At 41.9% G+C, this 57671-nt stretch carries 57 protein-coding genes (2 of these 57 cut by a window edge); 39 read left to right on the top strand and 18 right to left on the bottom strand.

Annotated features, from left to right (window positions below; all coding sequences use genetic code 11):
- The 3 genes from NR125_RS13270 to NR125_RS13260 all read left to right on the top strand — a co-directional run.
- Nucleotides 1-183 carry the end of an ABC transporter permease gene (locus NR125_RS13270; RefSeq protein WP_019381426.1) on the top strand. 1038 nt of this gene lie to the left of the window's left edge, so 183 of the gene's 1221 nt are visible here — the last part of the coding sequence; its start codon lies beyond the left edge, outside the window; the stop codon is at nucleotides 181-183.
- 63 nt (nucleotides 184-246) lie between these two features.
- Nucleotides 247-972, top strand: coding sequence for an EcsC family protein (locus NR125_RS13265; protein ID WP_009331422.1), 726 nt, complete (start codon nucleotides 247-249; stop codon nucleotides 970-972).
- A 37-nt stretch (nucleotides 973-1009) separates the two neighbouring features.
- Nucleotides 1010-1288 (top strand): hypothetical protein, encoded by a 279-nt coding sequence (locus NR125_RS13260; RefSeq protein WP_256815469.1) that lies wholly within the window; start codon nucleotides 1010-1012, stop codon nucleotides 1286-1288.
- A 90-nt stretch (nucleotides 1289-1378) separates the two neighbouring features.
- On the opposite strand, the gene NR125_RS13255 is transcribed toward NR125_RS13260, so the two are convergent.
- Nucleotides 1379-2587 (bottom strand): M20 family metallopeptidase, encoded by a 1209-nt coding sequence (locus NR125_RS13255; protein ID WP_256815468.1) that lies wholly within the window; start codon nucleotides 2585-2587, stop codon nucleotides 1379-1381.
- A 149-nt stretch (nucleotides 2588-2736) separates the two neighbouring features.
- On the opposite strand from NR125_RS13255, the gene NR125_RS13250 reads away from it, so the two are divergent.
- On the top strand, nucleotides 2737-3399 hold the full coding sequence (locus tag NR125_RS13250; protein WP_009331420.1) for a phosphatase PAP2 family protein: 663 nt from the start codon (nucleotides 2737-2739) through the stop codon (nucleotides 3397-3399).
- Between the two features lie 38 nt (nucleotides 3400-3437).
- Here NR125_RS13250 and NR125_RS13245 read toward each other — a convergent pair whose 3' ends face one another.
- Complete coding sequence (locus NR125_RS13245) at nucleotides 3438-4844, bottom strand: hypothetical protein (RefSeq protein ID WP_256815467.1); 1407 nt, start codon at nucleotides 4842-4844, stop codon at nucleotides 3438-3440.
- A gap of 249 nt (nucleotides 4845-5093) precedes the next feature.
- Between NR125_RS13245 and liaF the strand changes: the two genes are divergently transcribed.
- From liaF to NR125_RS13230, 3 genes are read left to right on the top strand one after another with little or no spacing between them, the layout of a single operon-like run.
- Nucleotides 5094-5918, top strand: a complete 825-nt coding sequence (gene liaF / locus NR125_RS13240; RefSeq protein ID WP_256815466.1) for a cell wall-active antibiotics response protein LiaF — start codon at nucleotides 5094-5096, stop codon at nucleotides 5916-5918.
- A 6-nt stretch (nucleotides 5919-5924) separates the two neighbouring features.
- A complete protein-coding gene (locus tag NR125_RS13235) occupies nucleotides 5925-6971 on the top strand; it encodes a sensor histidine kinase (RefSeq protein WP_009331416.1) in 1047 nt (348 codons plus the stop codon).
- Nucleotides 6968-7606: a response regulator gene (locus NR125_RS13230; RefSeq protein ID WP_009331415.1), complete on the top strand. Its 639-nt coding sequence runs from the start codon at nucleotides 6968-6970 to the stop codon at nucleotides 7604-7606. Before NR125_RS13235 ends, NR125_RS13230 begins: the two co-directional genes overlap by 4 nt.
- Nucleotides 7607-7798: 192 nt before the next feature.
- Here the strand turns inward: NR125_RS13230 and NR125_RS13225 are convergent, their stop codons facing one another.
- Nucleotides 7799-8311, bottom strand: coding sequence for an antibiotic biosynthesis monooxygenase family protein (locus tag NR125_RS13225; protein ID WP_256815465.1), 513 nt, complete (start codon nucleotides 8309-8311; stop codon nucleotides 7799-7801).
- Between the two features lie 304 nt (nucleotides 8312-8615).
- Between NR125_RS13225 and hemE the strand changes: the two genes are divergently transcribed.
- The 5 genes from hemE (at nucleotide 8616) to NR125_RS13200 (ending at nucleotide 15119) form a co-directional block, all read left to right on the top strand.
- Entirely contained in the window at nucleotides 8616-9662 is a 1047-nt protein-coding gene (gene hemE / locus NR125_RS13220; protein ID WP_256815464.1) for a uroporphyrinogen decarboxylase, read from the top strand.
- Nucleotides 9663-9788: 126 nt separating this feature from the next.
- Entirely contained in the window at nucleotides 9789-10721 is a 933-nt protein-coding gene (gene hemH, locus NR125_RS13215) for a ferrochelatase (protein ID WP_009331409.1), read from the top strand.
- A 30-nt stretch (nucleotides 10722-10751) separates the two neighbouring features.
- On the top strand, nucleotides 10752-12191 hold the full coding sequence (gene hemY / locus NR125_RS13210) for a protoporphyrinogen oxidase (RefSeq protein ID WP_256815463.1): 1440 nt from the start codon (nucleotides 10752-10754) through the stop codon (nucleotides 12189-12191).
- Between the two features lie 113 nt (nucleotides 12192-12304).
- Nucleotides 12305-12877, top strand: a complete 573-nt coding sequence (locus tag NR125_RS13205) for a TetR/AcrR family transcriptional regulator (protein ID WP_009331405.1) — start codon at nucleotides 12305-12307, stop codon at nucleotides 12875-12877.
- Between the two features lie 73 nt (nucleotides 12878-12950).
- Nucleotides 12951-15119 carry a YhgE/Pip family protein gene (locus tag NR125_RS13200; protein WP_256815462.1) on the top strand — a complete coding sequence of 723 codons (2169 nt, stop codon included), beginning with the start codon at nucleotides 12951-12953 and terminating at the stop codon, nucleotides 15117-15119.
- Between the two features lie 52 nt (nucleotides 15120-15171).
- On the opposite strand, the gene yhfH is transcribed toward NR125_RS13200, so the two are convergent.
- Entirely contained in the window at nucleotides 15172-15306 is a 135-nt protein-coding gene (yhfH, locus tag NR125_RS13195; protein WP_251174426.1) for a protein YhfH, read from the bottom strand.
- 237 nt (nucleotides 15307-15543) lie between these two features.
- Between yhfH and NR125_RS13190 the strand changes: the two genes are divergently transcribed.
- The 7 genes from NR125_RS13190 (at nucleotide 15544) to NR125_RS13160 (ending at nucleotide 22993) form a co-directional block, all read left to right on the top strand.
- The gene (locus tag NR125_RS13190) at nucleotides 15544-16278 is read left to right on the top strand and encodes an MBL fold metallo-hydrolase (protein WP_256815461.1); all 735 of its coding nucleotides are present in this window, start codon (nucleotides 15544-15546) and stop codon (nucleotides 16276-16278) included.
- 12 nt (nucleotides 16279-16290) lie between these two features.
- Nucleotides 16291-17280, top strand: coding sequence for a lipoate--protein ligase (lplA, locus tag NR125_RS13185; protein ID WP_009331397.1), 990 nt, complete (start codon nucleotides 16291-16293; stop codon nucleotides 17278-17280).
- A 204-nt stretch (nucleotides 17281-17484) separates the two neighbouring features.
- On the top strand, nucleotides 17485-19041 hold the full coding sequence (locus NR125_RS13180) for a fatty acid--CoA ligase family protein (RefSeq protein ID WP_251174424.1): 1557 nt from the start codon (nucleotides 17485-17487) through the stop codon (nucleotides 19039-19041).
- A 126-nt stretch (nucleotides 19042-19167) separates the two neighbouring features.
- Nucleotides 19168-19944 carry an enoyl-CoA hydratase-related protein gene (locus NR125_RS13175; RefSeq protein WP_009331393.1) on the top strand — a complete coding sequence of 259 codons (777 nt, stop codon included), beginning with the start codon at nucleotides 19168-19170 and terminating at the stop codon, nucleotides 19942-19944.
- A 191-nt stretch (nucleotides 19945-20135) separates the two neighbouring features.
- Entirely contained in the window at nucleotides 20136-21146 is a 1011-nt protein-coding gene (locus NR125_RS13170) for an ABC transporter substrate-binding protein (RefSeq protein WP_192908333.1), read from the top strand.
- 55 nt (nucleotides 21147-21201) lie between these two features.
- A complete protein-coding gene (locus tag NR125_RS13165; RefSeq protein ID WP_009331388.1) occupies nucleotides 21202-22224 on the top strand; it encodes an ABC transporter permease in 1023 nt (340 codons plus the stop codon).
- Nucleotides 22199-22993, top strand: a complete 795-nt coding sequence (locus tag NR125_RS13160) for an ABC transporter ATP-binding protein (RefSeq protein WP_019381441.1) — start codon at nucleotides 22199-22201, stop codon at nucleotides 22991-22993. The genes NR125_RS13165 and NR125_RS13160 overlap by 26 nt, the downstream gene beginning before the upstream one ends.
- A 99-nt stretch (nucleotides 22994-23092) precedes the next feature.
- Here NR125_RS13160 and NR125_RS13155 read toward each other — a convergent pair whose 3' ends face one another.
- Entirely contained in the window at nucleotides 23093-23644 is a 552-nt protein-coding gene (locus tag NR125_RS13155) for a helix-turn-helix domain-containing protein (protein ID WP_009331386.1), read from the bottom strand.
- 135 nt (nucleotides 23645-23779) lie between these two features.
- On the opposite strand from NR125_RS13155, the gene NR125_RS13150 reads away from it, so the two are divergent.
- From NR125_RS13150 to NR125_RS13140, 3 genes are all read left to right on the top strand, one after another.
- On the top strand, nucleotides 23780-24508 hold the full coding sequence (locus NR125_RS13150; protein WP_217026618.1) for an AzlC family ABC transporter permease: 729 nt from the start codon (nucleotides 23780-23782) through the stop codon (nucleotides 24506-24508).
- Nucleotides 24501-24806, top strand: a complete 306-nt coding sequence (locus NR125_RS13145) for an AzlD domain-containing protein (protein ID WP_009331384.1) — start codon at nucleotides 24501-24503, stop codon at nucleotides 24804-24806. The genes NR125_RS13150 and NR125_RS13145 overlap by 8 nt, the downstream gene beginning before the upstream one ends.
- 166 nt (nucleotides 24807-24972) lie before the next feature.
- Nucleotides 24973-26265 carry a M48 family metallopeptidase gene (locus tag NR125_RS13140; RefSeq protein ID WP_009331383.1) on the top strand — a complete coding sequence of 431 codons (1293 nt, stop codon included), beginning with the start codon at nucleotides 24973-24975 and terminating at the stop codon, nucleotides 26263-26265.
- Between the two features lie 45 nt (nucleotides 26266-26310).
- Here NR125_RS13140 and NR125_RS13135 read toward each other — a convergent pair whose 3' ends face one another.
- Both NR125_RS13135 and NR125_RS13130 read right to left on the bottom strand, forming a co-directional pair.
- Nucleotides 26311-26955 (bottom strand): Type 1 glutamine amidotransferase-like domain-containing protein, encoded by a 645-nt coding sequence (locus NR125_RS13135; protein ID WP_019381443.1) that lies wholly within the window; start codon nucleotides 26953-26955, stop codon nucleotides 26311-26313.
- 63 nt (nucleotides 26956-27018) lie between these two features.
- On the bottom strand, nucleotides 27019-27255 hold the full coding sequence (locus NR125_RS13130) for an IDEAL domain-containing protein (protein WP_009331381.1): 237 nt from the start codon (nucleotides 27253-27255) through the stop codon (nucleotides 27019-27021).
- A 199-nt stretch (nucleotides 27256-27454) separates the two neighbouring features.
- On the opposite strand from NR125_RS13130, the gene NR125_RS13125 reads away from it, so the two are divergent.
- On the top strand, nucleotides 27455-28009 hold the full coding sequence (locus NR125_RS13125) for a competence protein ComK (RefSeq protein WP_256815460.1): 555 nt from the start codon (nucleotides 27455-27457) through the stop codon (nucleotides 28007-28009).
- A 98-nt stretch (nucleotides 28010-28107) separates the two neighbouring features.
- Here NR125_RS13125 and NR125_RS13120 read toward each other — a convergent pair whose 3' ends face one another.
- Nucleotides 28108-28497, bottom strand: coding sequence for a YhjD family protein (locus tag NR125_RS13120; protein WP_009331313.1), 390 nt, complete (start codon nucleotides 28495-28497; stop codon nucleotides 28108-28110).
- 232 nt (nucleotides 28498-28729) lie between these two features.
- On the opposite strand from NR125_RS13120, the gene NR125_RS13115 reads away from it, so the two are divergent.
- From NR125_RS13115 to lepB, 4 genes are all read left to right on the top strand, one after another.
- Nucleotides 28730-30715 (top strand): S9 family peptidase, encoded by a 1986-nt coding sequence (locus tag NR125_RS13115; RefSeq protein ID WP_256815459.1) that lies wholly within the window; start codon nucleotides 28730-28732, stop codon nucleotides 30713-30715.
- Nucleotides 30716-31274: 559 nt separating this feature from the next.
- Entirely contained in the window at nucleotides 31275-32204 is a 930-nt protein-coding gene (locus NR125_RS13110) for an LCP family protein (RefSeq protein WP_026041679.1), read from the top strand.
- A gap of 131 nt (nucleotides 32205-32335) precedes the next feature.
- Nucleotides 32336-32959, top strand: coding sequence for a TVP38/TMEM64 family protein (locus NR125_RS13105; protein ID WP_192908338.1), 624 nt, complete (start codon nucleotides 32336-32338; stop codon nucleotides 32957-32959).
- Nucleotides 32960-32986: 27 nt separating this feature from the next.
- Nucleotides 32987-33541 (top strand): signal peptidase I, encoded by a 555-nt coding sequence (gene lepB / locus NR125_RS13100; RefSeq protein WP_192908339.1) that lies wholly within the window; start codon nucleotides 32987-32989, stop codon nucleotides 33539-33541.
- Between the two features lie 147 nt (nucleotides 33542-33688).
- On the opposite strand, the gene NR125_RS13095 is transcribed toward lepB, so the two are convergent.
- Nucleotides 33689-34015 (bottom strand): hypothetical protein, encoded by a 327-nt coding sequence (locus NR125_RS13095; RefSeq protein ID WP_009331304.1) that lies wholly within the window; start codon nucleotides 34013-34015, stop codon nucleotides 33689-33691.
- Between the two features lie 251 nt (nucleotides 34016-34266).
- Between NR125_RS13095 and fabG the strand changes: the two genes are divergently transcribed.
- The 3 genes from fabG to NR125_RS13080 are packed head-to-tail and all read left to right on the top strand — an operon-like array spanning nucleotide 34267 to nucleotide 36859.
- On the top strand, nucleotides 34267-35007 hold the full coding sequence (gene fabG, locus NR125_RS13090) for a 3-oxoacyl-ACP reductase FabG (RefSeq protein WP_019381449.1): 741 nt from the start codon (nucleotides 34267-34269) through the stop codon (nucleotides 35005-35007).
- Between the two features lie 54 nt (nucleotides 35008-35061).
- On the top strand, nucleotides 35062-36240 hold the full coding sequence (locus NR125_RS13085; RefSeq protein WP_252246097.1) for a thiolase family protein: 1179 nt from the start codon (nucleotides 35062-35064) through the stop codon (nucleotides 36238-36240).
- Nucleotides 36221-36859, top strand: a complete 639-nt coding sequence (locus tag NR125_RS13080) for a GNAT family N-acetyltransferase (RefSeq protein WP_251157095.1) — start codon at nucleotides 36221-36223, stop codon at nucleotides 36857-36859. Before NR125_RS13085 ends, NR125_RS13080 begins: the two co-directional genes overlap by 20 nt.
- A gap of 33 nt (nucleotides 36860-36892) precedes the next feature.
- Here NR125_RS13080 and NR125_RS13075 read toward each other — a convergent pair whose 3' ends face one another.
- Nucleotides 36893-38047 (bottom strand): MFS transporter, encoded by a 1155-nt coding sequence (locus NR125_RS13075; protein WP_019381451.1) that lies wholly within the window; start codon nucleotides 38045-38047, stop codon nucleotides 36893-36895.
- A 147-nt stretch (nucleotides 38048-38194) separates the two neighbouring features.
- Between NR125_RS13075 and addB the strand changes: the two genes are divergently transcribed.
- Entirely contained in the window at nucleotides 38195-41701 is a 3507-nt protein-coding gene (addB, locus tag NR125_RS13070; RefSeq protein ID WP_256815458.1) for a helicase-exonuclease AddAB subunit AddB, read from the top strand.
- The gene (gene addA, locus NR125_RS13065; protein WP_019381453.1) at nucleotides 41679-45437 is read left to right on the top strand and encodes a helicase-exonuclease AddAB subunit AddA; all 3759 of its coding nucleotides are present in this window, start codon (nucleotides 41679-41681) and stop codon (nucleotides 45435-45437) included. Before addB ends, addA begins: the two co-directional genes overlap by 23 nt.
- Here addA and NR125_RS13060 read toward each other — a convergent pair.
- Nucleotides 45432-45716 carry a hypothetical protein gene (locus tag NR125_RS13060; protein ID WP_256815457.1) on the bottom strand — a complete coding sequence of 95 codons (285 nt, stop codon included), beginning with the start codon at nucleotides 45714-45716 and terminating at the stop codon, nucleotides 45432-45434. The two genes, addA and NR125_RS13060, sit on opposite strands and share 6 nt — an antisense overlap.
- Nucleotides 45717-45898: 182 nt before the next feature.
- On the opposite strand from NR125_RS13060, the gene NR125_RS13055 reads away from it, so the two are divergent.
- Nucleotides 45899-46210, top strand: coding sequence for an HNH endonuclease (locus NR125_RS13055; protein WP_256815456.1), 312 nt, complete (start codon nucleotides 45899-45901; stop codon nucleotides 46208-46210).
- Nucleotides 46211-46245: 35 nt separating this feature from the next.
- On the opposite strand, the gene NR125_RS13050 is transcribed toward NR125_RS13055, so the two are convergent.
- The 6 genes from NR125_RS13050 to NR125_RS13025 are packed head-to-tail and all read right to left on the bottom strand — an operon-like array spanning nucleotide 46246 to nucleotide 48170.
- Nucleotides 46246-46464 (bottom strand): spore germination protein, encoded by a 219-nt coding sequence (locus tag NR125_RS13050; RefSeq protein WP_009331287.1) that lies wholly within the window; start codon nucleotides 46462-46464, stop codon nucleotides 46246-46248.
- Between the two features lie 12 nt (nucleotides 46465-46476).
- Nucleotides 46477-46875: a spore germination protein GerPE gene (locus NR125_RS13045; protein ID WP_009331286.1), complete on the bottom strand. Its 399-nt coding sequence runs from the start codon at nucleotides 46873-46875 to the stop codon at nucleotides 46477-46479.
- Nucleotides 46876-46881: 6 nt separating this feature from the next.
- Nucleotides 46882-47058, bottom strand: a complete 177-nt coding sequence (locus NR125_RS13040) for a germination protein GerPD (RefSeq protein ID WP_009331284.1) — start codon at nucleotides 47056-47058, stop codon at nucleotides 46882-46884.
- On the bottom strand, nucleotides 47055-47672 hold the full coding sequence (gene gerPC / locus NR125_RS13035; RefSeq protein WP_269721465.1) for a spore germination protein GerPC: 618 nt from the start codon (nucleotides 47670-47672) through the stop codon (nucleotides 47055-47057). Before gerPC ends, NR125_RS13040 begins: the two co-directional genes overlap by 4 nt.
- A 24-nt stretch (nucleotides 47673-47696) precedes the next feature.
- On the bottom strand, nucleotides 47697-47936 hold the full coding sequence (locus NR125_RS13030; RefSeq protein WP_009331281.1) for a spore germination protein GerPB: 240 nt from the start codon (nucleotides 47934-47936) through the stop codon (nucleotides 47697-47699).
- Between the two features lie 12 nt (nucleotides 47937-47948).
- Nucleotides 47949-48170, bottom strand: coding sequence for a spore germination protein (locus NR125_RS13025; RefSeq protein ID WP_009331280.1), 222 nt, complete (start codon nucleotides 48168-48170; stop codon nucleotides 47949-47951).
- 205 nt (nucleotides 48171-48375) lie between these two features.
- On the opposite strand from NR125_RS13025, the gene NR125_RS13020 reads away from it, so the two are divergent.
- The 5 genes from NR125_RS13020 (at nucleotide 48376) to NR125_RS13000 (ending at nucleotide 56024) form a co-directional block, all read left to right on the top strand.
- The gene (locus NR125_RS13020) at nucleotides 48376-49968 is read left to right on the top strand and encodes a long-chain-fatty-acid--CoA ligase (RefSeq protein ID WP_009331279.1); all 1593 of its coding nucleotides are present in this window, start codon (nucleotides 48376-48378) and stop codon (nucleotides 49966-49968) included.
- Nucleotides 49969-50166: 198 nt separating this feature from the next.
- Nucleotides 50167-51354, top strand: coding sequence for a DUF418 domain-containing protein (locus NR125_RS13015; RefSeq protein ID WP_192908342.1), 1188 nt, complete (start codon nucleotides 50167-50169; stop codon nucleotides 51352-51354).
- Nucleotides 51355-51438: 84 nt separating this feature from the next.
- Entirely contained in the window at nucleotides 51439-52347 is a 909-nt protein-coding gene (locus tag NR125_RS13010) for a fumarylacetoacetate hydrolase family protein (protein ID WP_192908343.1), read from the top strand.
- Nucleotides 52348-52542: 195 nt separating this feature from the next.
- Entirely contained in the window at nucleotides 52543-52899 is a 357-nt protein-coding gene (locus NR125_RS13005) for a YisL family protein (protein WP_009331275.1), read from the top strand.
- 203 nt (nucleotides 52900-53102) lie between these two features.
- Nucleotides 53103-56024 (top strand): bifunctional diguanylate cyclase/phosphodiesterase, encoded by a 2922-nt coding sequence (locus NR125_RS13000; protein ID WP_192908344.1) that lies wholly within the window; start codon nucleotides 53103-53105, stop codon nucleotides 56022-56024.
- 355 nt (nucleotides 56025-56379) lie between these two features.
- On the opposite strand, the gene NR125_RS12995 is transcribed toward NR125_RS13000, so the two are convergent.
- Entirely contained in the window at nucleotides 56380-56943 is a 564-nt protein-coding gene (locus tag NR125_RS12995; RefSeq protein ID WP_009331273.1) for a DUF2777 domain-containing protein, read from the bottom strand.
- A 157-nt stretch (nucleotides 56944-57100) separates the two neighbouring features.
- On the opposite strand from NR125_RS12995, the gene asnB reads away from it, so the two are divergent.
- Nucleotides 57101-57671, top strand: the start of a protein-coding gene (gene asnB, locus NR125_RS12990) for an asparagine synthase (glutamine-hydrolyzing) (protein WP_071157557.1). It continues 1277 nt past the right edge of the window; 571 of the gene's 1848 nt are visible here — the first part of the coding sequence; its start codon is at nucleotides 57101-57103; the stop codon falls past the right edge of the window.

The following is a 57671-nucleotide window of genomic DNA, read 5'->3' as shown; positions in this document are numbered from 1 at the left end:
GAGAAGTCCTTTAAACAGCTGCTTACTGGCATCCTATATGTTCAGGCACTCCTCTTATCGCTGGCTGTCCTGGCCAATGGCGGATGGATGGGATCACTGCTGTCTTTGGCATTAGGGATTTTATTTGCATATGTATATACCCATTTCTATATTCAGAAACGGCTGGCGGGCAGCCGGGCATAAAATGAAACCATTGCTGACTGGCATACGTATATATAGTCATCCTGAATGAAGGCAGGTATGAAAATGAGGGAGTATGAATTAAAAGCGTATCACGAAATTGAAGAGTGGAAGAGACGAATAAATAAGCGTTCAAGTATGCTGAACCGCCTTTCGAAAAAAGCTCAAACAAAGGTAAATAGTATAATACCCGAAAAAGCTCATCAAATTATTACAGACAGCATAAAGAATATGGTAAAGGCAACCCTGATTGGATCAAATGCAACCACCAGAAAAAAACATTCCGCCAGCCGTGGCCTTGAAGTAATGGATCACATGCTTGAAGAGAAGGTTTCGACCTACCGCAAAACAGCTGCGGTCGAAGGGGCCGGGACTGGAGCAGGAGGAATTCTCCTTGGCCTGGCAGATTTTCCTTTACTGCTGAGCATAAAGATGAAATTTCTTTTTGAAGCTGCCGCCGTATATGGGTTTGATACAAATGATTATGAGGAGCGCCTGTTTCTCCTGCACGTCTTTCAGCTCGCATTTTCCAGCGATGACAAAAGGAAAGAAACACTGAAGCTGATTGAAGAATGGGATGACCGTAAGGAAGCTCTGGCAGACATGGACTGGAAGGTATTTCAGCAGGAATACCGTGATTATATCGACTTCGTTAAGATGCTCCAGCTGGTGCCCGGTATAGGTGCTGCTGTTGGAGCATATGCGAACTATAATTTGCTTGACCATTTAGGAGAAACCGCTAAAAATGCTTATCGTCTGAGGATATTAAAGACTGCCCCGAGACCTGATTAGGCTTGGGGTTTTTTTTGGCAATTTTAGATGGGGGCGAGTGAGTTTATTGCGCAATTTGGCCAGGGATTGTACCGAAGAGATTCGGGTATGCGTCAAAAGAGGAGAGGAAAGCGCCAAAAAAACAGTTAATTGCGCTGAAACGAAGGAATTGCGCCTAGCCCGGCCGGGGATTGCGCCGAAGAGATTCAGGTATGCGTCAAAAGAGGAGAAGAGAGACCAAAAACAGTTAATTGCGCTGAAACGAAGGAATTGCGCCAAGCCGGTTGAGGAAAGCGCTGAAAATATTCCGGTATGCGCTAAATGTGAAATTGATTGAGACAATAGCTCCAAACATAAAATCCGCTGATAAAAAGGTCCACACCACAAAAGAAATGGGCCAGTCGCCTGGCCCAATCTATATTACCTCTTACGATCCTACCTCGACAGAATCCTTGCTTTCATGAAAGCTATGATAGTTTAAAGCTGCTGATCCCAATGTTTTGGCTGCGATCAGCATGGCTTTTTCATCGATATCAAACTTTGGATGATGGTGCGAGTAATTTTCATCTGTGTTTTCCGGTCTTGCACCTGTAAAGAAGAAGGTGCCTTTAACCTGCTGGAGATAGTAGGCGAAATCTTCCCCGCCCATATCCGGCTCTGTTTCTTCTACCCACTTGACTTCATCAATCTTCCCTGCAAGTTCAGCCAGGAATTCGGTTTCTGTTTTATGATTAATAACAGCAGGATAGCCTCTATGGAACTGATAATCATAGGAGCTGTCTGCTGTGTAGCATGTTCCTTTAACAATGCGCTCGATTTCCTCTTCGATATTGGTGCGGACGTCCTCGTTAAATGTACGGACGGTCCCGATCAATTTTGCTCTATCGGCAATTACATTAAATGCATTATCAGCTACGAATGATCCAACTGTTACTACTGCAGAATCAATGGGATTTACTTTTCTGCTGACGATTTGCTGAAGATTCACGACCAGCTGAGCCGCAGTTACAATAGCATCCTTTGTTTTGTGAGGCTGTGCTCCATGTCCGCCTTTTCCTTGGATGGAAACTTCAAACCTGTCTGCTGCCGCCATAAATGGACCGACTCGATATTGAATTTTCCCTGTTGGTTCGGATGCCCATAGGTGAGTTCCAAAAATGGCGTCGACTCCCTCAAGGCAGCCATCTTCGATCATCGATTTCGCGCCGCCTGGGGCATATTCCTCGGCGTGCTGGTGAATCATGACATATGTACCTTCTAGTTCATCGCGAAGTTCATTGAGTGCCTTTGCCAGCACAAGCAAGGTTGCTGTGTGTCCATCATGTCCGCAAGCATGCATAACACCTGGTACCAATGATTTATATGGGACATCCTTTTCATCTTGGATAGGCAGTGCATCAAAGTCGGCTCTTAAAGCGATGGTTTTTCCTGGTTTGCTGCCATAGATCTTAGCAACAACCCCATTACCTCCTATATGCCCCTGGACTTCAATCCCCAGATTTTCATAATAGGTTTTGATATAGTGAGCCGTCTTTTCTTCCTTAAAGGATACTTCAGGGTTCTGGTGAAGATAGCGGCGGATGGAGACCATTTCATCGTAATAGCTTTCCAGTTTTTTAAATAACGTTTCGGACATGATTTCCTCTCCTATCTTTATAATTTTTTCATTATTATAACATTCTTTAATAGGTTAAAGGGGGAAATCTTTTTTAAAACTTAACATAATACAAATGAATCAGAGATGATACTATAAATTAAAATGCTAAATGGGAGGTATTAGTAAGATTGGAAACGCATAAATCTAAATGGGCATACTTTTTCCTGGCTGTATCTGCGGCAGTTTTTCTCTATTTTTTGGCTTCTGTTAATATCGGAGCATCACTGGAATTTGATCGTTATTTTTCGAAATTTTTTACAGGTTTGTTTTCAGAAAATACCCATCCATTTTTTGAAGCTATGGACACTTTGGGAGATAAAGCCGGTGTTGGAATTATCACATTGGCATTCTTATTGTTACTTTTGTTTAAATATAGGAATTATGAAGCGATGGCATCAGTTGTTTTTGCTGTTGCAGCGGGAAATGAAGTAAATAAGTGGCTTAAAGAGGCTATTGGCAGGCCGCGCCCTGATCAGGAACATCTGGTTGATGTGGCGAGTCTCAGCTTTCCGAGCGGACATGCAATGATTGGGATGATCCTCTATGCGGTTATGGCCTATTTTATCATTGACGAATTAAAGTCCAAGTCTGCAAAATGGATCACGGCGATATTAGCTGGCATATGGATTTTTCTAATGGGAATCAGCCGGATTGTGATGGGTGTACATTATCCGTCAGATATTGCAGCGGGATTTGCAGCAGGATATATTTGGGTATTTATTACGATTTCACTTTACGCAGCACTAAAGTCAATGTTCAGAAGAAATTCACACCAGAGAGACTCGGCATAAAGTAAAGAGACTATCGCAGATAGTCTCTTTACTGCTTTTTAAATGAGAAACATGGCTGCAATAGTTGTCACAATTAAACCAATTGTCACCGGAAGCAAATTCCTGCGTGCCAGTTCAAAAGCGTCTACATTACAGATGGCTGCTGCAGGGATGAGGGCCCAAGGAACAAGCGTACCTCCGCCTACCCAGATTCCGGCTACCTGGCCTAAAGCTGTTAGGGTTGCCGCGCCTGTGCCTATGGCTGCCGCGAACAGGCTTGCAATCGAGCCGGCAAGTGATATGCCGGAAAAACCAGATCCGTCCAGGCCTGTAATGGCGCCAACCACTGTTAATGTAATGGCCCCTACTTCTTTGCTTAAAGGTACAGCGGATGCCAGGCCAACTCCAAGATCATTAACGATTCCATGAGAGTCTTTTGGCAGAAAGTCTCCTATCATTTGAGTAAATCCAGCGTCCCCCAGATAAAAGAAAGCTGCAATTGGAATTACAGGGCCAAAAACCCTAAAACCAAACTGGAAGCCTTCAACTAAATAGCCAGTTGTTTTTTCAAGGCCTTTATTCCGATGTGCAGATAGCGAAATCATCAGAAGGATGAAAATCGATGTCCCGCCTACTAAAGCTGTTGCGTCACCGCCCTGGAGGTCGAGTGCAAACATGGCAGCAACATCAGCAGCAAATAAGACAGGAATGAATAGGGCAAAAAAACGCCTTTGATTAAGTGATAGCAAATGTTGTTGACTGGCGTCAGACTGAAGTTCGGCAGGGGTATCCACGGTGAGTCCTGTTGCTGCATTCAGCTTTCCGCTTTTCATCTCTCTCTTTATAAGATAAAAAGCTGTAATAGTTGTCACTGCTCCCATAATAATAACAAGCGGAATACTGGCTGATATGACTTCCCCGACAGGAAGCCCGGCTGCATCGGCAGTTAACTTCGGTGCAGCCTGGATTATAAAATCCCCGGATAATGCAATACCGTGTCCGAATAGGTTCATGGCCATTGCCACGCCCAAAGCAGGCAATCCAACCCGGATGGCTACTGGGAGAAGTACTGCTCCCATTAATGCAACTGCAGGAGATGGCCAAAAAAACCATGAGATGACCATCATCAAAATCCCAATAGTCCAATAGGCGAGCGCTGGTGTCCTGATTAATTTGGTAAAAGGAGAGATCATGACATCATTGATTCCAGTTATGGTCAGTGTCCGGCTCATGGCGACAATTATCGAAATGACCAGTATGGTGGAAAGGAGTTCTGTAATGGCAAAAATAAAACTGGTAAAAATACTGCTGACTGAACTGCTTAAGGAGCCGGTAGCCGTTATGGCAATTAAAAAGATGCCTGCAATACAGACAAGGGTTGTATCTCTCCTCATAATCATGAAACCAATAATTAACAGAATAAAAAGAACATAAATCCAATGGATGGCTGTAAGTTCAACTCCCATCTATTTTCCCCCTTTCATAATTCCATAGAGAAGCGCCGATTTAGGCGAATCACCCGATTTGGAATGTAGTACAGAATATGATGGGAAGAAATAAATGGTGATATGAATTGCATCCGTCCGGAGGCGGAGGCTGAACCACTCTGCGGAATGTTTCGGTAAAACAGCTGAGTGATAAAATGAATATATTGAAGGAAAAGGTTTCTATTTTAGCGAATACAAGAATAGGAGAAAAGAAGGAAGGGAACGCCTATGAGATACAGGTCAGTTAATCAGATCATCTTCGCGGTAACTTTATCAGCAGTTGGAGTTTTGCTTCTCCTTATGAACATAGGTGTCATTTCCTTGGAAATAAAAGAGGTATTTGTCGTAATTTACCCCTTTATTTTATTGGCTGCAGGACTCCATTACCTGCTGTCATACATGTTGAAGAAAAGCCGGAGCGGAATGTTTCCCGGGTTATTTCTAATAGTATTTTCTTTTCTATTAATCCTTGATCGTTTTGAAGTAACTGAATTTAGGTTTATGGAAATATGGAAACTTTGGCCCCTGTTCCTTATTTTTTTCGGCATTAATATTTTATTGAAACGAGATCGTTTGAAGATTCATTTTGAACAGGATTTCCCAGCGGATATATATGAAAAAAACAAGGGTGCAGCGGAGAAGAAGGTTATTAATATATCAAAATACGAAAGCCCGCAGCCGCTTAAAAATATAGGAGGTTTTTCGATTGGCGATGTGGATTTTAAACAGCCAAATTGGTCTCTGGAGCCAATGGATTTATATACAATGATCGGTGATTATTTTATTGATTTCAGCAAGGCCTTCATCCCGGAGAAAGAGACACCTGTCATTGTAAGAGGGTGGATTGGGGATGTAAAAATGATCATTCCTGAAAACATTCCCGTGATGATCCAGTCAAATATTAATATAGGGGACATTCGCATTTTTGATCAAAAGACAGGTGACATTAACCGCAGTCTTCAATATAAGTCGCCCGGTTACGATGAAGCATCAAGAAAGCTGAGAATCGCTGTACAAGTAAAAATTGGATCCATCCGGATCGATAAAGTATAGGGGTATATGATGAGAAAAACCGGGATCAGGTATTGGTTTGTACAGAGTTTTATTATGATGGCCATTATAAGTTCATTAATCTTTTTTGTCGGATTACAGGTGTATCTATTTTATAATCCTGAATCGCCAATGACGATAAAGAGCACCTTCTCGCTTTTTTTGTATGCTTTAACCATTTTACTTCTTACAGGAGCCTACTTTGGACTTAAGGGCAGCTACTTAATTAAAGGCAGGCTCGGTGATATTTTATTATTTGTTTCAACATTAAGGAGCGGCAAGTATGCTGATCGGATGGAATCCTATGAAAAAGATGAGATAGGGTTAATTTCAGATGAACTGAATCAGCTGGCGGAAAATATCCAGGAGCAGGTTTTTTCCATGCAGCGGCTAGCTGATGAAAAGTCTATCCTGGCACAAACAGCCCATTCAGCTGCTGTGATGGAAGAGAGACAGCGCCTGGCAAGGGATCTGCATGATGTAGTGAGCCAGCAGCTTTTCGCTTTGAGTATGATGTCTTCAGCTGCCCTAAGAGTTTTCGATTTAGATAGCGACAAAGCAAGAGAGCAGTTAAATGAAATCTCTCAAATCGCTGCGAAAGCGCAGGGGGAAATGAGGGCGCTTCTTCTCCATTTGAGACCCGTGCAGCTGAGTGATGACAGGCTATGCGATGGAATTATTAAGCTGATACAGGAGTTAAAGGCAAAGACAAACATCGATTTTAATGCAAGCATTGATGAGATTGAAAATCTTTCAAAAGCAGCGGAAGAGCATTTGTTTCGGATTGTGCAGGAAGCCCTATCCAATGTACTCCGCCATGCTGATGCAGGGAATATAAAAATAACCTTAACGGAAGAAGAAGATTACATTTATCTTTTTATTGCTGATAATGGAAAAGGCTTTAATCCTCATAAAGAGAGGATCACCTCCTATGGGCTGAAGACAATGAGGGAACGCTGTGAAGAAGTTGGAGGAATATTCAAAATACGTTCTAAGAAAAATGAAGGAACCTATATAGATATTAAAATTCCGGCAAAAGGGGAGAGGCTGAAATGATCAGTGTTGCTGTAGTGGATGATCATGAAATGGTAAGAAAAGGCATTATATCTTATTTGGCAACGGAAGCTGGAATAAAGGTAATTGGGGAAGCAGAAAGCGGAAATGAAGCTGTAAAGCTTGTACTCAATGAACGGCCGGAAATCGTTCTGATGGATCTGCTGATGGAAAATGGGAACGGAATTGAAGCCACAAGGGAGATTTTAAAAAGCTATCCTGGGTGCAAAATTATAATCATAACCAGCTATTACGATGATGAACAAGTTTTCCCGGCAATTGAAGCGGGTGCGTTCAGCTATATGCTTAAAACAGCAAATGCTGCCGAGGTTGTGAATGCAATTAAGAAAGCTGCACAAGGAGAGTCCGTTATTGAATCAAAGGTTGCGGGGAAAATGGTAAGCCGTTTTAGAGAAAAAGAAAAAAAGCCTCACGATGATTTAACTGAAAGGGAGTTTGATGTTCTGCTCTGCATTGGGGAAGGGATGACAAACCAGGAAATCAGTGAGGAATTGTTCATTGGCATCAAAACAGTCAAAACACACGTAAGCAATATCCTCAGTAAACTGGGTGTGACTGATCGTACTCAGGCAGCAGTTTATGCCAATCGAAATGGCATAATTAAAAGACAGGCATAGAGAAGGATGAGCTGCTGCAGCTCATCCTTTATTAAATTAAAAGAATGTATGAATTCTTAAGTTAGATAATTGTCTAGCTCCAGCGCCTACCCCCTCGAGGTCACAAGCCAATCCTCCCAAAAAGGCAAAGGACGCCTTTCCGGAAGGCTCGTCTTGTGCTTGTCGGGGGTGGGCAAGGCGCTTCCGCTTTTCTTATTTCTCTTCTTCAGGGATATAATATTGGGTCACATATGAAGGGCTGGAGAATATATTCGGTGTCTTATCGATGCCGCTTTCCGTCCCGCGTTTTTCATGTGCTTTTTCATATGCTTTGGAATTCTGCCAGTTCTTAAAGGATTTTTCATCCTTCCATAGTGTTAGAATGATATATGTGTTTGATTCAAGTGGCCGCAGAACCCGGATGGCCGTAAATCCCGGTTCATTTTCAATAAGTCCTGCCCTGTTTTTAAACCGGTGCTCAAAAAGCGGCCTGCCTTCATCTGTAACAGGTATATTATTCAGAACTGCAAATCCTGCATTATTGAATGTACCGGAAGAATCAATTACTTCATAGGAACGAGGTTCTTTAAAGGTGGAGGCTCCTGCTGTTTCATGGATTAATAAGGCACTCTCAGTATTCTGCATTGCAACCATGTTTTCATTGGAGTGCTTTTTTTTAATTTTTTTCAAAAAATCGTAAGTTCCTCTTGCCATATATATCTTCATTTTTTCTCACTCCACTTGGAAAAGTTTATAGTGTTTTTTGAAAGTCATTTCAGTGAAAATATCATGCTGTTAAACATTTCATTCATTAATTGAAAAATTTTATGAGCTAATATCCTTACAATCTTTAATTTTCCCTTATTTAGATAGTTAAAAACGTCAATTTTTTGACATTTGCCCTTCAAATCTATACAAAAACAGAGAAAAAAGGATATAGTCATAAAGGATAGATACTGGCGATTTCTAATTTTGGTATATATATATTACAATAATACGCAGACAAGTCTTGAAAGGTGGATAAAATTTAATGACGAACTCATTTAACGATACATTTCTGAAGGCAGCGAGGGGGGAACAGACAGATTATGTTCCTGTTTGGTATATGCGCCAGGCTGGCCGTTCGCAGCCGGAATATAGAGCGATAAAAGAAAAATACTCCCTATTTGAAATTACACACCAGCCTGAGCTTTGTGCCTATGTTACTAGGCTGCCGGTAGAGCAATATAACAATGATGCTGCCATTCTTTATAAAGATATTATGTCACCTCTTCCTGCCCTTGGGGTTGATGTGGAAATTAAATCAGGAATCGGCCCTGTTATTTCAAATCCTATCAGTTCCATAGCGGATGTAGAAAAGCTTGGGGAAATCAATCCGGAAGAGGACGTTCCATATGTCCTGGAGACTATTAAGCTTCTTACTCAAGAGCAGTTGACTGTGCCTCTAATCGGTTTTGCAGGGGCTCCATTTACTATTGCCAGCTATATGATTGAAGGCGGACCATCTAAGAATTACAACAAAACGAAAGCATTCATGTATGCAGAACCTAAAGCCTGGTTTGCTTTAATGGATAAACTTGGGGAAATGACTATTACATATGTGAAATCCCAGGTCAAAGCAGGTGCGAAAGCTATCCAGATTTTCGATTCATGGGTTGGCGCCTTAAATGTGGAGGATTACCGCTATTTTATTAAGCCTGTAATGAATCGTATTTTCTCTGCCTTAAAAGAAGAGAATGTTCCGCTGATCATGTTCGGTGTAGGCGCAAGCCACCTGGCATTGGAGTGGCATGATCTGCCGCTTGATGTAGTTGGGCTGGATTGGAGACTTCCGATTCAGGAAGCAAGGGCAAAAGGCATCACCAAAACAGTCCAGGGCAATCTTGATCCGGCTATTCTCCTTGCACCATGGGAGGTTATAGAGGAAAGAGCAAAAGCTATTCTCGATCAGGGAATGGCCCAGCCTGGTTATATATTTAATCTTGGGCATGGTGTTTTCCCGGAGGTTAATCCGGACACATTAAAGAAATTAACTGCTTTTATTCATGAGTACTCTGCTTCCAAACTAAACAAGTAACCTTTAGGACAGCTTTGTCCAATGTCTGGTAAACCGATTGGCACATTGCTTGAGCATTAGTTTTGGTAATCAATTTAATTTTTGGCACAATAAGGACTGGAGACAAAACTATTTGAGGTGGAAGACATGGGTAAAAAGACAGTTGGTTTACTTGTAATGGCTTATGGAACTCCCTATAAGGAAGAAGACATTGAGCGTTACTATACACATATCCGCAGGGGAAGAAAGCCTTCTGAGGAAATGCTTGAAGATTTAAGAAGCAGATATGAAGCGATTGGCGGAATATCACCGCTTGCAGAAATTACTAAAGATCAGGCTGAAAAACTTGAACAGCATTTAAATGAAATTCAGGACGATTATGAATTCAAAATGTATTTAGGATTAAAACATATTGAACCTTTCGTAGAAGATGCAGTTAGACAAATGCATGAGGATGGGATTGAAGAGGCTGTCAGCATTGTTCTTGCACCTCATTTCTCAACCTTTAGTGTAAAATCATATAACGGCAGAGCCAAAGAAGAGGCTGAAAAGCTTGGCGGTCCTGTTATAAAATCAGTTGAAAGCTGGTATAAAGAGCCTAAGTTTATCAAATATTGGGCTGATCGTGTAAAGGAAACATTCGATAAAATGCCTGCTGAAGAAAAAGATTCAGCTGTGTTAATTGTTTCTGCACACAGTTTGCCGGAAAAGATTCTGCAATCAGGGGATCCATATCCGCATCAGCTGCAGGAAACAGCTGACCTGATTGCCGTACAGGCTGGCGTCAAAAACTATGCCGTTGGCTGGCAAAGTGCAGGAAACACACCTGAACCATGGCTTGGTCCTGATGTGCAGGATTTGACAAGGGACCTATATGAAAACAAGAGCTACAAGGCATTTGTGTATGCTCCTGTCGGCTTTGTTTCAGATCATCTTGAAGTGCTGTACGACAATGACTATGAATGCAAAGTTGTCACTGATGAGCTTGGTGCAAGCTATTACCGTCCAGAAATGCCAAATTCACAGCCAGAGTTTATTGATGCGATGTCTGATGCCATTTTTAAGTTGCTGAATAGATAAGCAAAAAATTAGAAAAGAAGGCGATTTACCGTGCAGGGAGAGAGACAGAAAGTTGTTGTTGCCGGAGGGGGAATTACTGGTCTTGCTGCAGCTTACTATCTGCAGAAGGAAGCCAAAGAAAAAGGAATGGCCCTGGATGTTAAGCTCATAGAAGCTTCACATCGTCTTGGCGGCAAGATTCAAACAATAACACGAGACGGTTTTGTGATCGAAAGAGGACCAGATTCCTTTCTGGCCCGTAAACAAAGTGCGTCCCGGCTTGCCAATGAAGCAGGGCTGGAAAAAGATCTTGTGAGAAATACATCCGGTAAGTCCTACGTTCTTGTAAGACAGCGCCTATTTCCAATGCCGGGCGGATCAATCATGGGCATTCCTACACAAATTGCTCCCTTTATTACAACCGGCTTATTCTCTCCCGCAGGGAAGGCAAGAGCTGCGGCAGATTTTGTGCTGCCGCGCTCCGCTTCTTCCAATGATCAGTCACTGGGTGCCTTTTTCAGGAGAAGGCTTGGTGACGAAGTTGTCGATAATTTGATTGAACCGCTTCTTTCTGGCATTTATGCTGGCGATATTGATCAATTAAGCCTTATGGCCACCTTCCCGCAGTTTTATCAGGTTGAGCAGAAGTATAGAAGTTTAATTCTGGGAATGAAAAAGTCCACAGGCTCTCACCCGAAACAAGCCGCAAACCGCAAAAGCAAAGAAGGGATGTTCCTTACTTTCAAATCGGGGCTTCAATCGCTTGTCGATGCCCTAGAGAGCAAGCTTGAACCTGGAACTGTACTAAAAGGCCATCGAATTGAATCGATCAAGAAGACTGGCAGAAGCTATACAGTTGAAATGAATGGCAGAGAAAACCTTCAGGCAGATTGCATGGTTATGGCTGTTCCCCACCATGCTCTGTGCAGCATTTTCTCTGGCTGGGGACTTTTTGGGCAGTTCAAAGAAATGCCTTCCACTTCTGTGGCAACTGTAGCGCTGGCTTTTCCTGAGCAAGCGATTGAAAGGGAAATTGACGGAACCGGTTTTGTTGTTTCACGCCATAGTGATTACACCATTACTGCATGTACCTGGACACATAAGAAATGGCCTCATTCGACCCCCAAAGGAAAAGTGCTTCTGCGCTGTTACGTTGGCAAAGCCGGTGATGAAGCAGTGGTGGATCTGTCAGATGACCAAATTGTTAAAGTTGTACTTGATGATTTAAATAAAACAATGAATATTAAAATGAATCCGGACTTTGTTTATGTAACAAGATGGAAGGATTCAATGCCACAGTATACTGTAGGACATAAAGAACGCGTCGGGCTGGCAAAGAAACAGGCACAGGAAAAGCTGCCGGGCATTTTTCTGGCAGGAAGTTCATTTGAAGGTCTTGGCGTTCCTGACTGCATAGATCAGGCAGAAGAGGCAGTTCGAAATGCAGTTGAATACTTGCAAAGCAACAAGCAAAAAGCTGTCCGTGTGTGACAGCTTTTTATATTGGATCATTTCAGCTTGCTTTTTCATTTAGAGTATGGTAAATTACTTTTTGTACTAATGACCAAATTGTTCATTTAGTCATTTTCTAAAGAGGTGAGTTCATGTCAGCAGATCGGAAACAGCAAATTATTGAGGCTGCCACTAAATCATTTTCTCTATTTGGATATAAAGCAACCACTATGGATCAAGTTGCAAAGCTTGCAAATGTTGGAAAAGGCACTATTTATAATTTCTTTAAAAATAAAGAAGAGCTGTTTGATGAAATTATCCATACGCTCATTATGGAAATGAAAAGCGCAGCTGATGAAGCGCTTGATCCTTCTTTGCCCTTTCATAAAAATGTTCATCGGGGTTTGTATAAAATACTTGAATTCCGCATGAAGCATCAGCTGACAATCAAGCTTTTCCAGGAAGCAAAGGAAATGGGAACTCCTGCTGTTACAGATGTAATTGGGAAAGTAGAGGATGCGATATTAAGTTATTTAAAAGACAAAGTCACACAAGCGATTGAAAAAGGAGAAATCCGGAAATGCGATCCGGAACTGACATCTTTTGTGATGCTGAAGCTTTATATTGCTCTCATATTTGATTGGGAGCAGCGTCATGAACCTTTGGAAAAAGAAAAAATAGCTATGCTGTTTGAACAATACATTATGAAAGGATTATCGAACTAGATAGTCCTCTATTTTTTCAGAGAAATGACCGAATGGGGAAATTAGTCATTAAGTTATTACGGAGGGATTTACGGTGAGAAACAAACTTTTCTTGAAGGAATTTTCAGCAATCTTAAAAAACAAAAAACTGCTGATTCCTATTATCGCAGTAGTGTTTATTCCTATTTTATACAGCGGAATGTTTCTTTGGGCATTTTGGGATCCATACGATCATTTAGATGATCTGCCTGTTGCTATCGTTAATGAGGATGCAGGTGCTGCATTTGAAGATAATGAATTGCATCTGGGCGATGATCTTGTTGATAAATTAAAGGAAAGCAAGGACTTTAATTTTCAATTTGTTGATAAAGAGGAAGCATATAAAGATCTAAATGATCAGCAATATTATATGCTTGTTGAAATCCCTAAGGATTTTTCCAAGAATGCAACCACTCTCCTGGAAGACAATCCGCAGAAAATGAACCTGATTTACGTTCCCAATGAGAGCTACAATTTTTTATCAGCTCAAATTGGCGGAACAGCTGTAGAAAAAATTAAAGCGTCTCTGTCAGAAAAAGTGACTGAAACATATGCTGAAACGATGTTCGATAAGGTAGGGGAACTGGCAGATGGCATTGGACAGGCAAGTGATGGGGCCCTTCAAATCAGTGAAGGAGCTGCAGATTTAAAGGATGGTTCTGACACGCTGCATGAGAAGCTGGCGCTTTTAGCCGATAAATCCATTGAGTTCAATAATGGTGTAAGCTCAGCAAGAAAAGGTTCAGAAGAAATGACAGAGGGAGCTAAATCCCTTTCAGAAGGTTTAGGGAAATTAGCTGAAGGCCAATCAGAATTAAGTAAAGCTTCTGATCAGCTGGAATCTGGAAGTCAAAAGCTGTCAGCAGGTGTTACACAAACAAAAGCAGGGATTGTTACAATAAAGGAAAAACTTCCTGTTATGATTGATGGAACCGAGCAGGTGGAAAATGGAGTCAAAACCTTATCTTCATCTCTGGAACAATGGCAAACGGAGGCACAAAAACTCAGTGGAGGCACTGCTCTTTTAGAGCAAAAGCTGCAGGGCTTTATATCGCAGCTTCCTGATGGATCTCCTGAAAAAGCTGAGCTTCAGACTGTGCTTGCCCAGCTGAAGGCTGGATCAGCCCAGCTTGCTGAGTCAGCTGGTAAACTATCTGCGGGAGGAGCCGAATTATCCCAAAAAATGGGGCAGCTAAATGAAGGACAGCTGCAGCTCCAGCAGGGAATAAATCAGCTTGCCCAAGGGGCATCCGATCTGGAAACTGGTTCTCAGCAGCTTGTACAGGGACATAAAGATTTCGGTGCTGGAATGGAAACATTTGCTCAGAAATTTGGTGAAGCCCAAGCCGGAGCAGACAGGCTAGCAGGCGGTGCAGCAGATTTGTCAGGAGGTCTTGGCAAACTGACCCAAGGTTCAGCTGCATTTGCAGATGGCACAAAGCAGCTTGAAGATGGCGCAGGCAAAGTAGCCGAAGGTAATGCACAAATCTATGAAGGATCTGCTGAGTTAGCAAATAAATTAGCGGATGGCGCTGAAAATGCCTCATCTGTAAATGCCAGCGATAAAACTTATAATATGATGGCAAATCCGGTAGAAATAGATAACGAGAAGATAACAGAAGTTCCTAACTATGGTACTGGGTTCGCGCCTTATTTTCTGTCTCTTGGCCTTTTCGTAGGTGCTCTGCTTCTTTCTATTGTATTCCCGCTTCGTGAACCGGCTGGTGTTCCACGGTCAGGATTTAGCTGGTTTGCAAGCAAGTTTGGGATTCTTGCTGGAATAGGCATTATTCAGGGTCTCATTGCAGCCTTGATTCTATTGCTGGGACTTGGCCTGGAAGTGAAGAGTGTACCTTTGTTTCTTCTGTTTACCATCATAACCAGCATTACGTTCATCGCGCTTATTCAATTTTTTGTCACCGTAATGGGTGATCCTGGCAGGTTTGCTGCAATTATCATATTAATTCTCCAGCTGACAACAAGTGCTGGTACTTTCCCGCTTGAGCTGATTCCTAATGCACTTCAGCCAATCAGTTCATACTTGCCTATGACCTATTCCGTTTCCGGACTAAAGGCTGTCATTTCTAGCGGGAATTTTGATTTCATGTGGGAGAATGCAGTCATTCTATTGAGTTTCGCTGCCCTGTTCATTGCAGGAACTTTTGTTTACTTTACTGCAATGCACAAGAAAAGATTTGCAGCTGCTGCAGGGAAGGCTGATTGATTATAAGCAAAAAACAAAGCCAGCCCACAGGGCTGGCTTTTAATATATTATTCTATAAATCTGTTATTCCCATGCATTTATCACACTTGTTTCCGTAGCATTCATGCTGCTCGTCGATCGACTTCCCGCATTCTGAACATTGTTTTGCCGGCAGGTTTCTGAAAAACTCCATAATGTTTTGAATCATGTTGAAGCCTCCTAATTTGAGATAATTTGTGATATTGTTCTAAATAATTTGATTATTTAAGTCAATTGTATTATAACAGTATCTTTGTGTCAACATCTGTTTCAATACAATATTAAAAAAGTGAAAAAATAGGCATAATCGAGTATATTGGACATAGTAAAGATGGGCCTTTCCCTGAGAGTTTGGTTATCAGTCATAGCGTAGGAACTTACGCTTTATTAATAAGGAGGAAACGTGATGAAGTTAACTGTAATTGGGAGCTGGGGCGGTTATCCTAAAGCTGATGGGGCGAGTTCAGGGTATTTGCTGGAGCATGATGGGTTTCATTTGCTGATCGACTGCGGAAGCGGCGTACTTTCAAAAATGCAGAATTTTTTTCAGCCAGAAGAATTGGATGCAGTGATTATCTCGCATTACCATCCAGATCACATTGCGGATATAGGGGTTCTGCAGCATGCCAGGCTCATTCAGGGTTTTTTAGGCAGGAAAACAGATACCCTCCCGATCTATGGTCATTCTCTTGATCAGTATGAATTTGCCAAATTTACATACAAGGATATCACAAAAGGAGTCTGCTATGATCCTGATGGCACTCTCTTTGCAGGCCCGTTTCAAATTCGCTTTTTAAAGACTAATCACCCTGTGCCTTGCTATGCAATGAGAATTGAAGCAGACGGCAAAACGCTTATTTATACGGCTGATACGTCATATAAAGAAGAGCTGGCAGCATTTAGCGAAAATGCTGATTTATTAGTTTGCGAATGCAATTTTTACGGTCATCAAAATGGAAAAAATGCTGGGCATATGACAAGCTTGGATGCTGGAACATTGGCCAGCAAAGCAAAGGTGAAAAATTTGCTGCTGACTCATTTGCCTCATTATGGTGAACTGCGAAAGCTGAAGGAAGAGGCTTCAACAAAATATACCGGTCCTATTTCTATTGCGGATTATCAATGGTCCCATACTTTTTGAGGAGGAAAACAGATGCTTTTTATTGACAACCAGGGAATCACAGATCCCAGAATTAACCTTGCTATTGAGGAATATGCACTAAAGAATCTTGATATTGAAGAAACCTATTTGCTTTTTTATATTAATGAACCTTCCATTATTATTGGAAAAAACCAGAATACAGTTGAAGAGATTAATACTGAATATGTCGAGAACAATGGTATCCATGTGGTCAGAAGGCTTTCTGGCGGCGGGGCTGTTTATCATGATTTAGGCAATCTCAACTTCAGCTTTATCACAAAAGATGATGGAGAAAGCTTCCACAACTTCCAAAAGTTTACCGAGCCGGTTGTAGAAGCTTTGCAGAAGCTTGGTGTTAATGCTGAATTGAGCGGGCGAAATGACCTGATGGCAGAAGGCAGAAAGATATCCGGGAATGCCCAGTTTTCTACCAAAGGCAGAATGTTTAGCCATGGTACCCTCTTGTTTGATTCCGAAATAGAAAATGTCGTTTCGGCATTAAAGGTAAAGAAAGATAAAATTGAATCGAAAGGCATTAAGTCTATTCGAAGCCGTGTTGCTAATATCTCAGAGTTCCTGGATAAAAAAATCACAATTCAAGAATTTCGCACTTTGCTGCTTAAGAATATTTTTGGTGATTTAGATGAAATTGCAGAGTACAGGCTTACGAATGATGATTGGGAAAAAATTCATCAGCTGTCCAAGGAGCGCTATCAAAACTGGGATTGGAATTATGGAAAATCACCCAAATTTGATCTTCAGCACTCGCATCGTTTCCCAGTGGGGCAAATTGATATTAGACTTAACGTCACAAAAGGGAAAATTGAGGAATGTAAAATTTACGGAGACTTCTTTGGGGTTGGAGATGTAAGCGAAATTGAAAGCAAGCTTACAGGAATTCGCTATGAAAAGTCAGAGATTGAAAATGCCCTTGAAGGAGTGGACATTAAGCATTACTTCGGAAATGTGACAAAGACCGAATTTATCAACCTGGTTTATTAATGGGATCATTTATTGGAAAGCTGGCATTATGCCGGCTTTTCTTATATTTATATAAAGTTTTGCGAAAGGCAGTCCTCTATAAAAAAGAAATTGTGAACAATTCGCTTTCCTACTTGAATACAAAACTTTCTTTCAATATAATATATTTAGAAAATTTATTTAATAAAAATGAATGACTATTCATTCATTACAGGGGGAGTGTAAATGAATTTAACAGAGCATCTGCATGAAACGGCGATCAAAATGGGCAATAAGACTGCCTATTATTTTATGGACCAGTCCAGTACATATGGGGAGCTTGATGGTGCTGTGACTAAATTTGCGGATGGGCTCTCAAAGCTGGGAGTGAAAAAAGGAGATCATATTGCTCTTTTACTTGGGAATTCGCCGCATTTTGTCATCGGCCTGCATGGAGCACTGCGGCTTGGAGCAACTGTTATACCGATCAACCCAATTTATACACCGGATGAAATTGGCTACATTGTTAATAATGGTGATGTAAAAGCGCTTGTTACGCTTGACCTGTTAGTGCCTTTGATTGAGAAGATGCATCAGGCTCTTCCAAGAGTGGAGAACTTTATTATTTGTGAAACCCCGCAGGGACAGGCTTCAAAAGCGGATCCGTCTGCATTATCAGCTTTCTCAAAAATGAAATCGTTTACACAAGTGATAGCTTCAGGAGATTTGGATTTTAAAGGCCCTGAGCTCAAAGATGATGAAACAGCCGTTATCCTATATACATCCGGTACGACAGGCAAGCCGAAGGGTGCCATGCTGACACATAAAAACCTCTACTGCAATGCAAAGGATGTCAGCGACTATTTGCACATGAACGAAAATGACCGGGTTATCACTACTTTGCCTATGTTTCATGTCTTCTGTTTAACGGTTGCTCTCAATGCACCGCTGATGAATGGGGCTACTATTTTAATAGATCCAAAATTCAGCCCGAAAGAAATATTTAGACTCGCTAAAAAATATGAACCTACTGTTTTTGCCGGCGTTCCGACCATGTACAATTTCCTTCTTCAGTTTGATGATGGAAATACGGAAGATCTGAAATCGTTAAGGCTTTGCATTTCGGGCGGTGCTGCCATGCCTGTTGCACTTCTTCATGGCTTTGAAAAAAAATTCAATGTCATTGTCTCAGAAGGATATGGTCTTTCAGAAGCTTCTCCGGTTACCTGCTTCAATCCGCTTGATAAGCCGCGGAAAGCAGGCTCAATCGGGCAATCCATTATGAACGTTGAGAATAAGGTCGTAAATGAACTGGGAGAGGAAGTTTCCGTTGGCGAAGTAGGTGAACTGATTGTGCGCGGGCCCAACGTGATGAAAGGCTACTACAAGCTGCCGGAAGAAACCGCGGCAACTATTCGCGATGGCTGGCTTTATACAGGAGACCTCGCAAAAAGGGATGAGGAAGGTTATTTTTATATCGTTGACCGTAAAAAGGACCTTATTTTAGTCGGCGGATATAATGTGTACCCGCGGGAAGTTGAAGAGGTGCTCTATAATCACGAGGATGTAGTTGAAGTTGCTGTATTGGGTGTGCCTGACCCAAATCTGGGTGAAGCGGTGAGATGCTATGTTGTAACTAAAAATCCTCAGCTGACAGAAGAACTGCTGCTTGCATACTGTGCTGAGCATCTGGCTAAATATAAAGTGCCGTCATCGATCGAGTTTTTAGAAGAGCTGCCAAAGAACACAACTGGTAAAATTTTGAGGAGAGCATTGAAGAATCAGGTTCTACAGACTAAATAGGTTTTTATGGACAGGCATGGGATGTGTCTGTCCTTTTCTATTCCAATTTCAAATTGACTAAATTTGAAAGGGTTTTCACGAAATTTATCGAATTATTAGATAGTACTTGAAAGAGGAGAGATACATATGAGTTCTATTGCAGTCGAAACAAAAGGTCATATTGCGGTCGTAACGATTAACCGCCCTGATGCATTGAATGCTTTTAATTTTGATACTTTATCGGAGCTTCAGGAATCAGTTGAAAAGCTGCGCACCAGCCCTGATGTGCGTGCAGTGATTTTTACAGGGGCTGGAGAAAAAGCATTCAGTGTTGGTGCAGACTTAAAAGAGCGCAGGACACTATCAGAAGAGCAAGTCCGCAGAAATATATATAAAATAGGTGAGGTATTCTCACTGGTTGATCAGCTTCCGCAGCCTACTATTGCTGCTATTAACGGTTTTGCCTTCGGGGGCGGGATGGAGTTAGCTCTATCCTGCGATTTCCGCATCGCCGTTTCAGGCACTTTAATGGGACTTACAGAAACAAGTTTGGCCATAATACCAGGGGCAGGCGGCACTCAAAGACTTCCAAGATTGATAGGCCAGGCCAAAGCCCTGGAATTAATTTTGACGGCTAAAAGGCTTACTTCTGAAAAAGCGCTTGAATACGGCATCCTTACAAAAGTGACTGAAAAAGATAATCTCTTAAATGATTGCTTTGAATTTGCCGGACAAATGCTTAATAACGGCCCGCTTGCCCTGCAGCAGGCTAAATTTGCTGTAAAACATGGCATGGGTGTCGATTTGCAGACTGGGCTGCAGATTGAAAGGAAGGCATATGAAGTAATTATCCCAACAGAAGATAGAGTTGAAGCTCTTGCAGCATTTGCTGAAAAAAGAAAACCGGAGTTTAAAGGGAAATAAAATGAATAAGCGGGTAATGGGACACGGCAATATTTGGCTGTGTCCTTTCTATTAAAATAATAAATTTTTAGAAAATTATTAAAAAATATCTTGAATAGTGTCGCTATTAACTATATAATTTAGTGAATAAAAGCATAAAAGCATAAAAGTGCTGAAGTGAAAAGATAGAGATAAAAGGGGGATCATCTAGTATGTTAGAGAGAATAAAATCATTTAAAGCAATAGCTGCTGCAGGTCTTATGGGAACTTTGCTTCTAAGCGGCTGCGGGAGTGAAAGTACAAATGGAGATGCAGGCTCTTCTGATAAAGAAAAGGAAGAATCATTTAATATAGGAGTTACGCAGATTGTCGAGCATCCCTCGTTAGATGCGGCACTCGAGGGCTTTAAGAAGGCATTGGAGGATTCTGGTATTGAAGCAAGCTACGATGTTCAGATTGCACAAGGGGACCAGAATAATAATCAATCCATTGCCAATAATTTTGCCGGAGATGGAGTAGACCTGATCTTTGCCAACTCTACCCCCAGTGCATTAAGTGCACTGAATGCAACAAAGGATATACCAATTGTATTTACTTCAGTAACCGATCCAGTGGGTGCGCAATTAGTAAAATCAATGGATTCTCCTGAAGGAAATATAACAGGTACAACAGATACGCATCCTGATGCGATACCCAACATGGTTAAATTTATAAATGAACAGTTTGAGGCAGGCACAGTGGGTGTTATTTACAATTCTGGAGAACAAAATTCAGAGGTGCAGATTGAAAAGGTGAGGGAAGCTCTTTCAAGTACAGATATGAAATTGGCTGAAGCAACCGTATCCAATTCTTCCGAAGTGAAACAGGCTGCAGAATCTCTTGTCGGAAAAGCTGATGCCATCTATATTATTACGGATAATACTGTTGTTTCCGCTTTGGAATCTGTCATTCAGGTTTCAAACGACAATGACATCCCGCTTTTCGTGGGAGAACTGGACTCTGTTAAACGCGGGGGCTTTGCTGCTTACGGATTTGACTATGAAGATATCGGATATGAAGCTGGGGAAATGGCTGCAAAAATTTTAAAAGACGGCAAGAAGCCATCCGAACTTCCTGTCCAATATCCGCAGAATCTAAAGCTGGTAATCAATAAAAAGGCTGCAGAAGAAATGGGCATTGACTTAAAAGAGGAATGGAGCGATCTTGCTGAGTTTGTGGAGTAATACCTGTAAATAACCCACCAGCGTTTGCGCTTTTCTAATAGAAAGGGAGATTACTATGCCAACAGCGATCTTTGGTTCCATTGAGGCAGGAGCAATTTATGCCTTAATGGCATTGGGGGTTTACCTATCATTCAGAATACTGGATTTTCCCGATCTGACGGTGGATGGAAGCTTTGTAACGGGCGCATCTGTAGCAGCTGTCATGATAGTAGGAGGATACAATCCATTTTTGGCAACAATGACAGCATTGCTTGCGGGGTTTGCAGCAGGCTGCCTTACAGGCCTTCTTCATACAAAAGGAAAAATTAATGCCCTCTTGTCCGGAATATTAATGATGATCGCATTGTACTCTATCAATCTCCGGATTATGGGCAAGTCAAATGTTCCACTGCTGTCTGAGGAAACGGCTATCACAAAGCTTACAGCATTCTGGCAGGGACTTGGGATTGATCAGGCTATTCAAAGCCTGTTTGGGGCATTGGGAATGGGTTTCATCCCAAAGACCTGGGGGATTCTGATTTTAATGCTAATATTAGCCTTTGCTGCGAAAGTATTGATTGATCTTTTCTTAAAGACAGATATTGGTCTGGCTATACGTGCAACAGGCGACAATGAGACGATGATCCGAAGCTTTTCAGCTGATACAGATATCCTGAAGATAGCTGGCTTGGGCATTTCAAATGCACTTGTAGCTTTTTCTGGAGCATTAGTGGCACAGTATAACGGATTCAGTGACGTCGGAATGGGAATCGGGATGATTATCATAGGACTTGCATCCGTAATCATTGGAGAAGCAATCTTTGGCGCAAAAACTATTGTCCGAGCAACACTGGCTGTCATTGGAGGAGCCATTTTATATCGTATTATAGTCACTCTTGCATTGAGAGTTGAATTTCTTGAAACAGGAGATATGAAGCTAATCACAGCAGTAATCGTGATTGGTGCGCTGATTCTGCCAAAGCTTATTCAGCAGCAAAAAGAAAAGCAGAGAAAGCGGCGGAGATTAGCGGAAGCGAAAAAAACTAATGCCTACGGGAAAAGTGGTGAACATCTTGCTGCAATTAAATCAGATTCATAAAGTGTTTAATGAGGGAACTCCAGACGAAAAAACAGCACTTCACAGAATCGATCTTCATTTAAAGCCAGGCGACTTCATGACGGTTATTGGCAGTAATGGAGCGGGAAAATCTACTCTTATGAATATGATTTCCGGCAAATTGATTCCTGATATAGGAGAAGTGCTGGTTGATGGCACTGATGTCACTCTTGTGAAAGAACATAAAAGATCCAGGCTGATCGGACGTGTCTTCCAGGATCCGATGGCAGGAACAGCCCCTTCCATGACCATAGAAGAAAATCTTGCCATTGCTTATTCGAGAACTATGGCACGTGGCCTTCGCAAAGGAGTTTCCAAGAAACGACGCGACTTTTTCCAGGAAAAGCTGGAAATGCTGCATCTTGGATTGGAAAACAGGCTTTCAGCAAAAGTTGGACTGCTGTCAGGCGGGGAGAGGCAGGCATTATCCCTGTTGATGGCGACTTTTACAGAGCCTAAAATATTGCTTTTAGACGAACATACCGCTGCCTTGGACCCGGCTCGTGCAGAATTGATTACCAGCCTTACGAAAGAGATTGTGGAAACATATAAACTTACTACATTAATGGTGACCCACAATATGCAGCAGGCACTTGACCTGGGAAATAGGCTGATCATGATGGACAAGGGCCAGATCATTTTTGAAACAAATGAAGACCAAAAGAAAGATTTGACCGTCGAAAAACTGCTTGAAGAATTCCAAAAAATCCGTGGAGAGAAAATGAGCAGTGACAAGGCTGTATTAATCTAAAGGGAGACCGGACAAAAGGCTTTTGGCTTTGTCCGGCTTGTTTGTTTTGGAAATATTCCAGTAAAAAAACATACCGCCCGAAGCGATATGCCAACTTTTTCATGGATAATACATGACTGCCTGGTAGCGAATCAGTTCGGCTCCGATATTTTTATACGTATGCGCTTTATTTGCTGAGAATTTTATTGAATTGCCGGAGCGGACAGTGATTCGCTGGTCTCCGATCTCTATTTCAAGAGTTCCGGACATGACAGTGATATATTCTTCAACACCCTCATTATGTTTATCAGATGTATGCTGGCAGCCCGATTCAATTTCGACTGTGAAGATCTCGAATTTCTTGCGGGGGTCAAAAGGGAACACGGGATAAACCCTGTAATCGCCCATGCTCTCCATTATTGGAGTTAGAGTCTTCAATTCTATGAGTTGGACATCTGATGGTTCCTCATGAATAAGTGAGGAAAATGAAACTTGAAGGCCGCTCGCGATTTTCCAAAGCGTGGTGACAGTCGGGTTGGATTCCCCCCGCTCAATCTGTCCCAGCATCGCCTTGCTGACCCCGGTTATTTCTGCCGCTGCATCCAGGCTGTATCCTCTTGTTTTTCGAATATTCCTTAGGTTTTCCCCAATACTTTTTTGAATATTCTCCATTATATCCTCCAGGTTTATTGTGTAATATAACGCACGAATGTATAATATAATATACCAGCGCATCATGCTTTAATATTAAGTCTATTATAGTATAATTTTCAGGCTGGTATTATATTTTTTAAGGCGGTGAGCATTATGGCAGAACTTGCAGTCGGCAAGCCTTCCGGGGAGTATAGGAAAGGGGTGCAGTCGGGAATCAGCATCGCGATAGGATATGCACCCATCGCTTTAACATTTGGGCTGCTCGCCAAAACAACTGGTCTTTCAATTGGTGAAACAGCTTTAATGAGTTTGCTCGTATTTGCAGGGGCAGCACAGTACATATCCCTGAGCCTTCTTTCATTGGGAACGGGCATATTTGAAATTGTTTTGACAACTTTTATCGTGAATATCAGGCACTTCTTAATGTCAACCTCTCTTAATGAAAAGTGGGATGATGAACAGGCTGCTAACAAGGTAATTTTATCTTTTGGGATTACGGACGAAACTTTCTCAGTTGCAGCAGTACGTGAAGAAAAGGTAACAAGCGGTTATATGCTTGGGCTTATCTCGGTTTCCTATTTAAGCTGGGTCTTTTGCTCAGGGCTTGGGCACCTAATTGGTGGGAGCCTTCCGCAAACCTTGCAGGAAAGCATGTCTGTTGCTCTTTATGCCATGTTTGTCGGCCTTCTCGTTCCGTCTATGAAAAAGAGTGCAAAAGTTGTTTTTCTTGCGGCACTGGCAGCGTGTTTTAACACAATTTTCACTTTGACTAATACGCTATCGACTGGCTGGGCAATTGTGCTGGCCACGCTTTTGTCAGCTGTAATAGTAGAATGGATTGAAAATGCAAAAAACAGGCACAGGGGGCAGGGGCATGAGTAGCCATATCGTGTGGATGATTGTTGGGATGGCAGCAGTTACGTATATCCCAAGACTGCTGCCTTTTGTGCTTTTTAAGGGGAAGGAGCTTCCCGGGTTCGTTCAGGGGATATTAAAGAATGTGCCGTATGCGACCTTAGGGGCACTTATTTTTCCAGGCATCCTGTTTATAAATGAAGATATTTGGTTTGGGCTGCTCGGGGCAGCTGCTGCTTTTCTAGCAGCCTTTTTAGGTGCAAATGTGATTGTTGTTGTATTAGGATCGATTGCTGTGTTATCTGTATATTCTTTCTTATTTTAGAAAAGATTATTATTGATGTTCTTTAGCCGGTTCCTTCTAGAACCGGCTTTTTCAATAGAACTCCTGTGAAAGGCTAATAACTTGGATTGTCCCATCAAAATAGTTCTAATTCCAGATTTTTATACTAAACTAAATATAGAAAGGTTGTACCATAAGGGGGGATCAGATGGCGCGGAAATTAGGCTTTTACGGGGCGCTGGCCTTTTTTGTATACGGTTTATTTTTTTATTGGTATTTATTCTATTTTGCTGACAGCAGTCTGCCCTTTGAGTATGAAGGCTCGCGGGCAGATCCGGCAACTTTCCTGAACGGCAGGGAACTGATGCTCAGTGAGGAATATTCTAAAATAAGAAACCTGCTGTTTTTTATTTCTACACCTTTTGAATGGATTTTCTATTTATTCATTCTCTTATTTGGCTTATCGAAGGCTTTTAAGAAGTGGGCTGAACAGACTGCACCTTATAAATTCCTGCAAACGGCGATTTATTTGATTTGGCTTTCTTTTTTCGCGTTTATTGCTACTATGCCATTAAGCTATATCAGCTTTTCACTTTCAAAAACGTATAATATCTCGACACAGAGCTTCAGCGGATGGATGAAGGATGAACTCATTGATTTTTGGGTTAATTATGGAATGATGGTTCTCATAGTGTCTGTATTGTACTGGCTGATTAATAAGAGCAGGAAGAGATGGTGGCTTTATGCCTGGTTATTGTCTGTTCCATTTACCTTATTTATGATGTTCCTGCAGCCTGTTGTCATTGACCCTCTTTATAATGATTTCTATCCTTTGAAAAACAAGGAACTTGAAACGAAAATTCTGGATTTGGCAAATCAGGCTAAAATACCGGCGGAACATGTCTTTGAAGTCGATATGGCAGAGAAAACAAATGCGCTGAATGCATATGTGACTGGTATCGGATCAAATTCAAGAATTGTTCTATGGGACACAACCCTGAATAAATTAACTGAAGATCAGATCCTGTTTATAATGGCACATGAAATGGCCCATTACGTGGAAAAGCATATATATATCGGAATTGGCGGTTACTTGCTGCTTTCCCTGCTGGGCCTTTATTTGACAGCCAAAATAATGGAGAAAGCAGTCGATAAATGGGGACGGGCGCTTAAAATTCCTGCGGTAAATGATATTCGGTCCCTGCCGCTGTTTTTGATGATTCTTTCGATGCTGCTTTTTATTTCAAGTCCTCTATCCAATTTTGTTTCACGGTATCAGGAAACAAGGGCAGACCGCTATGCCATCGAAATGACGACGGACTCAAAAGCAGCAATAGAAACATTTCAGGAGCTGACACGTGCCGGTTTAAGCCAGGTTAATCCGCCGCTTCTCGTAAAAATATTCCGGTATGGACATCCAACCATGCTGGAGCGTATTTCCATGCTCGAAGAATTTGAAATGGAACAGAGGCAAAAAGAACGGAAGCAGGCGGCAGACTGATTTGACAATAATATGAGAAAAAAGCAGGCCATGTGGCTTGCTTTTTTATATTTCATTCTTATAAATATGTATGCCGCCTTCACTATCAGTCTGAATTTCATTATAAAAATAAATGCCTGCATCATCATCAATTCCATAACCAGCCGTGACATTGGTTTTCCCCGCTGCCCTCTTTAAATTTTCCCCTTCATTCCATTTAGTGAAATGGACACTAATGACACAATCCCTGATTAACCCGATACCTTTCAGAAAGAGATGCTGTTTTTCAGATGTATCAATAGGGGGAATTATGCAATGCTCCGGGATAATTAGGGCACCTGCCGAAAAACCTGCTACAGGAATACCGTTCTTGTACATCTTGCCAATGTATTCTCCCACTTCAGTATCAACAATATAACTTCTGTATTTTTCCGTTTCACCGCCTCCAATGATGACCCCGGTACAGGACACCAATTCTTGAAGAAAAGATTCTGGTGGTGCAGGGGAAAGAGGCAGATAACAGAAATTCCTTGCGCCATTTTGAGTTAAGCCGGAAGTATACTTATTCATATAGCCTTCCCAGCCTTCCCTTTCCAAAAAGAGTATAGCTATTTTGCCAGCCGCTCCACAAGCCAGCTCCGTAAACTTTTTTCCAAGCCTTTGCCCGAATGGAGGGCTTCCGCCCATTAAAAATAAATGCCTGCTGTCCAATAATTTTCTCCTGCCTTATTAAAAATAAAATACCCCGCCGATTGGCGGGGGCAAACTGGTTTACTAAGTGCCAAAACGTTTGGAAAGTTCTTTGTACTGCTTTGATAAATGCATAAATGACGGTTTATTTCTTTCATCAATTGCTGCGTCTATTTTATTCATCAGCTTTTCTTTTTCAGTATTCAGCAGAATCTCGGTAACAAGCATATCAATATAAAGGTCAAGAACAAAAGAATCCTTATGGTTTTTCCGTTTTATCCCACTGGTTTTCATCAATTCGGTGTATGATTTTTCCTTCATGGAAATCACCCCTGAGCTTTTTAATATTATATGGAATTGCCTCTAAATATTCAACTAAGTTTTTTAAATTTTAAGAAAATATTTTCAGAATGTCGAAATTGTGAACAAATTAGAAACTATTAAATAAATTAGTAATTTTTAGATAAATTGGTGTTAATATGGAAAAGCGAGAGCGAAAATAGATAGGAGATGAAAACATATGAGCCATAATACCCAAATGATCGAGGAGTATGAAGTCAATCCAAATACAATGATTATCAAACCCCTCGCTTATGGGCTGAAAATTTATTCGCAAATCTGGGAGCTTGATGATGAGGTGACTTCCCCTTTTAAGCCGATCGATATAATTAAAAGCAGCTGCAAATATTTTGGATCAAGCTATGAAGGCAGAAAAGAGGGTACACGCCAATTAACCGGCATTACCCATAAAGCTCCAATAACGATAGACCCCACAAATTTCATTTATTTTTTCCCGACGGCTTCTCCAAACAATCCTGAATGCATCTGGATTGCATTGGATCATATCAATTATTTCAAGCGAGCGGAAAACGCACATACTCAAGTGGTTTTTAAGAATAAGCAAAGCTTCATTATTCCAGTATCTTATACTACGCTTAATAATCAGGTGCTCAGAACAGCTTTACTAAAAACGACATTGATAAGGAGGATAGAGGATTCAGAGAGAAAGGCATTGTACTTTGTGAATGGTTCCAAAATAATGAATGCTTCGGAGAGAACTGGAGCCTACCAATAGAGAAGGGAAAGGATAAATAAGAAGCATGCGGAATTTCATGCTTCTGTTTTTCGTGTGTATATTACATTATTAGCTGCAGGCTTTTCTTATTCCAAATATTAATTTGCCTTCAGATTTTTTCCTGGCCTGGGCATAGGTTTTTTAATAAGATAATATGTCATCAGCTCCTGGACTTTATTGCGGATGCGGGGGTTAAAGTAATTATGATGCTCCTCATATCCTTTGTAAAGGAACATGAACATAGTAAATGCCTCATCTCTCTTTATTTCCTGTACCTTAAGCTGGTGTTTATTCATATAGCGTTTTACCTCAGAGAGTTCACTTTGAATGACCTTCATTGTTTCTTCAACCAAATCAAGATAAGGCTGTTTTAGTTTAAACGGGCTTTTATTAATGACGATGGAGTCGCGATTTAAAATGGTTAGCACCATTGGCAAATAAATAGCCTGTTCCATGATATTACGGTCTTCCTCAGGAATTCTGGTCATGTTTTTTCTGCTCCCTTAATCAATAGTATCCTGTTAGTGTTACAGAACAAGTGTTCTCATTTAATTTTACAAAGGAATGTTTTTTCTTGCAAGAGCCTATATTTGTCGAAACGCTGTTATTCTTCATCATTTCCAATAATTAAAAAAAGTTTCAGCCGGCAGCGTATTGAGAAGGGATTTTATTTCTGATGTCGAAATAAAGAGGACAGCACAGTTAGAAAGGATGGAATAAATGACGCAAAAAAATACAATTAAACCGGAAGACCTTTATCAGTTAAAATCAGTAGCTGATCCGCAGCTATCCTTGAATGGAAATGACTTAGCTTTTGTTGAGACCAGAATGCTTGATGAGGAAAATACATATAGTTCAAATATTTTTTACTTAAATACCATTAAAGGCAATATGCCGGTTCAATGGACTTACGGCAAACATCGTAATCATTCGCCCCGCTGGTCTCCTGATGGGGAGTCAATCGCATTTGTATCCGACAGAGACGGAAAATCACAGATTTATGTGATGAGCAAAGCAGGAGGAGAAGCCAAACAGCTGACACACTGTGCAAATGGCGCTTCAAAGCCTGTTTGGTCACCTGATGGGAAGAAGATTGTTTTCAATCTTTCAGTAAAGCCTGGAGAAGATGCAGAAACAAAGGAAAATCAGGAAAAACAGACAGACAGGCCCCTTCCTCTTGAAATTGAAAAAATGAAGCACAAATCAGACGCCCAGGGTTTTTGGAGCGGAAGGTACAGCCAGGTTGCATTAATAGATATTGAAACTGGCGGAATGGAGCAGCTGACATCCGGAGAACATGACTACCAATTGCAAGACTGGTCACCAGATGGAAAATGGATTGCTGTTACGGCAGATTTAAGTGAAGACAAAGATTTCTCTTTTCTAAGCGATGTCTATATTATCCATCTTGAAACAAAAGACATGAAAAGGATTACAAATGGAAAAGGTTATTTTGGAAGCGCCACATGGTCGCCGGATGGAAAATACATAGGATTGTTCGGGCATGAAAGGGAATGCGAAAATGCTACGCATACAAAGGTCTGGGTGTATAATCTCGAATTTGGAAATCTGCAGTGCCTTACTGCAGAATCAGATATATTGGCTGGTGATTATGCCATCGGGGATTTCCAGCAGGGTACAGTAACACCGGGAATTCTTTGGGCAGAGGACAGCAGAAGCTTTTATTTCCTGGCAACTGACCATGGTAATACAGTTGTTTATTATGGCTCTTTAGATGGGGAATTATATCCTGCGCTGCTGGATCAGCAGCATGTATATGGATTGACAACAGGAGGAAGCGTCAATAAAGCTGTTGTAGCCATTAGCAAGCCGTCATATCCAGGGGATTTATTTTTGCTTGATGTCCCAACAGGGGAATTAAAACAGCTGACAAATGTGAATGAAGAGTTCCTGAAAGGTGTAGAGTTGGCAGATGCGGAGCCAATTCAGTTTAAATCTTCAGATGATTGGGATCTGCATGGCTGGATCATGAAACCAGCCCATCTGAAAGAGGGCGAAAAAGTACCGCTTGTGCTCGAAATCCATGGCGGCCCTCATGCCATGTATGCCAATTCATATTTTCACGAATTTCAATGTCTCGCAGCAAAAGGCTATGCGGTCTTATTTATCAATCCACGGGGAAGCCATGGATATGGCCAGCATTTTGTAGATGCTGTAAGAGGAGATTACGGGGGCAAGGATTATGAAGATATTATGGATGCAGTCGATTATGCGCTGGAAAACTTCGATTTTATCGATAAAGACCGGCTTGGCGTAACGGGAGGAAGCTATGGCGGGTTTATGACCAACTGGATTATTGGACACACCAGCCGATTTAAGGCGGCAGTCACTCAGCGATCCATCTCCAACTGGATCAGCTTTTATGGAGTAAGTGATATCGGCTACTATTTTACTGATTGGCAAATCAAGAGTGATTTGAATGATATAGAAAAGCTTTGGAAACATTCCCCGCTTGCTTATGTGAATGATATGAATACACCTCTGCTGATTTTGCACAGCGAAAAGGATTATCGCTGTCCAATTGAGCAGGCAGAGCAATTATTCATAGCCTTAAAGCATCGGAAGAAAACAGCAAAATTTGTGCGGTTCCCTGAAGCCAACCATGAGCTTTCCAGAAGCGGAAAACCGAATTTAAGAATCAGCCGCCTGAATTACATTGCCGGCTGGTTTAATGAATATCTATAAAAAAGTTACCGCAGGCCTTTGGGTTTGCGGTTTTTTGATAATATCAAAATTTATACCTTTGTACTTCGAGAGCTGTCTAGCGCAAGCAGCCTACCCCCTCGAGGTCACAAGCTTGTCTTGTTTCGGCTCCTAGGGACTCGGGGTCATAAGCCGTTTCCTTCCAGAAGGAAGGACGCCTTCTTACAGGAACCGTCTTATGCCTGTCGTCCCTGGGCAGTCGCCTCTACATTTCGGGCAATCCTCCCAAAAGGCAAAGGACGCCTTTCTGTGAGGCTCGACTTGTGCTTTTCGGGGGTGGGCAAGGAGCTTTTTCTAATAGAGCTGTAAAGTAACATCAAAATCGCCGATATATCAATGAAATCAGTTTTCATATAGGGTAAAGAAACTATTTAAAATAAGTTGCAACGAAACCCATTCATCTGCAAAGTATAAGGGTATACAGGATATACCAGCAGTGATATCGAAACTTTTTTATGGAAACCGAAGTCGAATATAGGTGAAGGTATTTTCATACCCGCGGCAGAATTATAATTTAACTGCAAAGAAAGGACTTATTCTTATGAGATCAGATAGACATGAAAAGAAGAAAAAGAAAAAAAAATGGAAGTCCGTCCTCCTGATTCTGTTTCTCTTGATTGCAGGAACCCTTGGCTATTCGTATTTTCAGTTCAAGCAAGGTGTTTCCCAGACAGAGGGAGAGGCAAATATACAGACAGAAGAGTTTGAATTTAACGGTGAAAAAGATAAATATGGAGGAACGAATATTCTGATCCTTGGAAGTGACGCAAGGGGAAAAGAGAAATCAAGGGCAGATACCATCATGGTTGCCCAATATCATCCTGAAAAGGGAACATATAAACTTATTTCTTTTATGAGAGATATGTACGTGGACATACCGGGCCATGGGCAAAACAGAATAAATTCAGCTCTTGCTTATGGTGGTCCTGAGTTATTAAGGCAAACGATTAAGGAAAACTTTGATATAGATATTAAATATTACTCAATTGTTGATTTCGAAGGCTTTGTTCATTTAATTGATGAAGCTTTTCCAAGAGGGGTAGAAATTGATGTAGAAAAAAGAATGTCTGCCAATATCGGTGTTACTCTGGAACCGGGTCTGCAGCGCCTTGATGGAGAGCATCTCCTTGGGTATGTCAGGTTTAGGCAGGATGCCGTAGGGGATTTTGGAAGAGTAGAACGCCAGCAGAAGGTAATGAAAGAAGTAGCAAGCCAGTTTACAAGCCTTCAGACCATTACAAAGCTTCCGAAACTAATCGGGGTAGTAACTCCATTTGTAAATACTAATATGGATACGGGAGATATTCTTTATATCGGAAAAGATTTCTTATCTAAGGATAACAGGAATGTAGAGACTCTTCGTGTTCCTGTTGATGGAACATTTGAAAACCAGAGAATTAATGGTGCTGCTGTTTTAGGCATTGATAAAGAGGCAAACAAAGCGGCTATCCATGAGTTTCTTTCGAAATAAAAAGGTAGAAACACAGTTTTTGGCGGATTAGGTGTACAATAAAAGGGTAAGTGGTAAAACTAGGGGAAACTTCCCTTTAATGATAATCGAACGAATAGGACTTTGCTGCATATTGGACAAGGAGATATTAAATGGATTTTGAACTGTTCAAAGATTGGTTTACATTGGATAATATAATGGATTTAATTCGGGAATATCGTTCATTTGGACCGCTCCCCGGTATTCTGCTTCCAATGCTAGAAGCATTTTTGCCTTTTCTGCCCCTGGTTTTGTTTGTTATGGCAAATGCGAGTGCATTTGGTCTCTGGCTGGGTTTCTTATACTCCTGGCTCGGCGCGGTCGCAGGAGCGCTGCTCGTTTTCCTGCTGGTCAGGAAATATGGCCAGAAACGAATACTCCGTTTTTTGAAGAAGCATAAGCAGGTACAGAGGCTTATGAAATGGGTGGAAAAGCATGGGTTTGGACCATTGTTCATCCTGCTCTGTTTTCCGTTTACTCCTTCGGCAGTCGTAAATATTGTCGCAGGGCTTTCGAATATCAGCATGGCTCAATATATGCTGGCAGTCCTGAGTGGCAAAATAGTGATGATTTTTACAATAAGCTTTGTCGGATATGATATCAAATCATTAGTAACACAGCCAATTCGGACAGCCATTGTTGCATTGGTCATTTTCATTCTTTGGTATGTCGGCAAAATCATTGAAATAAAGATGAATATGAGCGTAGAAAAAGATCGCGGGAATAAAAAGCAATGAATGCATAAGCATTGGGGGAGATGAAATGTGAAGGAAGGATTGAGAAAAGAAGGAGCGGAATGGCTGAAGGCTTTTGCAATTGGCATCATTATCTTTGCTTTTATACGGACTTTTTTCTTCTCCAATTATGTTGTGGAAGGTGAATCCATGATGCCCACTCTTCAGGATGGAAATAAACTGATTGTGAATAAAATCGGTTACCAGGTCAGCGACTTAGAGCGCTTTGACGTAATTGTTTTTCATCATAATGATGAAGAGGATTTTGTAAAAAGAATTATAGGGATGCCAGGGGATGAAATCGAATACCGCAATGATGAACTATTTATAAATAGTAAAAAAGTGGATGAGCCATACTTGGAGAAATACCGGAAAGAAACATTGGGCGGCAAACTGACAGGTGATTTTACACTCCTGGAGATGACGGGCACTGAAACGGTTCCAGAGGGAAAACTATTTGTTATGGGAGATAATCGCCTCGGAAGCTGGGACAGCAGACATTTTGGATTTATTTCAGCCGGCCAGGTTGTAGGAAAAGTAAACCTGCGCTATTGGCCGCTTGATGAAATGGATGCGTCATTCTAAACTAACTTATCTTGTGAAAAAAGGGACTCGATAATACTAATTATTCGAGTCCCTTTTATTTTACTGTCTAGCTTTCGCAGCGCCTCCCCTCGAGGTGTCGGGGGTGGGCAAGGCTCTTGCGCTTTTCTAATTTGCAGGCAAGATATCTCAGATAACATGCAAATTAGGATTATTCCTATATTCAGGTTCACAGTTTACACATACGTCTTCATCATAATCAGTCATATTGACATCTTCACGATTGTATTCAATTCCGCAAAGGGAGCAGGCAACCATTTTTTCTTCTTCCATTTCTTCTGGGGGAATTGGGATAGCGTCATTAATTGTAATGGGTTCTACGGTAACTCCGCGTGTATTGGCCATTTCGGCATTTAAATATTCCTTTGCCGTTTCTTCACTTTCCCAAAATCCCAAATCCCATAACAGCTCCTGGGCATCTCCGTTTTGAGCCATCAAGCCATAAACAACTTTCATGATAAATGCTCCTTTCAATTTTGCTGTCTTTTGTTTTATATTTCTTAGCCTTTTTTTACAGCGGCTAAACCGATTCAAAAAATTACCATCAGTTCCCTGGAAGACCGGGAAAGCTTTTTAACCATGAGATTATATTGCAGGGGACAAAGGAGAAACTGCAGGCTTTGTCGAATAATAGCCTGAGTAAACGCAAAGGATCTGTTCCAGAATCCAATGTCGGAATATTTAAATATATCACGGAGGTGCAATTGATGAGGCTGAAGGATAAAGTCGCCATTATTACAGGTGCGGCGAATGGAATTGGTCTGGCTGCTGCCGAAAAGTTTGCAGGTGAAGGAGCGGTGGTAGCTATGGCTGATTATGATGCAGACATGGGAATTACCAGGGCACAAGAGCTGAAGGAAAAAGGTCTTCAGGTTGAGTTTTTTCAGGTTAATGTCTCGGACAGGCAAAGCATAGACAGTATGGCGGAAGCTGTAAAAGCGGCATTTGGAAAAATTGACATCCTGATCAATAATGCAGGAATTACGAGGGACGGGATGCTGGCAAAGCTTGCTGCAGATGATTTTCAGGCGGTTATGGACGTGAATCTGACAGGTGTCTTTCATTGTACACAAGCAGTCCTTCCATTCATGCTGGAACAGGGAAGCGGAAAAATAATCAATACGTCCTCTGTATCGGGAGTCTATGGGAATGTCGGACAGACAAACTATGCGGCAGCCAAAGCGGGTGTATTGGGGATGACCAAAACATGGGCAAAAGAACTCGGCAGAAAAGGAATCAACGTAAATGCCGTTGCCCCAGGATTCATCTCAACCGGTATGACAGCAAAAGTACCGGAAAAGGTTATTGGCCAAATGCAGGGCATGGTTCCGCTGGGCAGACTTGGAAAACCGGAAGATATTGCGAATGCATACCTGTTTCTGGCTTCCGATGAGTCGGATTATGTGAATGGCACGGTCCTTCATGTAGATGGCGGCATCATGATGTAATGAACTGACTTCGAGCCTGTGCTCGATAATCAGAAGATTAATGAGGTGGAAAAGATGAGAAATGTTGTCATAACATCAGCAGTCAGAACACCGGTTGGCACGTTTGGAGGAGCGTTTAAGGATCTGCTGCCGACGGATTTGATTGTGCCTGTATTAAAAGAAGCTGCCGGGAGAAGCGGCCTGCAGAGCAATGAGGTGAATGAAGTGATATTGGGACACTGCATTCAGCGTACAGATGAACCGAATACAGCAAGAACAGCAGCTTTGCTTGCAGGCTTTGACGATACAACAACAGGGTTCACAGTCCAGAGGCAGTGTGCATCCGGTATGCAGGCAATTATGTCTGCAGCACTGCAGATTCAGTCAGGGATGTCAGATATCGTGATTGCTGGAGGAGTTGAAGCCATGAGCTCCAGCCCTTATGTATTAAAACAGCATCGCTGGGGCGCCCGCATGCAGCATGGGCAGGTAACCGATACCGTATGGGAAATTCTCGAAGATCCAATCCATCATATTATGATGGGGGAAACGGCAGAAAACCTGGCAGAAATGCATGCCATTACAAGAGAAGAACAAGATGAAGCAGCCTTGCTCAGCCACAGGAGAGCCTTGCATGCAATTGAAAACGGTTACTTTGATTCGCAGATCGTTCCAATTACTGTGAAAAGCAGGAAAGGAGAAGTAACCGTTACAAAAGATGAAAACCCGCGGGCAGATTTAACAGCCGAAAAGCTGCGAAGCTTGAGCCCTGTCTTCAGAAAGGGTGGCTCTGTTACAGCAGGAAATGCATCAAGCCTGAATGACGGCGGAGCAGCACTTGTCCTGATGCCGGAAGATCTGGCTCTGGACAAGGGACTGAAGCCTCTGGCAAAGATTGCTGGCTTCTCCGTGGCAGGAGTAGATCCAAAAGTAATGGGAATAGGGCCTGTGCCGGCAGTACAAAAAGGTCTTGCTAATGTAAGCTGGTCGCTTGATGATGCAGACTTGATTGAGATAAATGAGGCTTTTGCAGCCCAATATTTGGCGGTTGAGAAAGAGTTAGGCTTAAACCGGGACAAAGTAAATGTAAATGGAAGCGGAATCAGTCTGGGACACCCTATTGGATGTACCGGTGCGCGCCTTGTTGTGGGTCTCGTTCATGAATTAAAGAGAAGAGGCGGCCATAAAGGAATAGCTTCTCTATGTGTCGGAGGCGGGATGGGAGCCACAATATTTGTGGAAACGTACGAATAAAGAGTTCCTTCGGGGGCTCTTTATTTATCCAATAAGCGGATCCCATCCTGCAGAATTGATTTTTCCGGAGGTGAAGAAAGTGATAAGCAGTACGATATTGTCTGGAAAGAGGATCATTCTGGGATCGTTTATTGAGGATGATATTAAAAAGATAATCCAGTGGCATGCAGACGAAAAAATCATGCGAAACCTGGATGCTCTGCCGGTAAAACCCAAACAGGAAATGGAAATTAAGAAATGGCTTGATGAATGTCCGCAAAACACCTTCAGATTTTCGCTTAGGTTAAAAGAAGCAAATGAACTGATAGGATATGCGGAGCTAAACGGCATTCTATGGCCACACAGAACAAGCTGGATCACCATTGCCATTGCAGATGAAGCCGAATGGGGTAAAGGGTATGGAAAGGAAGCCATGCAATGCCTGATTCGCTATGCTTTTATGGAGCTGAATCTGTATAGGCTTCAGCTTTCTGTATTTTCCTATAATACTAGAGCAAAAACTCTTTATGAAAGTCTTGGATTCCAGAGAGAAGGCTGCTATAGAGAGTTTCTTGAGCGCGATGGAAAACGGCATGATATGTATCTATACGGGCTCCTGAGAAAGGAGTGGAAAGAGTGAAGAAGCGCGGAATAATTCCGCGCTTTATAAGATTTATTCTGGCTGACTGACAAAAGTAAATTCTTTTGACAAGTAATAGCTAAGAATGATATTCGTCAGGAAAAAGGCAAGAAGCAGATACAGTACATAATAATATTCAAGAATCATAACTGCCGGCGGGGCAAGGCTTGCTCCGGTTAATAGAAAAAAAGAATAGAGAGAAAGCGCTTTTGCACGGTCAGCCCCTGCAATCATGCCAATCAGTGTGATAACAGTGGGAACAAGAAGGGATATGGAAGCCACAAACATAATGGAAATTGCCATTAAGGCAATAGTGCTGCTGAAGAAAAACATATTAATAATGCTGAAAATCCCTAAAAGTAAACCAAGCTTTAATGTCGAATGGGCACCAATCCGCTCAATTAATTTTCCCGTAAAGAGAGACAGCAGCGCCCCGATTAGTCCCACAGCTCTTAATGTGAACAGCTCCTCCATGGTTCCCTCGAAATTCCTTCCTATTGCATCGTAAAAAGCTACAAAGGCAAACAGCAAAGTAAAGGTAATAGCATAGCTTTGGAGCAGGCTTCCCTTCATTAATAGTTTTTTCATAATAGAAATAACGGAAACCCCTGATTTGGAAGGAGGAGAAGTGCCTGGAAGTATTTTATACGATACAAGGAAAAGAATAAAATAGCAAAACGCAAAGAAATAAAAAGCATAGTTCCATTTAAAATAAAAAGTAATTGTCGAACTGATCAGCTGTCCAAGAATGCCGGCGACAAGGAATCCTGTATTGATAAAAACAAGCAGCAGGGTGCGGCCCCTCGGCCTGAAAAGATCAAAGGTATAAGCGAAGGCAACAGGAGCAAAGCTCCCAAGAGTCAGCCCCTGAATCGACCTGGTTATATAGAGAGCCTCTACATTAGGAGAAAGCCCTACAGCACAAGTGGACAAAGCAGAAGCAAACAAACCTGTAATAATAATTCTGCGCCTGCCAAAGGTATCGGAAGCAGGGCCAAAGAATAGCAGGCCGGCTGCATAAAAAAATGCAAACAGGCTTCCACCGCCAACAATATAATTTTCATTTACCTGAAAAGAGTCAGCAATATCCCCGTAAATAGGGATTAGTGTATAAATATTGCTGGCCACAAAAACTCCTGTAACTGTCAAAATGACTGAAGTTGCAATCAGGATCTGTTTTGAAATCATCCTTATCACCTGCCGATATACTTTATGCACAAAACCTCGTATAGGTAAGTTGTCATTTCCACAATTTTGAAGAACCCCATTCGAAAAATTGAACAGCTTATATGATAAAATAATGATAGAGTGAGAGTTTTTTTAAGGAGGAAAAATATGACCGTACGTTTATTGATAGGCCGGTCCGGAAGCGGCAAAACGGAATACTGCCTAAATGAAATCCGCGATGAACTGCGGCTTAACCCGGATGGAGATCCAATCATTTATTTAGTTCCGGAACAAATGACGTTCCTTTCAGAATATAAATTAATTACCACGCCCGGCCTTGGCGGAATGATACGCAGCCAGGTATATTCTTTCACGCGCCTTGCCTGGAGAATTCTTCAGGAAACAGGAGGCATGAGCAGATATCATCTTAACAGTGGTGGCATCAGCATGCTTATCCGCAAGATCATCGAAGATAAAAAGGATGAGCTGAAGCTTTTTCAGAGGGCTGCCGATAAAAATGGTTTTATTCAGCAAATTGAACAAATGATGACTGAATTCAAACGTTATTGTGTAGCACCCGATGAACTGGCTGAAAGGCAGCAGCAGCTCTCAGGAACAGGAAAATCGAACAAGGCACTTCAGGACAAGCTTCATGACCTTGAGTTAATCTATAAAAATTTTGAAGAATCCCTTGCAGGCAAATATACTGATTCAGAAGACTACTTCCGCCTTCTTGCTGAAAAGGCCTCCCATTCAGAGTATCTAAAAAATGCCGAGGTTTATATAGATGGCTTTTACAGCTTTACACCACAGGAATATTCGATTGTTGAACAGCTGATGAAGCAGTGTAAAAACGTCACTATTACACTGACACTTGACAAGCAGTTTAAACATAGTGCAACTGAAGAACTTCATTTATTCAGAATGGCCGGAGAAAACTATCAGACAATCAAAGAAATGGCTTCCCGCAACAGATTGGGTATTGAAGAAATGGTCATTACTGAGCAAAAAAGGTGGTGCAGCCCTTCTCTTAGGCACCTTGAGGCACATTTTGACAGCAGGCCTGCTGAGGCATTTCTGGGGGAAGCAGACATTCACATCGGACAGGCTGTCAACAGGAGGGCTGAAATCGAGGGCGTTGCCAGAAAAATAAATAAGCTTGTTCGCACAGATGGCTATCGCTATCGTGATATTGCAGTACTTGCAAGAAACGGACAGGATTATCATGACATGATTGAAACAGTGTTCCATGACTATGAAATCCCATTTTTTATTGACCAAAAAAGAACTATGCTGAATCATCCGCTTGTGGAGTTAATTAGGTCAACTCTTGAAATCATCAATGGGAATTGGCGGTATGAACCGATCTTCAGAGCAGTAAAAACGGAACTGATTTTTCCGTCCAAATTAAACGCCGGCAAGCTTCGTGAGCAAATGGACAGACTTGAGAACTATGTTCTTGCCTATGGAATTCAAGGGGACAAATGGACGAAGAAGAAAAGATGGATATACAGGAGAATCAGGGGGCTGGAGTTTGAAGCGGTTGCCCAGACAGATTCCGAGAAGAGAATAGAAGATGAGTTAAGTGATTTGCGCGAAATGATTACAGGCCCAATATTAAGGCTGCACAGGCGCTTAAAAAAAGCTGCTGATGGCCGCGGATATTGTGAAGCTTTATTTTTATACCTGGAAGAATTGGATGTGCCTGTGAAGATTGAAAAGTGGAAATCAGCTGAAGAGGAAAAAGGGAACCTTGTTAAATCAAGGGAGCATGGACAAGCATGGAATGCCATTATGGAGCTTCTCGATCAGTATGTAGAAATGCTTGGTGAAGAAGAAGTGACGCTAAAGCGCTTTGCTTCCGTTCTGGATGCCGGTCTGGAGTCGCTTCGATTTACACTTGTTCCGCCTGCCATCGATCAGGTCATGGCGGCCGATTTGGAAAGGTCAAGGCTAACTGATATTAAAGCTGCCTTTGTCATTGGTCTGAATGAAGGAGTAATACCTGCCAAATTCTCAGAGGACGGTGTGCTGGCGGATGATGACAGAGAAATTCTGAACACAAACGGAATGAAACTGGCGCCAGGAAGCCGTACACGACTTCTTGATGAAGAATTTATAGCCTATAAAGCGTTTGTTACTCCATCAGAAAAACTTTTTATCAGTTACCCGCTGGCAAATGAAGAAGGTAAAGCACTTATGCCTTCTCCTTATATTAAGAGATTGGGAGATTTATTCCCTGATTGCAGGCAGCATTCCTTCATGTCGGATCCGGCAGAATTGCCGGAAACGGAGCAGCTGGAATATGCGGATAATCTAAATACTGCACTTTCGTATTTGACTTCACAGCTTCAGCTGAAAAAACGCAGCTATCCAATTTATGACCTGTGGTGGGATGTTTATAACTGCTATCTTAACAATGAGCATTGGAGAAGGCCGGCATTAAAGGTTCTTTCCAGCCTGAATTATGAAAACCGGACACTTCAGCTTGGCGCAGACATCAGTAAAGAATTGTATGGTGATCATATTCAGGCGAGTGTTTCCAGGATGGAATTATTCCATAGCTGTCCATTTTCCCATTTTGCACAGCATGGACTAAGGCTGCGGGAAAGACAGGTATACCGCTTAGAAGCTCCGGATATCGGGGAATTATTCCATGCAGCTTTAAAATTTATCGCAGAAACAGTTATGACCCAGAAGCTTTCATGGACAGATATGACAAGGGAACAGTGTGAAATCCTTGCAAAAGAAGCAGTTGAAATGCTTGCTCCTAAACTGCAAAATGAAATTCTTTTAAGCTCGAACAGACATCACTATATTAAGAGAAAGCTTGAGCAAATCATCAGCAGGGCTTCCTATGTTATCAGTGAGCATGCCAAATCAAGCGGATTCTCGCCAGTGGGGCTGGAATTGGGGTTTGGACCAAAAGGAGAACTCCCTTCGCTTGTTTTTCCTCTTAAAAATGGGACTAAAATGGAGCTTGTCGGAAGAATTGACAGAGTAGACAAGGCTCAGGATACAAACGGGACATTTTTACGGGTAATTGACTATAAATCCAGCTCCAAGGATTTGAATGTCAGTGAGGTATATTATGGGATTGCTCTGCAGATGCTCACGTATCTGGACATCATTATTGCCCATTCCAATTCTTTGATCGGGACTGAAGCCGATCCGGCAGGAGTCCTTTATTTCCATGTCCATAATCCAATCGTCAGCACTTCAAAAATGCTGACATTAGAGGATATCGAGCAGGAACTCTATAAGAAATTTAAAATGAATGGCCTGCTGCTGGGAGATGAAAATGTCATCAGGTTAATGGACCAGACAATTGAGACAGGCGATTCATCCATTATCTCAGCCGGATTTAAAAAAGACGGGACACTTTCAAAGCGATCAAAAGTGGCAAGCAAGCAGGAGTTTGATTATTTGCGCCGCTACGTAAGAAAGATGTATAGGAATACTGGCAATATGATTACAGAGGGCGATGTTAAAATTGCCCCATATAAAATGAAGGAAAAAACACCATGTACATTTTGTGCCTATAAATCTGTATGCCAATTTGACGAATCGCTCGAAACCAATGATTACAGGTTATTTGTGCCTAAGCCAAAAGAAGACATGATTGAAATCATCAAGAAGGAGGTGGAGGGCGATGAAAATGGCCATACCGCCTAAGCCGGAAGATGCAACCTGGACTGATGACCAGTGGAAAGCAATTATGGCCAAGGGACAGGATATTCTGGTGGCTGCTGCAGCCGGTTCAGGGAAAACGGCTGTTTTGGTTGAAAGGATTATCAATAAGATTATCGCTGATGAAGATCCTATTAATGTCGATGAACTCCTTGTTGTGACCTTCACAAATGCCTCAGCTGCCGAAATGAGGCACAGAATCGGCGAGGCGCTTGAAAAAGCGATTAATGCCGATCCGAAGTCTGCTCACCTCAGAAAGCAGGTAAGCTTATTAAACAGGGCATCCATCTCGACTTTGCATTCATTTTGCTTAGAGATGATCCGTAAATATTACTACATGACCGATATTGATCCCGGATTTCGAATCGCTGATGAAACAGAAGCACAGCTCTTAAGGGATGAAGTACTCGAGGAGCTTTTTGAAGAGGAATACGGTAAAGAGGGAAACGAATCATTCTTTGCACTTGTGGATACTTTTACAAATGACAGAAGTGACACTGCCCTTCAGGATATAATAAGGGACTTATACGATTTTGCCCGCTCCAACCCTTCACCTGATCAATATCTTGATTCAATTGTTGAGATGTATAACGTGGACGGTGTTGAAAGTCTTGAAAAGCTTCCATTTGTCCGTTCCCTTTTGGAGGATATAGATCTTCAGCTGAAAGGGGCCAGGCAGCTGCTGGAATATGGGCTGGAGCTGACCAAGCTTCCTGGAGGACCGGCTCCGAGAGCAGAAAACTTTATCGCAGATCTGCACGTTGTCAATACTCTAATCGAAGCGAAAAACGATTCGTGGCCGATGCTATATGAAGCGATGCAATCATGGTCTTTTGGCAGAGCCAAAACGTGTAAAGGCAATGATTATGATGAAGGGCTGGTTGAAAAGGCAAAGAAACTCAGGGACCAGGCCAAGAAAATCATAACCGGCCTGCAGGAAGAACTGTTTTTCCGCAAACAGGAAAGCTTCATGCGTGACATGGCGGAAATGAAGCCCCATATAGAATCGCTTGTTTCGTTAGTTAAAGAATTCTCAATTCGCTTTGACCAGGTTAAAACTGAAAAAGGGCTGGTTGACTTTGCCGATCTTGAGCATTATTGCCTTGAAATTCTTTCATCATCAGATGAAGAGGGAAGGCTATTGCCATCAGAAGCAGCTCTTGCCTGCAGAAATCAGTTCAAAGAAGTCCTGGTTGATGAGTATCAGGATACCAACATGGTGCAGGAAGCTATTTTGCAGCTGGTAACAGCAGATTCAGAAGAAAACGGGAATCTTTTCATGGTAGGCGATGTAAAGCAGTCGATCTACCGTTTCCGCCTTGCAGAGCCTAATCTGTTTTTGAGTAAGTACACCCGGTTCGGACGGGACGGAGAAGAGACAGGCCTTAGAATTGATCTGGCGCGAAATTTCAGAAGCCGTAAAGAAGTCCTCCACGGGACCAACTATATTTTTAAGCAAATTATGGGGACATCTGTTGGTGAAATTGAGTATGATCAGGCAGCTGAGCTTATTAAAGGAGCACCTTATTCAGAGAGTCAGGAACACCCTGTGGAAATAGCCATTATTGATCTTGAAGGAAATGAAAAAAACGAACCTGAGCCTGAATCAATGGATGAGGGTTTTGACAGCGAAGAGTTAGCCCAGTCACAGCTCGAAGCCAGATTTATGGCGTCGAAAATAAAAGAAATCATTGGGAATCGGAAAGAAGTTTACAACACAAAGACCGAATCCGGGCGGCCTGCCAAGTACAGGGATATTGTCATCCTGCTTCGTTCCATGACATGGGCTCCGCAAATAATGGAGGAGTTCAAACAGCAGGGAATCCCTGTTTATGCCAATCTCTCCAGCGGCTATTTTGAAGCAACGGAAGTAGCGATTATGATGTCACTTCTAAAAGTGATTGATAATCCGTATCAGGATATTCCGCTGGCATCAGTTCTAAGATCTCCTATTTTGGGGCTGACAGAAGAAGAGCTTGCACAAATCAGAATCCATAATAAAAGAGGGTCTTTCTATGAAGCATTGACTTCTTTTTGCCGGAATGACCCAACCCTGGAAACAGAAGAATTATATGAGAAAGTGCGGCCGTTTTTTGACCAGCTTAAAGATTGGCGTGTGATGGCCCGCCAGGGTTCGCTTTCCGAACTGATTTGGCATCTGTATAGAGAAACCAGATTTTATGATTTCGTCGGCGGCATGCCGGGCGGAAAGCAGAGGCAGGCAAACCTTCGCGCATTGTACGATAGAGCAAGACAGTATGAAGCAACATCATTCAGAGGATTATTCCGCTTCTTAAGGTTTATTGAACGAATGCGGGACAGAGGCGATGATCTTGGCGCTGCCCGTGCTTTGGGTGAGCAGGAAGATGTTGTCCGTCTTATGACGATCCACAGCAGCAAAGGGCTGGAATTTCCTTTCGTTTTCATTGCAGGGCTTGCCCGCAATTTTAATACGATGGATCTGAAAAAGCCATACTTGCTTGATAAGGAATTTGGATTCGCTGCAAAATATGTAAATGCCGAGAAGAGAATTTCTTACCCCTCTTTGCCGCAGATTGCTTTTAAACGAAAAAAGAAAATGGAAATGCTTGCTGAAGAAATGCGGGTCCTATATGTTGCTTTAACAAGGGCGAAGGAAAAGCTTTTCCTGGTATCGTCCGTCAAAAGTGCAGATAAAAAATTAAATCAGTGGCTGCAGGCATCGGAGCATAAAGAGTGGCTCCTGAATGAGTATGACAGGGCTTCTGCAAACAGTTACCTGGACTGGATTGGTCCATCGCTTGTCAGACATAGAGATTGTGAGGCATTGAGAGGAGAAGGGCCGGTTCATCCTCTCGTTCCTGCAGAAATACTTGAACACCCTTCCTGCTGGAATATAACCATAATCAAAAGCGAAGAAGCTGCAGTTCTTTCAGAAGAAGCCAATGAGGGCGAAACGGATTTGCTGCAATTGGTTTATGAAGGAAAACCTGTTCCGGCTGAATCGGCTTATAAGGATAAAGTTGAGGAACAGCTTTCCTGGAAATATTCCTTTAAGCAGGCTGCTCAAGCTAGATCTAAACAATCCGTTTCGGAAGTGAAGCGGCAGCGGGAGATTTTTTCTGAAGAAGACAGCGGAACTGAATTAATCCGTAAAATCAATAAACCCCTGCTTGGCAGGCCTCGATTCATGCAAGAAAAATCTCTTTCTCCAGCTGAACGGGGTACTGCTATGCATGCTGTCATGCAGCATATTGATTTCAGCAGGCCTGCAACTGTGGAAACAATATCTTCCAAAATGGCAGAGATGCTTCAAAACGAATTGCTGACAGAAGAGCAGCATGCCAGCATTGAACCACAGCTGATTGTACAGTTTTTCGAAACCAAACTGGGACAAAGAATCGTTCAGGCTAAATCGGTACGAAGAGAAATCCCATTCAGTCTATCTTTTCCAGCCCGGGAAATCTATTCAGATTGGAAGGGAGAAGATGAAACGGTTCTCATCCAGGGGATTGTGGACTGTGTAATTGAAGATGAGCAGGGCCTGGTGCTTCTGGATTATAAAACGGATGGAATCAGCGGCCGGTTTAAGGGAGGCTTTGCTGAAGCCAAACCCGTTCTCGAAAACAGGTACAAAGTTCAAATTGATATGTACACCAGAGCATTGGAACAAATATTAAAGAGAGAAGTCAATGAAAGATACCTATTCTTCTTTGACGGGGCTCATACACTTAAGTTATAGGGAAAGCCGGCAAGAGAACTTGCCGGTTTTTTGTGCGTTACTAGGAATGGTATTGCGCGTAATAGCCGAAAAGCCGCGCACAACCAGTGAATTCCCGCGCGCAAAGGAAACATCACCGCGCGCACCAGCTGAAAAAGCTTGCACAACCAGAGAAATCCCGCACGCAAACGAAACATCACCGCGCGCAAAAAGGAGAAATCCGCTCAGACCCAGACGAAGCGCGCGCACCAGCTGAAAAAGTTTGCACAACCAGAGAAATCCCGCACGCAAACGAAACATCACCGCGCGCAAAAAGGAGAGGTCCGCGCAGACCCAGGCGAAGCGCGCGCACCAGCTGAAAAAGCGCGCACAACCAGAGAGAGCCCGCGCGCAAAGGAAACATCACCGCGCGCAAAAACGAGAATATACGATTTACTGCCGCCCCAATATAAAGGGTAATTTAAATATAAAGGAGGCTTGCAATGGGAAAAAGGCAAATAGAGGCGGGAACCTGCGAATTATGCCTGCGGGAGGATATTGATATAACAGTCCATCATTTAACGCCGAAAGAAATGGGAGGCACCTTCCTGTCCACCGCGAAATTATGCATACCCTGCCATAAGCAGATTCACGCTTTATATACGAATGCAGAGCTAGCTGTAAGGCTGAATTCAATAGAGTTATTGCAGCAGGATGATAAAATCCGAAAATATTTGAAATGGATCAGGAAGCAGCCTTTAACCAAGTTAACGAAAGCCAAAAAGTCCAATGACAGGAAATCAAAAGGACGATAACAAATGTGCTATCGTCCTGAATTTCTGATAATGGATTAGTTATTGCCGACATTTGGCTGATCAACCAGACTGGTATCCAGTACATTGCTGGCACTCAGGCCATTGTTTGTAATGACTAAGCCGCCCGTATTTGCGGCACCCTGTCCGGTCGTTGATTTTGAATTGCTTTTTGGAGAGATATAAAGGGAGTCCCCAAATTGCACAATCCCCCCGCCGACATTGATGATTTGTACCGGTCCGATTATAGCTGGCATGTAAAACATCCTTTATGAAAAATTTTCATCCTTAAGAAGCGCCGTTTTAGGATAAACCTGACGGATATGCTTGACCCGGGCTTCCATTGAAATATTTCCGCTGTTGCCGATATGAACGACAGATGATGAGGAAACCCCGATAATATCAATGTTTTGAACCCTAATGATCGGATTGAGCTGTGTTGTCTGCATGGTTATGTCTTCTTCAATTGGGATTAAAGGAATGGGTTCACTGAATACGGGATAGACTGAAAAATTCCCTTCCTTTGCGTTGAAATATTCAGCTTCACGCTGATCGGCAATTGCTCTGGAGAATCCTTTAATAAAACAGGAGTCCCCAATTTCGAATACAGAAGAAAAGGCGATGGTGTCAATATTGATTCTGTCAACGGATGAAGTTCTTTGCAGCATAGCAGCTTACTCCGGTGTCAGAGGCACAAACGGCCCAATCAGAAGTGATTCTGGTGGTGTATCAAAGGTGGCTGCCAGCTGGATCGTTTGCGTATCTCCCACCATTAAAACAGATGAACTGGATACACCGAGCACTCTTATGCTGCCAACACACAAATCTCTGTTATATACCTGATAATTCATTCGTTATTCATCCCTTTCATATTCTCCGGCAAATGCGAGATAAAGGCATGGACTCCATTGTAAATTTCCTTTTTAATAAGCTCAATAATTTCTGCGTTATCATTTTCCTGCCCTGATCGATTTGAAGCCTGCTGCTGTTTAATATAGAAGTCAATCCTGTTAGGCAGCTGCTTTTTGATATCCTCTTTGATAAATGCAATATAGGAATCATCCACACTGACATTTAACTTCTTCTGTACAGAAGCTGTAATGTCAGGAAGTTCCCGTTCTAAATATTGATAGATGGCATCTTCAATTTCCATTGTTCTCTTCATTTGATTCTTAGGCGAAATAGGTGCTTTGATGTTTTTGTTATCTACGGCAAAATCTTCAATGTTTTGCAGCTCAGAAGGATTTAAGCCAATATTTAAAGTTCCTTCAAGAGACTCTACCTTAAGCTGGTCGAATTTATATTCAATCCGATCGACCTGCATCGGCGGACGGTTTTTCAGAACTTCAGTCTCTTCCTGAAGTTTTTTGACCGCTGCTTCCAGGCTGCGTATTCGTTTTTCCTGTGCCTCCACAAAAGCATGCAATTGCTGAAGATAGGTATTTAATTGCTGATTCAAGCGCACCACCTCGCTTTATTAAAAATGAACTTAACGTTTCTGCGCTCCAGTCAAAGGGACAGAAGGTGCCAGCAAAACACTCCCCCCTGCTGGCCCCGCCGGCGTTGGCAATTCCGCTTCAGGTGCAGGCTCAGTAAAGCCGCCAGTGTTATACAAATAAGACGCTGGCTTTATTATGCCTGCACTTCCAATCTGCATGACGGAAGAGTTTGAAATCCCGCCTATCTTAATAAAATTAATATGAATGGATTGCTGTATATAAAAATTCATAAGATCACCCGTTTAAGCATTGAAATAATTGCCCTGATCCACGCCATCACAATCATAAGTGTTTGTTGTGCTCCGGTGATTGTAGACATTCAGGCCATCCCCTGTGTTAAACGATCCAGCGCCTGAAAAGGTCTTAGCGTTAGAAACAGGCATGATTTTATAGACATCCCCAATGTTGAAGACAGAACTGCTTCCGATTGATATGACCTGTGCGACTCCGACAATAGCTGGCATACATAACACCCTTTAAAATGATTTCTTGTATATCGTATGTGCCTGCTAGCTGATTGTGATTAATTAGCCCAAATATCTGAAATGCGTTTAATAAGAAGGCTTGCAAATGTTATATAACAGACAAAATTCAGGTGAAACTGTCATATTTTTTATGATAATATAGAAAGTATAGAATTCACTAAATTTTCAGTGAGGTGGCCATAAGATGAATGTCCCATTAATAGTAACGCAGTTTTTAGATCGTGCTGTGTCTCTTTACGGTTCAAAGAAAGCCATTTTTGCAGATGATCGAGTTTTTACATATGAGGAATTGAATACGAGAGTTAATCAGCTCTCCCATGGCTTAAAGGCTTCAGGGATTGAAAAAGGGGACAGGGTGGCTTTTCTTGCACCAAATTCCGTCGAAATGCTGGAGGGCTTTTATGGCATTTTTCAGCTGGGAGGAATTATCGTCCCTCTAAATATACGGCTGAAGCCGGAAGATTATCTGTATATATTAAATCACAGTGAATCCAAAATTCTATTTGTAGACCAGGATCTTTATCACCTTATACTTCCCGTGAAAGATCAGCTGAAAACTGTGAAAAAAATCTTCGTGCATTATAAAGAGGAAGAGACTGAAGAGAGTGATTATGATTCATGGCTCAGCAGCCAGGACAGCAGTCCATATCAGAGGGAAGTCCTCGATGAAAATGATGTGTGCAGCCTTCTATATACCAGCGGTACAACAGGCAATCCAAAAGGTGTCATGCTGACCCATCGCAACAATTACCTGCATGCATTGTCAACTATGCATCATTTAAGGGTCAGTGATCAGGATGTATTGCTTCATGTCCTCCCGATGTTCCATGTGAATGGATGGGGCTCTCCTTTTTATTACACGGCAAATGGAGCTTCTCAGGTGTGTATAAGAAAAGCGACTCCGGAAAGGATTTTTGATGAAGTGCAAAAACATAAAGTATCCGTCATGCATATGGCTCCTACAGTCCTGAATTCGCTGATGCAGCATTATGAACAATTTGTTCCGGCTGTTGAACAAGATGTCAGAGTTGTTATAGCTGGTTCCGCCCCACCGCCAGCTTTTGTAACAAGAGTAGAAAAGGAGCTTGGATGGGAGTTCATACAGGTATATGGAATGACTGAATCATCTCCATTAAGCACTGTATCGACGATTCGATCTCATCTTAAAGAACTTCCACTTGCTCAGCAGTACCGGATGAAAGCAAAGGCAGGACACCAGATGATAGGCTGTGAAGTCAGGGTAATTAATGAACAGGGTGAAGAAGTGGCCCATAATGGCCTGGAAATCGGTGAAGTCGTTGTCCGCAGCAACGGAGTGATGAAAGGCTATTGGAAAAATGAAGAGGCAACAATGGAAGCTATTCGAGGCGGCTGGCTTCATACCGGTGATATGGCAAATGTAGATGAATACGGAAATATCGATATCGTAGACCGTAAAAAGGATATCATTATCAGCGGCGGTGAAAACATCTCATCCATCGAAATTGAAGGGGCTTTATACGAGCATCCTGCAATACTGGAAGCAGCCGTTATAGCTGTACCTCATGAAAAGTGGGGGGAAACGCCGCACGCGTTCATCGTGCTGCGAAACGGGAAAACACTGACTGAGCAGGAAATTATCAGTTTTACCAGGGAGAAACTTGCCCACTTTAAAGCTGTAACGGGAGTGACTTTTGTCGAAGAGCTGCCGAAAACAGCTTCGGGGAAAATCCAAAAAATCCATCTTCGGAATGATTACTGGGAGTTGAAAGGGAAAACAGGCCGTTTTGTTAATTAACTGAAAGCCGGGACTACAGCATTTGCTGGGGTCCTTTTTTTCAAAAAGAATGATGATAGCTGTCTAGCACAAGCAGCCTGCCCCCTTAGTCTCTCGTTCCTTCGTGGGCAAGGAGCTTCCGCATTTCTTTTCTGGACAATTAGAATTCTGCTCTCTATCATTAAGGTTAGATTTTCTTTCCAAAGAAGGAGGCGTTTTATGGACAGGCAAGTCAGTCCGGTGCTGGAGAAGGATCGGATCATTTCGCTGGATATTATGAGGGGATTTGCCATCCTCGGGATCTTTTTGGTTAATATGCTTTCTTTCCATTCGCCATATCTATACATTGATCCTTTTGAATGGTGGGACAGCCCGGCAGATAAAGCAGCCTATGCTTTTATTGATATCTTTGTGCAGGCCAGCTTTTATCCATTATTTTCCATGCTGTTCGGTTACGGATTAGTCATTCTGAGGGAGAGTGCACTGGCTAAAGGCCTTGGATTTGGAGTAATGGCTGCAAGGAGATTTTCCCTTCTGCTGCTGTTAGGCATCATTCACGCTTTTCTCATATGGCATGGGGATATTCTAATTAATTATGCAATCTTTGGCTTTATGTTTTTACTGTTTGTAAAGATGTCCGGAAGAAATATGCTTTTGACCGGAATATTGCTTTACATCATTCCCAATCTGTTATTTTCCCTTTTGTTTTTTGCAACTGTTCTGTTTGTTCCTGCTGATGAGCTATCAATCTATGACCCTCAAGCGGCATTAGCTTCTTTACAGGTCTATCAAAATGGAAGCTTTACTGAGGTTACCGTACAGCGGGCAGAGGACTGGTCAGGAGTTAATAATCTTGCTTCACTGCCTATCATGATTGCCTCTATTTTTCCTTTATTTTTAATAGGAGGAGGAGCTGCCAAGCTGAAATGGCTGGAGGAACCGGAAAAAAATCGTGCATTCCTCACGAAAATAATGCTGGTCTCTTTGGCTGCAGGGGTATTGTTTAAATTGCTGCCATACATGATGGAAAGCAATCTGGGACTGGATTACGTGCAGGATATATTTGGAGGCCCGCTGCTGGCTATTGCTTATGGTTTAGGGATAGCAGTGATGATAAAAAATGGTCAAGGTCCCGGATTTCTGCTGCCGCTCTCATATGTTGGGAAACTTTCGCTCTCAAATTATCTTTTCCAGTCTATTATCTCGACTTTTATTTTTTATAGTTATGGATTAGGTTTCTATGGAAAGGTATCTGTTTTTTGGGGGACACTTCTGGTTATTTTCATTTTCGCTTTTCAGGTAATAATCAGCCGCTTCTGGGCTGCCCGCTATTATTATGGACCGATTGAATGGCTTTGGAGGAGCTTCACCTATTTGAAAATCCCTAGTTGGAAGAGAAAGGGTTAATATTTGGGTTCACTTATAAATAGTCCAAAAATCTGAAAATTTATATTATACTAAAAAAGTGAAAAATAAAATGAGGTGATGGGAATGAAGTTTGTTACTTTTAAGGATGGCAGCGGAAGTGTGGCAGGTTTATTGGACGGAACCGGCACAAAGGTTGTTCCGCTAAATGCAGCTTTAGTAAAAATGGAAGGCAAAAGTGATTTGCCAGCGGCTTTGAAGGAATGTATTGCCTTAGGAGATAAGTTCATTGAGAAGGTACATAGATTAAAAGATTGGCTAAGCAGCAATCCCGGCAGGGAAGAACTCTTCCGGCCGCTCGCTTCTGTTGCATTGGAGGCCCCGATTCCCCGTCCCGATAAGAATATCTTTTGTGTAGGCAAGAATTATGCCGAGCATGCAATTGAGATGGGAAGCAAAGAAGACATTCCTGAGCATATAATGGTATTTACGAAATCGCCAACAACGGTAATAGGCCATAATGAAACGGTATTAAATCATCATAATGTTACAGCAGAGCTGGATTATGAAGGAGAGCTTGCCGTTGTAATCGGAAAAAAAGGACGGGCTATCCCCAAAGAAGAAGCATTGGATCACATCTTTGGCTATACCATTATTAATGATGTGACAGCAAGGGATCTGCAGTCACGCCATAAGCAATTTTTTATCGGAAAAAGCCTGGATGCCACATGCCCGATGGGTCCATGGATCGTCCATTCATCTGCAATTGAAAACCCGAATCAGCTTGATATTCAAACAAAGGTAAACGGAGAATTGAGACAAAGTTCAAATACTGAGAACTTTATCTTCCCAATCGAAGAAATCATCTCGGTCCTGTCAAAAGGCATGACCCTTGAGCCGGGAGATATTATTGCTACTGGAACTCCCGCAGGTGTAGGCAAAGGCTTCAAGCCTCCACGCTTTCTTCAGCCGGGAGATAAAGTGGAAATTACAGTTGAAAAAATAGGAACTCTAACAAATTGTATAGAAAAATAAACAGGTGGCCTGTGTACAAAATCACAGGCCATTACGTATTAATTTATATTTTCAGAGTGTCCATGAAAAATATCACATATTGCCTTAAATAGTTCACAAAGTTGTTCTTAAATGATCTTAGCAGCACCATAATTTTAGGATTTTCTATGCCAATATGGTATGATGGTATCGAATTTTACTATAGGAGGCACTGGAATGATACATGCCCATATAACAACTTGGTTTTTGGCACTAGTTTTATTTATTATTGCCCTTATGATGCATAAAAGCGGCAAGCAAAAAGGTTTAAAAGTCGTTCACATGATCTTGAGACTGTTCTATTTGCTGATTATTGGAACAGGGGTTTGGATTTTAAGCAGCCTTAACAGCATTGACCTTCTTTATGTGCTGAAGTCCCTGGTAGGCATTTGGGTAATAGCTATGTTTGAAATGATTATTATCCGAACTGTTAAAGGGAAAAAGACATCTATTTTATGGGGGCAGTTTGTTGTTGCTTTAATTTTGGTTTTATATTTAGGCTTTGTTAAATTGCCATTAACATTTATGACGTAAATAAAGATATTTTTTGAGAAAGCTGCCAAAAAGGCAGCTTTTTCTAATTTTGTCATGTCATGACTTCACTAAATATGGTAATTTAAAAATATAACTAACTCTATGATAAAAAATTAGAAATGGGAGTCTCTGCTGTATAAGGAGCGTTCCTTTAGCGGGTAACTGGCATTTTTCTAATGATCTTACTGTGATGGTGGGTTTTTATGGCAAAGACGATTTCATGTTTATATAAGAATACCAGCCAGCTGAATAGATTTATAGACTTGAACGAATTAGATGAATATCCTAATTTGCTGGTGCAGGTTTTTACAGGAAACCCTGAAAGTCTAAATATCGCGAAACTTCAAAAAGAACTGGCAGACAAGCTTCCATTTGCACAAATAGCAGGCTGTTCGACTTCTGGTGAAATTCATGAAGGCCGGATTACGGAAAAACAAACAGTGATCTGCTTTACTGTCTTTGAAAAAACAGAATTAAAATCTTTCCTGTTTAACAGGACTGATTTTAAGAATAGTTATGAAATGGGCAAGACCTTAGCACGGGAACTTGCTATCTTCAATACAGAAGCTGTAATTATTTTCCCTGCTGGATTTGATGTAGATTCCACAGCCTTGCTGGAGGGGATTAATGAAACCCATCCAGATATAGTGATTTCAGGGGGCCTTGCGGGAGATAATGGCTTATTTCAGGAGGGCTTAGCTTTTACTCAAGATGGACTCACCAGCGATGGGCTTGCAGCAGTTGCGCTTCAAAGCGGCCATCTTTCAGTCCGTCCGTTTGCAAATTATCAGTGGCAGGAGATTGGAAAAAGCTTTACTGTTACAAAGGCCGAAGGATCTATCATCTATTCCTTAGATCATAAGAAGCCCTTAAATATTCTAAAGCACTATTTGGGTGAGGCTTTTATTAAGGATTTACCGGAATCAGGTACTGAATTCCCTTTCCTGTTAAAGTACCGCGGGGAAAAAGTTTCTGTTTTTATTATAAAACCACTCGAAAATGGTGCTATTAAAGTAAACAGGAAGGTTGAAGAAGGAGACACACTCACGTTTGCTTATGCTAATCTGGAAGACATCATTGAACGGTCTTTACAGGAATTAAAAGAGCTTGACCAGTTAGCTCCTGAAAGCATATTTATATACAATTGTATGGCACGAAAACAGTTTGCAAGAGATTTTACGGAAAAAGAACTGGAGATGTTCCAGGGGATAGCCCCGGCGAATGGGTTCTTTTCATACGGGGAAATTTCTTTCCGAAAAGGCAGAGTGCCGCAGATGGTCGGACATTCTCTTACATATCTTGCTCTATCAGAAAATGTTGCTGAATCAAAAAAGAATCAGCCAAAACTATATTCTTATGAAAAGACGGCCCAATTTAAAACGATTACTTCTTTGACTCATTTAATGCATGCTTCTCAGGATGATATTAATGCATTAAACAGCAGTCTGAAAATGTCTGAACAATATTATAAATCTCTATTTGATAATAATGCAGATTTTGTTTATTCAACCGATTTGAAGGGGAATTTCACAAGTATTAACCCTGCATTCGAGAAAACTTTTGGGTTCATGCAGGATGAAATAATCGGAAAAACAGCTCTTTCATATGTGCGTGATGCGGATGTGCCAAGGGTCAGAATGCACTTTTACCGGGCGTTAAGAGGGAAAGAGCAATATTATAACGTTTATATCAATACAAAATCTGGCGAAACCAATCTTTTTCAGCTCAAAAATATTCCGATTACTGTTAATGGGGAATGTGTAGGTATTTATGGAATTGGCAGAAATATTACAGAACAGAAAAAGATTGAAGAGAAGATAACAGAACTGGCTTTTTTTGACCGGGATACGGGGCTGCCAAACAGAATGAAGTTTACAGAACAATTGGAAATGCAATTAAAGAGAGCCAGAAAAAAACAGAAGAAAATTGCCGTTCTTTCTATTGATATCGACCGATTTAAAATCATAAATGATAGTCTGGGTCACTTTGCTGGGGATATGGTGTTAAAGGAAATTTCCGAAAGAATAGAAAGGGTTTTGCCATCGGGTTCTTATTTGGGAAGGTTCAGCGGTGATAAGTTTACTTTAGTATTATCAAGGGAAGCAACTATCGAGAAGGTTATGAATGTCTCCAAAAAGATATTAGATGAAATATCGCATCCTATATCTCAGTCGAATCAGGAGTTTATTGTCACTGCCAGCATTGGTGCGAGCCTGCATCCAGATGATGGGGCCGATGAGCATTTGCTGCTGAAAAATGCGGATATTGCCACAAATCGCTCCAAGCAGCAGGGAGGAAACAGGGTCACCTTTTTCTCAATGGAAATGAATCAGCAGGCAATGGTCAGACTTGAGCTTGAAAGCTACTTAAGAAAAGCTTTGCAGAAAAATGAATTCTTTCTATGCTATCAGCCCTTAATTGATCTTGAAACTGGCAATTTATACGGGAGCGAAGCCCTAATCCGCTGGAATCATCCAAAACTTGGACTTGTTTCACCCGGTGAATTTATTCCTCTTGCAGAAGAGACAGGTCTCATTAAGGATATCGGCGGCTGGGTATTGCGGTCGGCTTGTAAACAGAATAAACGTTGGCAAATGCTTGGCTATAAATCGCTTTCCATCTCTGTGAATGTATCGGCCTATCAATTCCAGCAGCCAGGATTTCTTCAAGAAGTTAAGATGGCATTGGAACTTTCCGGTATGGAGCCGCAATATTTAACATTGGAGCTGACGGAGAGCACGATGCTTAGAAATGTTGAGCACAGTATACAAGTCATGCAGTCGCTGCAGAATATAGGAGTCAAAGTATCAATTGATGATTTTGGCACAGGCTATTCTTCCCTAAGTTATTTAAAGGACCTTCCAATCAATACATTAAAGATCGATCGGTCTTTTATTAATAATCTGCGATTAAACACATCCGATGTTGCCATTGTAAAAGCCATCATCACCATGGGACACGGACTTGCTGTTAAAGTCGTGGCAGAAGGGGTGGAAACACAGGAGCAGATTGAGCTGTTAAAAGAATTGAAATGCCATTATGCACAAGGCTTCTATATTCATAAGCCGCTTATGACCAGTGAGTTTGAGGAAGGCTTATCTAAATATGCCCAAACGCACAGCTAGAATAAAGAAACAGCAGCACCGCCATTAAAGGCAGGCTGCTGTTTTTTTATGAAAAAAGTATAAGATTTTGAACGTCGAACTAGTGCAATCTGACTACCCCCTCGAGATCACAAGCTTGTGTTGTTTCGGCTCATAGGGACTCAGGGTCATAAGCCGTTTCCTTTCAGAAGGAAGAACACCTTCTGAAAGGAAACGGCTTATGCCTGAGGCCCGCAGGATGCAGGTCATGCAGACGTTGCCACAGGACAAGGAAAGCTACGGAAGCGATACTTCGCACGACCGAAAGCGTTAGCTTTTGGGAGGACGTGGCGTTCTTAGTCTGCTTTCCTTCGTGGTCAAGGCGCTTCCGCATTTCTTATGAAGAAATCTTTTCAATAACCATTCTTTTTCCGCTGTTTAAGGTAAATTCAAACCGATCACTCATTTTTTCATAATAGCAAAAATGGTGCTGCACATTGCAAATATGATCCTGATTATCAAAAACGATAAAATTCACACCGCTTTTTCTGTCTTTATCATTGAAAAATGCCAGCTGATTATAGCAATAAATACAGTCATAAACCGAAAATTGCATGGAATTTAAAGTGGTTACGAACTGGTAAAAGGCATCATCATTCATTTCCTCCAGTAATCTCTCGAGGGAGAAAACAAGATGTTTTCGGATGCGGATCGAGTCCTGATTCTTTAAGTGGAATATTTCATCATCAAAGGCCACTTTGCCATCCTCAAATAAAATGCCTTTCTTCCACCGTTTAAAGCGAAATATTTCCATTTCCTGATGGAGGAATTCATCCAATAATGATGCTTCATCTGTTTCATGGTCGAAAAAAACCCATTGTTCATTAATATACTCTACAGTGCCTTCTGTAAAAGCACGGGATTGATATTCAATAAGCTTTGTTCGCTGCTGTCTATTCATATAAAACCTCCATTAACTTCCTCAACTTCTTTTTAGACAGTTTTGGCGATTTTTATAACCGCTTGTATGTGGACAATTAACTTTTTTCTAGGCTGTGCATACAATAGCATCATGAAAAATGTGCCCATGCGATTCCGCTTTGAAAGGATGATGTAAAATGTGTGGAATTACCGGCTGGATTGATTTCCAAAAAGATATGAGAAAAGAAACGGCAGCAATTGGAAAAATGGCGGATACGCTGGCAAAGCGGGGTCCAGATGAAACAAACATATGGACAGATGTGCATGCTGGATTCGGCCATAAAAGGTTAATTGTTGTAGACCCGGCAGGCGGAAAACAGCCAATGACTAGGGAAAAACATCAAAACCGCTATACAATTTGCTATAATGGAGAGCTTTATAATACGGAGGATCTCCGTAAAGAACTCCTTATAAAAGGATATTCGTTTGATGGCCATTCTGACACTGAGGTTTTGCTGACTTCTTATATAGAATGGGGAGAAAATTGCCTTCAATTTTTGAATGGCATCTATGCTTTCGCTGTATGGGATGAGAAGAAAGAACAATTATTTATAGGCAGGGACCGTTTAGGGGTAAAACCTTTATTTTATAGAGAAACGAAGCAGGGCATTATATTCGGATCTGAATTGAAGGCTATTTTGGCCCATCCTGATGTTAAGGCTGAAATCGGCAGGGAAGGTCTGGCAGAAGTTTTTGGACTGGGGCCAT

It is taken from the genome of Cytobacillus sp. Bac17 (assembly GCF_024519925.1).
Taxonomy (GTDB): domain Bacteria; phylum Bacillota; class Bacilli; order Bacillales; family Cytobacillaceae; genus Cytobacillus; species Cytobacillus pseudoceanisediminis.
This window is presented reverse-complemented; position numbering and strand designations above follow the sequence as displayed.

Excerpts from the sequence above, each read along its gene's own strand:
- NR125_RS13265 (WP_009331422.1), top strand. The coding sequence starts at position 247 with ATGAGGGAGTATGAATTAAAAGCGTATCACGAAATTGAAGAGTGGAAG.
- NR125_RS13255 (WP_256815468.1), bottom strand. The coding sequence starts at position 2,587 with ATGTCCGAAACGTTATTTAAAAAACTGGAAAGCTATTACGATGAAATG.
- NR125_RS13245 (WP_256815467.1), bottom strand. The coding sequence starts at position 4,844 with ATGGGAGTTGAACTTACAGCCATCCATTGGATTTATGTTCTTTTTATT.
- liaF (WP_256815466.1), top strand. The coding sequence starts at position 5,094 with ATGAGATACAGGTCAGTTAATCAGATCATCTTCGCGGTAACTTTATCA.
- NR125_RS13235 (WP_009331416.1), top strand. The coding sequence starts at position 5,925 with ATGATGAGAAAAACCGGGATCAGGTATTGGTTTGTACAGAGTTTTATT.
- NR125_RS13230 (WP_009331415.1), top strand. The coding sequence starts at position 6,968 with ATGATCAGTGTTGCTGTAGTGGATGATCATGAAATGGTAAGAAAAGGC.
- NR125_RS13225 (WP_256815465.1), bottom strand. The coding sequence starts at position 8,311 with ATGAAGATATATATGGCAAGAGGAACTTACGATTTTTTGAAAAAAATT.
- hemE (WP_256815464.1), top strand. The coding sequence starts at position 8,616 with ATGACGAACTCATTTAACGATACATTTCTGAAGGCAGCGAGGGGGGAA.
- hemH (WP_009331409.1), top strand. The coding sequence starts at position 9,789 with ATGGGTAAAAAGACAGTTGGTTTACTTGTAATGGCTTATGGAACTCCC.
- NR125_RS13205 (WP_009331405.1), top strand. The coding sequence starts at position 12,305 with ATGTCAGCAGATCGGAAACAGCAAATTATTGAGGCTGCCACTAAATCA.
- yhfH (WP_251174426.1), bottom strand. The coding sequence starts at position 15,306 with ATGATTCAAAACATTATGGAGTTTTTCAGAAACCTGCCGGCAAAACAA.
- NR125_RS13190 (WP_256815461.1), top strand. The coding sequence starts at position 15,544 with ATGAAGTTAACTGTAATTGGGAGCTGGGGCGGTTATCCTAAAGCTGAT.
- lplA (WP_009331397.1), top strand. The coding sequence starts at position 16,291 with ATGCTTTTTATTGACAACCAGGGAATCACAGATCCCAGAATTAACCTT.
- NR125_RS13180 (WP_251174424.1), top strand. The coding sequence starts at position 17,485 with ATGAATTTAACAGAGCATCTGCATGAAACGGCGATCAAAATGGGCAAT.
- NR125_RS13175 (WP_009331393.1), top strand. The coding sequence starts at position 19,168 with ATGAGTTCTATTGCAGTCGAAACAAAAGGTCATATTGCGGTCGTAACG.
- NR125_RS13170 (WP_192908333.1), top strand. The coding sequence starts at position 20,136 with ATGTTAGAGAGAATAAAATCATTTAAAGCAATAGCTGCTGCAGGTCTT.
- NR125_RS13165 (WP_009331388.1), top strand. The coding sequence starts at position 21,202 with ATGCCAACAGCGATCTTTGGTTCCATTGAGGCAGGAGCAATTTATGCC.
- NR125_RS13155 (WP_009331386.1), bottom strand. The coding sequence starts at position 23,644 with ATGGAGAATATTCAAAAAAGTATTGGGGAAAACCTAAGGAATATTCGA.
- NR125_RS13150 (WP_217026618.1), top strand. The coding sequence starts at position 23,780 with ATGGCAGAACTTGCAGTCGGCAAGCCTTCCGGGGAGTATAGGAAAGGG.
- NR125_RS13145 (WP_009331384.1), top strand. The coding sequence starts at position 24,501 with ATGAGTAGCCATATCGTGTGGATGATTGTTGGGATGGCAGCAGTTACG.
- NR125_RS13140 (WP_009331383.1), top strand. The coding sequence starts at position 24,973 with ATGGCGCGGAAATTAGGCTTTTACGGGGCGCTGGCCTTTTTTGTATAC.
- NR125_RS13130 (WP_009331381.1), bottom strand. The coding sequence starts at position 27,255 with ATGAAGGAAAAATCATACACCGAATTGATGAAAACCAGTGGGATAAAA.
- NR125_RS13125 (WP_256815460.1), top strand. The coding sequence starts at position 27,455 with ATGAGCCATAATACCCAAATGATCGAGGAGTATGAAGTCAATCCAAAT.
- NR125_RS13120 (WP_009331313.1), bottom strand. The coding sequence starts at position 28,497 with ATGACCAGAATTCCTGAGGAAGACCGTAATATCATGGAACAGGCTATT.
- NR125_RS13115 (WP_256815459.1), top strand. The coding sequence starts at position 28,730 with ATGACGCAAAAAAATACAATTAAACCGGAAGACCTTTATCAGTTAAAA.
- NR125_RS13110 (WP_026041679.1), top strand. The coding sequence starts at position 31,275 with ATGAGATCAGATAGACATGAAAAGAAGAAAAAGAAAAAAAAATGGAAG.
- NR125_RS13105 (WP_192908338.1), top strand. The coding sequence starts at position 32,336 with ATGGATTTTGAACTGTTCAAAGATTGGTTTACATTGGATAATATAATG.
- NR125_RS13095 (WP_009331304.1), bottom strand. The coding sequence starts at position 34,015 with ATGAAAGTTGTTTATGGCTTGATGGCTCAAAACGGAGATGCCCAGGAG.
- fabG (WP_019381449.1), top strand. The coding sequence starts at position 34,267 with ATGAGGCTGAAGGATAAAGTCGCCATTATTACAGGTGCGGCGAATGGA.
- NR125_RS13085 (WP_252246097.1), top strand. The coding sequence starts at position 35,062 with ATGAGAAATGTTGTCATAACATCAGCAGTCAGAACACCGGTTGGCACG.
- NR125_RS13075 (WP_019381451.1), bottom strand. The coding sequence starts at position 38,047 with ATGATTTCAAAACAGATCCTGATTGCAACTTCAGTCATTTTGACAGTT.
- addB (WP_256815458.1), top strand. The coding sequence starts at position 38,195 with ATGACCGTACGTTTATTGATAGGCCGGTCCGGAAGCGGCAAAACGGAA.
- addA (WP_019381453.1), top strand. The coding sequence starts at position 41,679 with ATGAAAATGGCCATACCGCCTAAGCCGGAAGATGCAACCTGGACTGAT.
- NR125_RS13060 (WP_256815457.1), bottom strand. The coding sequence starts at position 45,716 with ATGTTTCGTTTGCGTGCGGGATTTCTCTGGTTGTGCAAACTTTTTCAG.
- NR125_RS13055 (WP_256815456.1), top strand. The coding sequence starts at position 45,899 with ATGGGAAAAAGGCAAATAGAGGCGGGAACCTGCGAATTATGCCTGCGG.
- NR125_RS13050 (WP_009331287.1), bottom strand. The coding sequence starts at position 46,464 with ATGCCAGCTATAATCGGACCGGTACAAATCATCAATGTCGGCGGGGGG.
- NR125_RS13045 (WP_009331286.1), bottom strand. The coding sequence starts at position 46,875 with ATGCTGCAAAGAACTTCATCCGTTGACAGAATCAATATTGACACCATC.
- NR125_RS13040 (WP_009331284.1), bottom strand. The coding sequence starts at position 47,058 with ATGAATTATCAGGTATATAACAGAGATTTGTGTGTTGGCAGCATAAGA.
- NR125_RS13030 (WP_009331281.1), bottom strand. The coding sequence starts at position 47,936 with ATGAATTTTTATATACAGCAATCCATTCATATTAATTTTATTAAGATA.
- NR125_RS13025 (WP_009331280.1), bottom strand. The coding sequence starts at position 48,170 with ATGCCAGCTATTGTCGGAGTCGCACAGGTCATATCAATCGGAAGCAGT.
- NR125_RS13020 (WP_009331279.1), top strand. The coding sequence starts at position 48,376 with ATGAATGTCCCATTAATAGTAACGCAGTTTTTAGATCGTGCTGTGTCT.
- NR125_RS13015 (WP_192908342.1), top strand. The coding sequence starts at position 50,167 with ATGGACAGGCAAGTCAGTCCGGTGCTGGAGAAGGATCGGATCATTTCG.
- NR125_RS13010 (WP_192908343.1), top strand. The coding sequence starts at position 51,439 with ATGAAGTTTGTTACTTTTAAGGATGGCAGCGGAAGTGTGGCAGGTTTA.
- NR125_RS13005 (WP_009331275.1), top strand. The coding sequence starts at position 52,543 with ATGATACATGCCCATATAACAACTTGGTTTTTGGCACTAGTTTTATTT.
- NR125_RS13000 (WP_192908344.1), top strand. The coding sequence starts at position 53,103 with ATGGCAAAGACGATTTCATGTTTATATAAGAATACCAGCCAGCTGAAT.
- NR125_RS12995 (WP_009331273.1), bottom strand. The coding sequence starts at position 56,943 with ATGAATAGACAGCAGCGAACAAAGCTTATTGAATATCAATCCCGTGCT.